Origin of the sequence: Silvimonas sp. (assembly GCF_031291215.1) — a bacterium.
Lineage (GTDB): Bacteria > Pseudomonadota > Gammaproteobacteria > Burkholderiales > Chitinibacteraceae > Silvimonas > Silvimonas soli.
Window position 1 is genome coordinate 1 of the sequence record NZ_JARLJK010000059.1, and the last position, 54,459, is coordinate 54,459.

62 protein-coding genes, 1 tRNA gene and 2 pseudogenes (1 of these 65 only partly in view) are annotated in these 54,459 nt (G+C 56.6%); 43 read left to right on the plus strand and 22 right to left on the minus strand.

All coding sequences use genetic code 11. The features are described 5' to 3' along the window. From tuf to rplQ, 29 genes and pseudogenes are all read left to right on the plus strand, one after another. A pseudogene (gene tuf / locus P4L78_RS04535) lies at window positions 1–211 on the plus strand (elongation factor Tu); the annotation flags it as partial. 9 nt (window positions 212–220) lie between these two features. Beyond that, a complete protein-coding gene (gene rpsJ, locus P4L78_RS04540; protein ID WP_053939980.1) occupies window positions 221–532 on the plus strand; it encodes a 30S ribosomal protein S10 in 312 nt (103 codons plus the stop codon). 222 nt (window positions 533–754) lie between these two features. Then, window positions 755–1,399 carry a 50S ribosomal protein L3 gene (rplC, locus tag P4L78_RS04545; RefSeq protein ID WP_283148202.1) on the plus strand — a complete coding sequence of 215 codons (645 nt, stop codon included), beginning with the start codon at window positions 755–757 and terminating at the stop codon, window positions 1,397–1,399. Further along, window positions 1,399–2,019 carry a 50S ribosomal protein L4 gene (gene rplD, locus P4L78_RS04550; protein ID WP_283148203.1) on the plus strand — a complete coding sequence of 207 codons (621 nt, stop codon included), beginning with the start codon at window positions 1,399–1,401 and terminating at the stop codon, window positions 2,017–2,019. Before rplC ends, rplD begins: the two co-directional genes overlap by 1 nt. Further along, window positions 2,016–2,321, plus strand: coding sequence for a 50S ribosomal protein L23 (gene rplW / locus P4L78_RS04555; protein ID WP_283148204.1), 306 nt, complete (start codon window positions 2,016–2,018; stop codon window positions 2,319–2,321). The genes rplD and rplW overlap by 4 nt, the downstream gene beginning before the upstream one ends. Window positions 2,322–2,334: 13 nt before the next feature. Next, window positions 2,335–3,168 (plus strand): 50S ribosomal protein L2, encoded by an 834-nt coding sequence (gene rplB, locus P4L78_RS04560; RefSeq protein ID WP_283148205.1) that lies wholly within the window; start codon window positions 2,335–2,337, stop codon window positions 3,166–3,168. Window positions 3,169–3,174: 6 nt separating this feature from the next. Then, window positions 3,175–3,450 carry a 30S ribosomal protein S19 gene (rpsS, locus tag P4L78_RS04565; protein ID WP_084088501.1) on the plus strand — a complete coding sequence of 92 codons (276 nt, stop codon included), beginning with the start codon at window positions 3,175–3,177 and terminating at the stop codon, window positions 3,448–3,450. Window positions 3,451–3,459: 9 nt separating this feature from the next. Then, window positions 3,460–3,789 carry a 50S ribosomal protein L22 gene (rplV, locus tag P4L78_RS04570; protein ID WP_283148206.1) on the plus strand — a complete coding sequence of 110 codons (330 nt, stop codon included), beginning with the start codon at window positions 3,460–3,462 and terminating at the stop codon, window positions 3,787–3,789. Window positions 3,790–3,798: 9 nt separating this feature from the next. Then, complete coding sequence (gene rpsC, locus P4L78_RS04575) at window positions 3,799–4,503, plus strand: 30S ribosomal protein S3 (protein ID WP_283148207.1); 705 nt, start codon at window positions 3,799–3,801, stop codon at window positions 4,501–4,503. Beyond that, window positions 4,487–4,903, plus strand: a complete 417-nt coding sequence (gene rplP, locus P4L78_RS04580) for a 50S ribosomal protein L16 (protein WP_184100438.1) — start codon at window positions 4,487–4,489, stop codon at window positions 4,901–4,903. Before rpsC ends, rplP begins: the two co-directional genes overlap by 17 nt. After that, on the plus strand, window positions 4,903–5,091 hold the full coding sequence (gene rpmC / locus P4L78_RS04585) for a 50S ribosomal protein L29 (RefSeq protein ID WP_283151449.1): 189 nt from the start codon (window positions 4,903–4,905) through the stop codon (window positions 5,089–5,091). Before rplP ends, rpmC begins: the two co-directional genes overlap by 1 nt. A gap of 1 nt (window position 5,092) precedes the next feature. Beyond that, the gene (gene rpsQ, locus P4L78_RS04590; RefSeq protein WP_283148208.1) at window positions 5,093–5,356 is read left to right on the plus strand and encodes a 30S ribosomal protein S17; all 264 of its coding nucleotides are present in this window, start codon (window positions 5,093–5,095) and stop codon (window positions 5,354–5,356) included. 236 nt (window positions 5,357–5,592) lie between these two features. After that, window positions 5,593–5,961 (plus strand): 50S ribosomal protein L14, encoded by a 369-nt coding sequence (gene rplN / locus P4L78_RS04595; RefSeq protein ID WP_283148209.1) that lies wholly within the window; start codon window positions 5,593–5,595, stop codon window positions 5,959–5,961. Window positions 5,962–5,972: 11 nt separating this feature from the next. Beyond that, window positions 5,973–6,293 (plus strand): 50S ribosomal protein L24, encoded by a 321-nt coding sequence (gene rplX, locus P4L78_RS04600; protein WP_283148210.1) that lies wholly within the window; start codon window positions 5,973–5,975, stop codon window positions 6,291–6,293. Window positions 6,294–6,304: 11 nt separating this feature from the next. Further along, window positions 6,305–6,844 carry a 50S ribosomal protein L5 gene (gene rplE / locus P4L78_RS04605; protein WP_283148211.1) on the plus strand — a complete coding sequence of 180 codons (540 nt, stop codon included), beginning with the start codon at window positions 6,305–6,307 and terminating at the stop codon, window positions 6,842–6,844. Between the two features lie 10 nt (window positions 6,845–6,854). Then, window positions 6,855–7,160: a 30S ribosomal protein S14 gene (gene rpsN, locus P4L78_RS04610; protein ID WP_283148212.1), complete on the plus strand. Its 306-nt coding sequence runs from the start codon at window positions 6,855–6,857 to the stop codon at window positions 7,158–7,160. A gap of 19 nt (window positions 7,161–7,179) precedes the next feature. Continuing rightward, complete coding sequence (gene rpsH / locus P4L78_RS04615) at window positions 7,180–7,572, plus strand: 30S ribosomal protein S8 (RefSeq protein ID WP_283148213.1); 393 nt, start codon at window positions 7,180–7,182, stop codon at window positions 7,570–7,572. 12 nt (window positions 7,573–7,584) lie between these two features. Beyond that, window positions 7,585–8,118, plus strand: coding sequence for a 50S ribosomal protein L6 (gene rplF, locus P4L78_RS04620; RefSeq protein WP_283148214.1), 534 nt, complete (start codon window positions 7,585–7,587; stop codon window positions 8,116–8,118). Between the two features lie 13 nt (window positions 8,119–8,131). Next, on the plus strand, window positions 8,132–8,485 hold the full coding sequence (gene rplR / locus P4L78_RS04625; RefSeq protein ID WP_283148215.1) for a 50S ribosomal protein L18: 354 nt from the start codon (window positions 8,132–8,134) through the stop codon (window positions 8,483–8,485). 19 nt (window positions 8,486–8,504) lie between these two features. Beyond that, window positions 8,505–9,020, plus strand: a complete 516-nt coding sequence (rpsE, locus tag P4L78_RS04630; protein ID WP_283148216.1) for a 30S ribosomal protein S5 — start codon at window positions 8,505–8,507, stop codon at window positions 9,018–9,020. Continuing rightward, on the plus strand, window positions 9,017–9,202 hold the full coding sequence (gene rpmD / locus P4L78_RS04635) for a 50S ribosomal protein L30 (protein ID WP_283148217.1): 186 nt from the start codon (window positions 9,017–9,019) through the stop codon (window positions 9,200–9,202). The genes rpsE and rpmD overlap by 4 nt, the downstream gene beginning before the upstream one ends. After that, on the plus strand, window positions 9,203–9,637 hold the full coding sequence (gene rplO, locus P4L78_RS04640; protein ID WP_283148218.1) for a 50S ribosomal protein L15: 435 nt from the start codon (window positions 9,203–9,205) through the stop codon (window positions 9,635–9,637). Between the two features lie 18 nt (window positions 9,638–9,655). Further along, window positions 9,656–10,966, plus strand: coding sequence for a preprotein translocase subunit SecY (gene secY / locus P4L78_RS04645; RefSeq protein WP_283148219.1), 1,311 nt, complete (start codon window positions 9,656–9,658; stop codon window positions 10,964–10,966). A 270-nt stretch (window positions 10,967–11,236) separates the two neighbouring features. Further along, entirely contained in the window at window positions 11,237–11,350 is a 114-nt protein-coding gene (gene rpmJ / locus P4L78_RS04650; RefSeq protein ID WP_018748524.1) for a 50S ribosomal protein L36, read from the plus strand. Between the two features lie 58 nt (window positions 11,351–11,408). After that, the gene (rpsM, locus tag P4L78_RS04655) at window positions 11,409–11,771 is read left to right on the plus strand and encodes a 30S ribosomal protein S13 (protein WP_283148220.1); all 363 of its coding nucleotides are present in this window, start codon (window positions 11,409–11,411) and stop codon (window positions 11,769–11,771) included. Window positions 11,772–11,800: 29 nt separating this feature from the next. Further along, window positions 11,801–12,193, plus strand: a complete 393-nt coding sequence (gene rpsK, locus P4L78_RS04660) for a 30S ribosomal protein S11 (RefSeq protein WP_053939957.1) — start codon at window positions 11,801–11,803, stop codon at window positions 12,191–12,193. A 14-nt stretch (window positions 12,194–12,207) separates the two neighbouring features. Beyond that, on the plus strand, window positions 12,208–12,828 hold the full coding sequence (gene rpsD, locus P4L78_RS04665; RefSeq protein WP_283148221.1) for a 30S ribosomal protein S4: 621 nt from the start codon (window positions 12,208–12,210) through the stop codon (window positions 12,826–12,828). 36 nt (window positions 12,829–12,864) lie between these two features. Further along, complete coding sequence (locus tag P4L78_RS04670) at window positions 12,865–13,848, plus strand: DNA-directed RNA polymerase subunit alpha (protein ID WP_283148222.1); 984 nt, start codon at window positions 12,865–12,867, stop codon at window positions 13,846–13,848. Window positions 13,849–13,873: 25 nt separating this feature from the next. Beyond that, window positions 13,874–14,263 carry a 50S ribosomal protein L17 gene (rplQ, locus tag P4L78_RS04675; RefSeq protein ID WP_283148223.1) on the plus strand — a complete coding sequence of 130 codons (390 nt, stop codon included), beginning with the start codon at window positions 13,874–13,876 and terminating at the stop codon, window positions 14,261–14,263. A 337-nt stretch (window positions 14,264–14,600) separates the two neighbouring features. Here rplQ and P4L78_RS04680 read toward each other — a convergent pair. After that, window positions 14,601–14,676 (minus strand) — tRNA-Asn (locus P4L78_RS04680). 95 nt (window positions 14,677–14,771) lie between these two features. Between P4L78_RS04680 and P4L78_RS04685 the strand changes: the two genes are divergently transcribed. The 4 genes from P4L78_RS04685 to P4L78_RS04700 all read left to right on the plus strand — a co-directional run bounded on the left by P4L78_RS04685 (window position 14,772) and on the right by P4L78_RS04700 (window position 19,046). Further along, window positions 14,772–16,055, plus strand: coding sequence for a hypothetical protein (locus tag P4L78_RS04685; protein ID WP_309327101.1), 1,284 nt, complete (start codon window positions 14,772–14,774; stop codon window positions 16,053–16,055). 81 nt (window positions 16,056–16,136) lie between these two features. Continuing rightward, window positions 16,137–17,150: a folate-binding protein gene (locus P4L78_RS04690; protein ID WP_309327102.1), complete on the plus strand. Its 1,014-nt coding sequence runs from the start codon at window positions 16,137–16,139 to the stop codon at window positions 17,148–17,150. 99 nt (window positions 17,151–17,249) lie between these two features. Then, window positions 17,250–18,032 carry an enoyl-ACP reductase FabI gene (fabI, locus tag P4L78_RS04695; protein WP_283148226.1) on the plus strand — a complete coding sequence of 261 codons (783 nt, stop codon included), beginning with the start codon at window positions 17,250–17,252 and terminating at the stop codon, window positions 18,030–18,032. Between the two features lie 213 nt (window positions 18,033–18,245). Beyond that, the gene (locus P4L78_RS04700; RefSeq protein WP_309327103.1) at window positions 18,246–19,046 is read left to right on the plus strand and encodes a class II glutamine amidotransferase; all 801 of its coding nucleotides are present in this window, start codon (window positions 18,246–18,248) and stop codon (window positions 19,044–19,046) included. An 83-nt stretch (window positions 19,047–19,129) separates the two neighbouring features. On the opposite strand, the gene prmB is transcribed toward P4L78_RS04700, so the two are convergent. After that, window positions 19,130–20,038 carry a 50S ribosomal protein L3 N(5)-glutamine methyltransferase gene (prmB, locus tag P4L78_RS04705; protein WP_283148228.1) on the minus strand — a complete coding sequence of 303 codons (909 nt, stop codon included), beginning with the start codon at window positions 20,036–20,038 and terminating at the stop codon, window positions 19,130–19,132. 153 nt (window positions 20,039–20,191) lie between these two features. Here prmB and P4L78_RS04710 point away from each other — a divergent pair, with 153 nt between their 5' ends. Next, complete coding sequence (locus tag P4L78_RS04710) at window positions 20,192–20,974, plus strand: alpha/beta fold hydrolase (RefSeq protein WP_309327104.1); 783 nt, start codon at window positions 20,192–20,194, stop codon at window positions 20,972–20,974. Window positions 20,975–21,029: 55 nt separating this feature from the next. On the opposite strand, the gene P4L78_RS04715 is transcribed toward P4L78_RS04710, so the two are convergent. The 4 genes from P4L78_RS04715 to P4L78_RS04730 form a co-directional block, all read right to left on the minus strand. Further along, window positions 21,030–21,767, minus strand: coding sequence for a proteasome-type protease (locus P4L78_RS04715; RefSeq protein WP_283148230.1), 738 nt, complete (start codon window positions 21,765–21,767; stop codon window positions 21,030–21,032). 130 nt (window positions 21,768–21,897) lie between these two features. Continuing rightward, window positions 21,898–22,698, minus strand: coding sequence for a transglutaminase family protein (locus P4L78_RS04720; protein WP_283148231.1), 801 nt, complete (start codon window positions 22,696–22,698; stop codon window positions 21,898–21,900). Window positions 22,699–22,709: 11 nt separating this feature from the next. Further along, window positions 22,710–23,639 (minus strand): alpha-E domain-containing protein, encoded by a 930-nt coding sequence (locus tag P4L78_RS04725; RefSeq protein ID WP_283148232.1) that lies wholly within the window; start codon window positions 23,637–23,639, stop codon window positions 22,710–22,712. A gap of 30 nt (window positions 23,640–23,669) precedes the next feature. Then, on the minus strand, window positions 23,670–25,097 hold the full coding sequence (locus P4L78_RS04730; RefSeq protein ID WP_283148233.1) for a circularly permuted type 2 ATP-grasp protein: 1,428 nt from the start codon (window positions 25,095–25,097) through the stop codon (window positions 23,670–23,672). Window positions 25,098–25,511: 414 nt separating this feature from the next. On the opposite strand from P4L78_RS04730, the gene P4L78_RS04735 reads away from it, so the two are divergent. Then, window positions 25,512–26,759: a 6-phosphofructokinase gene (locus P4L78_RS04735; RefSeq protein ID WP_309327105.1), complete on the plus strand. Its 1,248-nt coding sequence runs from the start codon at window positions 25,512–25,514 to the stop codon at window positions 26,757–26,759. 261 nt (window positions 26,760–27,020) lie between these two features. Here the strand turns inward: P4L78_RS04735 and miaA are convergent, their stop codons facing one another. The 3 genes and pseudogenes from miaA to mutL form a co-directional block, all read right to left on the minus strand. Beyond that, window positions 27,021–27,980, minus strand: coding sequence for a tRNA (adenosine(37)-N6)-dimethylallyltransferase MiaA (gene miaA, locus P4L78_RS04740; protein ID WP_309327106.1), 960 nt, complete (start codon window positions 27,978–27,980; stop codon window positions 27,021–27,023). Between the two features lie 372 nt (window positions 27,981–28,352). Beyond that, window positions 28,353–28,682, minus strand: a pseudogene (locus tag P4L78_RS22865) (endonuclease domain-containing protein); the annotation flags it as partial. 3 nt (window positions 28,683–28,685) lie between these two features. Continuing rightward, complete coding sequence (gene mutL / locus P4L78_RS04745) at window positions 28,686–30,581, minus strand: DNA mismatch repair endonuclease MutL (RefSeq protein WP_309327107.1); 1,896 nt, start codon at window positions 30,579–30,581, stop codon at window positions 28,686–28,688. 197 nt (window positions 30,582–30,778) lie between these two features. Here mutL and P4L78_RS04750 point away from each other — a divergent pair, with 197 nt between their 5' ends. Next, window positions 30,779–32,053 carry an aminotransferase class I/II-fold pyridoxal phosphate-dependent enzyme gene (locus tag P4L78_RS04750; protein WP_309327108.1) on the plus strand — a complete coding sequence of 425 codons (1,275 nt, stop codon included), beginning with the start codon at window positions 30,779–30,781 and terminating at the stop codon, window positions 32,051–32,053. A gap of 126 nt (window positions 32,054–32,179) precedes the next feature. Here the strand turns inward: P4L78_RS04750 and P4L78_RS04755 are convergent, their stop codons facing one another. Next, complete coding sequence (locus P4L78_RS04755; protein ID WP_283148238.1) at window positions 32,180–33,964, minus strand: GGDEF domain-containing protein; 1,785 nt, start codon at window positions 33,962–33,964, stop codon at window positions 32,180–32,182. A gap of 240 nt (window positions 33,965–34,204) precedes the next feature. Between P4L78_RS04755 and P4L78_RS04760 the strand changes: the two genes are divergently transcribed. Together P4L78_RS04760 and P4L78_RS04765 are read left to right on the plus strand one after the other, a co-directional pair. After that, window positions 34,205–34,696, plus strand: a complete 492-nt coding sequence (locus P4L78_RS04760) for a MarR family winged helix-turn-helix transcriptional regulator (protein ID WP_283148239.1) — start codon at window positions 34,205–34,207, stop codon at window positions 34,694–34,696. Then, window positions 34,693–36,231 (plus strand): MFS transporter, encoded by a 1,539-nt coding sequence (locus P4L78_RS04765; RefSeq protein WP_309327109.1) that lies wholly within the window; start codon window positions 34,693–34,695, stop codon window positions 36,229–36,231. The genes P4L78_RS04760 and P4L78_RS04765 overlap by 4 nt, the downstream gene beginning before the upstream one ends. 672 nt (window positions 36,232–36,903) lie before the next feature. Here the strand turns inward: P4L78_RS04765 and P4L78_RS04770 are convergent. The 7 genes from P4L78_RS04770 to P4L78_RS04800 all read right to left on the minus strand — a co-directional run bounded on the left by P4L78_RS04770 (window position 36,904) and on the right by P4L78_RS04800 (window position 44,233). Beyond that, window positions 36,904–37,554 (minus strand): LysE family translocator, encoded by a 651-nt coding sequence (locus P4L78_RS04770; protein WP_309327110.1) that lies wholly within the window; start codon window positions 37,552–37,554, stop codon window positions 36,904–36,906. An 86-nt stretch (window positions 37,555–37,640) separates the two neighbouring features. Further along, window positions 37,641–38,171: an alpha/beta hydrolase gene (locus tag P4L78_RS04775; RefSeq protein WP_309327111.1), complete on the minus strand. Its 531-nt coding sequence runs from the start codon at window positions 38,169–38,171 to the stop codon at window positions 37,641–37,643. An 88-nt stretch (window positions 38,172–38,259) separates the two neighbouring features. Beyond that, window positions 38,260–39,858, minus strand: a complete 1,599-nt coding sequence (locus P4L78_RS04780; protein WP_309327112.1) for an NAD+ synthase — start codon at window positions 39,856–39,858, stop codon at window positions 38,260–38,262. Between the two features lie 77 nt (window positions 39,859–39,935). After that, window positions 39,936–40,928 carry a hypothetical protein gene (locus P4L78_RS04785; RefSeq protein WP_309327113.1) on the minus strand — a complete coding sequence of 331 codons (993 nt, stop codon included), beginning with the start codon at window positions 40,926–40,928 and terminating at the stop codon, window positions 39,936–39,938. A 30-nt stretch (window positions 40,929–40,958) separates the two neighbouring features. Then, window positions 40,959–41,528: a LemA family protein gene (locus P4L78_RS04790; RefSeq protein ID WP_309327114.1), complete on the minus strand. Its 570-nt coding sequence runs from the start codon at window positions 41,526–41,528 to the stop codon at window positions 40,959–40,961. A 193-nt stretch (window positions 41,529–41,721) separates the two neighbouring features. After that, window positions 41,722–42,783, minus strand: coding sequence for a histidinol-phosphate transaminase (gene hisC / locus P4L78_RS04795; protein WP_309327115.1), 1,062 nt, complete (start codon window positions 42,781–42,783; stop codon window positions 41,722–41,724). A 250-nt stretch (window positions 42,784–43,033) separates the two neighbouring features. Further along, window positions 43,034–44,233: a hypothetical protein gene (locus tag P4L78_RS04800; protein ID WP_309327116.1), complete on the minus strand. Its 1,200-nt coding sequence runs from the start codon at window positions 44,231–44,233 to the stop codon at window positions 43,034–43,036. 342 nt (window positions 44,234–44,575) lie between these two features. Between P4L78_RS04800 and dusB the strand changes: the two genes are divergently transcribed. From dusB to purD, 5 genes are all read left to right on the plus strand, one after another. Continuing rightward, entirely contained in the window at window positions 44,576–45,613 is a 1,038-nt protein-coding gene (gene dusB / locus P4L78_RS04805) for a tRNA dihydrouridine synthase DusB (protein WP_283148248.1), read from the plus strand. 143 nt (window positions 45,614–45,756) lie between these two features. Further along, the gene (fis, locus tag P4L78_RS04810; protein WP_283148249.1) at window positions 45,757–46,020 is read left to right on the plus strand and encodes a DNA-binding transcriptional regulator Fis; all 264 of its coding nucleotides are present in this window, start codon (window positions 45,757–45,759) and stop codon (window positions 46,018–46,020) included. An 81-nt stretch (window positions 46,021–46,101) separates the two neighbouring features. After that, window positions 46,102–47,664 (plus strand): bifunctional phosphoribosylaminoimidazolecarboxamide formyltransferase/IMP cyclohydrolase, encoded by a 1,563-nt coding sequence (gene purH / locus P4L78_RS04815; RefSeq protein ID WP_283148250.1) that lies wholly within the window; start codon window positions 46,102–46,104, stop codon window positions 47,662–47,664. Between the two features lie 295 nt (window positions 47,665–47,959). After that, a complete protein-coding gene (locus tag P4L78_RS04820; protein ID WP_283148251.1) occupies window positions 47,960–48,448 on the plus strand; it encodes a phospholipid:lipid A palmitoyltransferase in 489 nt (162 codons plus the stop codon). Window positions 48,449–48,462: 14 nt separating this feature from the next. Continuing rightward, window positions 48,463–49,737 carry a phosphoribosylamine--glycine ligase gene (purD, locus tag P4L78_RS04825; protein ID WP_309327117.1) on the plus strand — a complete coding sequence of 425 codons (1,275 nt, stop codon included), beginning with the start codon at window positions 48,463–48,465 and terminating at the stop codon, window positions 49,735–49,737. A gap of 230 nt (window positions 49,738–49,967) precedes the next feature. On the opposite strand, the gene hemF is transcribed toward purD, so the two are convergent. From hemF to prfA, 5 genes are all read right to left on the minus strand, one after another. After that, on the minus strand, window positions 49,968–50,891 hold the full coding sequence (gene hemF / locus P4L78_RS04830; protein ID WP_405051496.1) for an oxygen-dependent coproporphyrinogen oxidase: 924 nt from the start codon (window positions 50,889–50,891) through the stop codon (window positions 49,968–49,970). Between the two features lie 138 nt (window positions 50,892–51,029). Then, complete coding sequence (panD, locus tag P4L78_RS04835; protein WP_309327119.1) at window positions 51,030–51,410, minus strand: aspartate 1-decarboxylase; 381 nt, start codon at window positions 51,408–51,410, stop codon at window positions 51,030–51,032. 88 nt (window positions 51,411–51,498) lie between these two features. Further along, entirely contained in the window at window positions 51,499–52,050 is a 552-nt protein-coding gene (locus P4L78_RS04840; protein ID WP_283148255.1) for a hypothetical protein, read from the minus strand. 19 nt (window positions 52,051–52,069) lie between these two features. Further along, complete coding sequence (locus P4L78_RS04845) at window positions 52,070–53,929, minus strand: RNB domain-containing ribonuclease (protein WP_309327120.1); 1,860 nt, start codon at window positions 53,927–53,929, stop codon at window positions 52,070–52,072. A gap of 157 nt (window positions 53,930–54,086) precedes the next feature. Beyond that, window positions 54,087–54,459, minus strand: partial view of a peptide chain release factor 1 gene (gene prfA, locus P4L78_RS04850; protein ID WP_283148257.1) — the end only. It continues 704 nt past the right edge of the window; the window shows 373 of its 1,077 coding nt (coding positions 705–1,077); its start codon lies beyond the right edge, outside the window; it ends in the stop codon at window positions 54,087–54,089.

The following is a 54,459-nucleotide window of genomic DNA, read 5'->3' on the forward strand; positions in this document are numbered from 1 at the left end:
CAACTACCGTCCGCAGTTCTACTTCCGTACTACCGACGTGACTGGCGCGATCAGCCTGCCGGAAGGTACTGAAATGGTGATGCCAGGTGACAACGTGACCATCACTGTTGCCCTGATTGCACCGATCGCTATGGAACAAGGTCTGCGCTTCGCGATCCGCGAAGGTGGCCGTACCGTTGGCGCCGGTGTGGTTGCCAAGGTTCTGGAATAAGGCACTGACATGCAAAACCAAAAAATTCGTATCCGCCTGAAAGCATTCGACTACGCCCTGATCGACCGTTCCGCGCAGGAAATCGTTGATACAGCCAAGCGTACCGGTGCTGTTGTGAAGGGTCCGGTTCCGTTGCCGACGAAAATCGAACGTTTCGACGTTCTGCGTTCGCCGCACGTGAACAAGACTTCGCGCGACCAGTTCGAAATCCGTACTCATCTGCGCCTGATGGATATTGTCGATCCTACCGACAAGACTGTTGACGCACTGATGAAACTGGATCTTCCAGCTGGTGTGGACGTCGAGATCAAGCTGCAATAATGCGGCGCGGGCAGGGCGGAATAACCGCTTTGCCCGCAGCAGGGTCTCACGACCAAATAGAATGAGAGCATGGATTTTGGTTTGAGCGAGCTAAGTGCTTGCAAAGACAGGAAATTTAGTGCTAATATCGCGGGCTTACCGGTTTTTTAACGGTAAGCTCGTTTTTTTTAATTAACGGTTATTTGCCGGTCAATCGAAATCGGCCCTGAAAAGGAAATAACTATGAGCTTAGGTCTCGTCGGACGTAAAGTCGGCATGACCCGTGTCTTTGCTGAGGATGGCGCGTCCATTCCAGTAACGGTGCTGGACATGACTGCTAATCGCGTCACGCAAGTCAAGTCGCCGGAAACTGATGGCTATGCAGCCGTTCAGGTTACTTTCGGTGCAAAGAAGGCCAATCGTGTGAACAAGGCGGAAGCCGGTCACTTTGCCAAAGCAGGCGTTGAAGCTGGTCTGGATCTCGTTGAGTTCCGTGTGCCAGTTGAAAAACTGTCTGATCTGAAGGCGGGTGATGCGCTGTCCGTTGAACTGTTCACTGTTGGTCAATTGGTAGATGTCTCCGGTACTAGCCAGGGTAAGGGCTTCTCCGGTGTTATCAAGCGCCACAACTTCAGTTCCAATCGTGCTACTCACGGTAACTCGCGCTCGCACAATACGCCGGGTTCCATTGGTATGGCGCAAGATCCGGGTCGTGTTTTCCCGGGTAAGCGCATGGCTGGTCAGCTTGGTAACGTCAAGCGTACCGTGCAAAACCTGGAAGTCGTCCGTATCGACGTTGAGCGTCAATTGCTGTTGGTTCGCGGCGCAGTGCCGGGCTCCAAGGGTAATGACGTTGTCGTTCGCCCGAGTGTGAAGGCAGGTGCGTAATGGAACTTAAAGTCATTAATGCAAGTGGCGAGGCGCAAGCTGCCGTCGCCGGCTCTGATGCCCTGTTTGCGCGTGAATTCAACGAAGCGCTGGTTCACCAGGTTGTGACCGCTTACTTCGCGAACGCTCGCAGCGGTAATCGTGCACAGAAAGACCGTGAACAGGTCAATCACTCCACCAAGAAGCCATTCAAGCAAAAGGGCACCGGTCGTGCTCGCGCTGGTATGACTTCCTCGCCTCTGTGGCGTGGTGGTGGTCGTATTTTCCCGAATAGCCCGGACGAAAATTTCAGCCACAAAGTTAACCGCAAGATGTACCGCGCCGGTATCGCGACCATTCTGTCGCAACTGGTTCGTGAAGATCGTCTGGTTATCGTTGACGACATCAAGCTGGACGCACCGAAGACCAAGTCTTTCGTGCAAAAGCTGGAGTCGCTGAAGCTGGAATCCGCGCTGATCATCACGAAGGAACTGGACGAAAACCTGTACCTCGCTTCCCGCAATCTGGCCAATGTGCTGGTGCTGGAGCCGTCGCAGGCCGATCCGGTCAGCCTCGTGCGTTTCAAGAAGGTTGTGCTGACCCGCGATGCGCTGGCTGCCTTCGAGGAGATGTTCGCATGACGCAATTTACTGAAAACCGTCTGCTGCAGGTTCTGCGCGCTCCGGTCGTCTCTGAAAAGTCGACCATGATCGCTGACAAGAATGAGCAGATCGTGTTCCGCGTGTCGGTTGACGCGACCAAGGCTGAGATCAAGGCTGCAGTTGAACTGCTGTTCAAGGTCAAAGTTGAGGCTGTGCAAGTTCTGAACGTGCATGGCAAGGTCAAGCGTCATGGTCGTTTCACTGGTCGTCGTGCCAGCTGGAAGAAGGCTTATATCAGCCTTGCTGCCGGCCAGGAAATCGACCTTGCGGCTGCGCAATAAGGGAGACTGAAAAATGGCATTGGTAAAAGTAAAACCGACGTCTGCCGGTCGCCGCGCAGTAGTGAAGGTTGTTAATCCCGACCTGCACAAAGGTGCGCCATACGCGCCCCTGCTCGAGCCGCAATCCAAGACCGCCGGTCGTAACAACCGTGGTGTTATCACAACCCGTCATAAGGGTGGTGGTCACAAGCAACACTATCGGATCATCGACTTCAAGCGTAACAAGGACGGTATCGTCGCCAAGGTTGAACGCCTTGAATACGATCCGAACCGTACCGCCAATATCGCGCTGCTGTGCTACGCCGATGGCGAACGTCGCTACATCATCGCGCCTAAGGGCGTGAAAGCTGGTGCGACTGTCGTTTCCGGTGCAGATGCTCCGATCAAGGCTGGTAACGCGCTGCCGATCCGCAATATTCCGGTGGGTTCCACCATCCATTGCGTTGAACTGCAGCCTGGTAAGGGTGCTCAGCTGGCTCGTTCGGCTGGTGTTAGTGTTCAATTGCTGGCTCGCGAAGGTGCTTACGCTCAATTGCGTTTGCGCTCTGGCGAAATCCGCAAGGTACACATCGACTGCCGCGCCACCCTGGGTGAAGTTGGTAACGAAGAGCATAGCCTGCGTTCTTACGGTAAAGCTGGTGCCAAACGCTGGTTGGGTATTCGCCCGACCGTTCGTGGTACTGCAATGAACCCGATCGATCACCCACACGGTGGTGGTGAGGGTCGTACTGGTGAAGGTCGTGTGCCGGTTAGCCCATGGGGCCAGCCGACCAAGGGCTACCGTACCCGTAACAACAAACGTACCGATGGCATGCGCGTTCGTCGCCGTCCTGCGAATAAGAGGTAATTGAACATGGCACGTTCTATCAAGAAGGGCCCGTTCGTTGACCTGCACCTGATCAAGAAGATCGAGGCTGCGCGTGGTTCGAACGACAAGCGCCCAATCAAGACCTGGTCGCGTCGTTCTACCGTTCTGCCAGACTTCGTCGGTCTGACGATCGCTGTGCATAACGGCAAGCAACACGTGCCGGTATATGTGAACGAAAACATGGTTGGCCACAAGTTGGGCGAGTTCGCACTCACCCGTACTTTCAAAGGCCATGCCGCCGACAAGAAAGCCAAGCGCTAAGGTGATGACATGCAAGTATCCGCTGTACTGAGCAGTGCTCGCCTCTCCGCCCAAAAGGCACGCCTTGTTGCTGATCTCGTTCGTGGCAAGCCGGTTGAGCAAGCACTTAATATCCTGGCCTTTAGCCCTAAAAAGGGCGCAGTGCTGATCAAGAAAGTACTGGAATCCGCTATCGCCAACGCCGAGCACAATGAAGGCGCCGATATCGATTCACTCAAGGTCGCCACCATTTATGTGGATAAGGGTCCATCCCTCAAGCGTTTTTCCGCTCGTGCCAAAGGCCGCGGCAATCGCATTGAGAAGCAAACCTGCCACATCACGCTGACTGTTGGCGACTAAGGAGCGATTATGGGTCAGAAAATTCATCCGACGGGTTTCCGTCTGGCTGTAACAAAAAACTGGGCTTCGCGCTGGTACGCAAACAGCAAAAACTTCAGCAAGATGCTGACGGAAGATGTTGAAGTCCGCGCATTCCTGAAGAAGAAGCTGGCAAATGCTTCGGTTAGCCGCGTGGTTATCGAGCGTCCGGCCAAGAATGCCAAGATCACTATCCACACTGCACGTCCGGGTGTTGTGATCGGCAAGAAGGGCGAAGACATCGAAGTCCTGAAGGGTCAGCTGCAAGGCATCCTGAAGGTGCCGGTCCATGTGAACATCGAAGAAGTTCGCAAGCCGGAAATCGACGCGCAAATCATCGCTGACAGCATCGCTTCGCAACTTGAAAAGCGTGTGATGTTCCGTCGTGCCATGAAGCGTGCGATGCAGAATGCCATGCGTCTGGGTGCCCAAGGCATCAAGATCATGTCGTCCGGTCGTCTGAATGGTATCGAAATTGCGCGTACCGAATGGTATCGCGAAGGCCGCGTGCCTTTGCATACCCTGCGTGCCGACATTGACTACGCGACTTCGGAAGCGCAGACCACTTACGGCATCATCGGTATCAAAGTTTGGGTCTACAAAGGCGAAGTGAAGCCAGGCGAAAAGGCTGCACAAGAACCGGTAGAAACACGCAAGCGTGAACGTAAGGGGCCTCGCAATGCTGCAGCCAACTAGACTTAAATACCGTAAGGTTCAAAAGGGCCGTAACACTGGTATCGCTACTCGCGGTAACAGTGTTGCGTTCGGCACCTTCGGCCTGAAGGCAATGGGTCGTGGCCGTCTGACCGCGCGTCAGATCGAGTCTGCCCGTCGTGCTATTACCCGTTACATCAAGCGTGGCGGTCGTGTGTGGATCCGTGTGTTCCCGGACAAACCAATCTCGACCAAGCCTGCCGAAGTGCGGATGGGTAACGGTAAGGGTAGCCCGGAATACTGGGTTGCTGAAATTCAACCAGGCAAAGTGCTCTACGAACTGGATGGTGTGGCAGAAGAAATCGCTCGCGAAGCCTTCCGTCTGGCCTCGGCCAAGCTGCCGTTCGCAGTGTCCTTCGTCTCTCGTCAAGTGGGGCAATGATGAAAGCTGCTGAACTTCGTCAAAAATCCGAAGGCGAGCTGAAGAGCGAACTGACTGCGTTGCTGAAAGCGCAGTTCAGTCTGCGTATGCAGCACGCCACCGGCCAGCTGGCAAAAAACACCGAAATCAACCGGGTGCGCAAGGATATTGCGCGCGTTCGTACCATCCTGGCGCAAAAGGCGGCTTAATATGTCTGAAGCTAAACTGAAGCGTACGCTGACTGGCCGTGTAGTCAGCGACAAGATGGACAAGACCGTGACCGTGCTGGTTGAGCATCTGGTGAAACACCCGCTCTATGGCAAGGTTGTGCGTCGGTCCAAGAAATACCACGCGCATGACGAAACCAATCAGTACCACGAAGGCGATCTGGTCACTATCGTTGAGGGCCGTCCCCTCTCGAAGACCAAGGCTTGGGTGGTGACTGAGGTTCTCGAAAAAGCACGTATCGTCTAATGCATGGGGTTCTGGCTTCGCCAGAACTCTAATTTGCATCAGATGGTTGCACGGGCATTGTACTTCGCGTACAATGCCCGTTTTCTCATGTTGTAATGGGTTTGGTGTTTCACCTGATTCGTTGCATCGTTTTCCCCTTACGGGGTCCAAAACTGGCCGCGATTTGCTCGGCTTCGGTCGAGCGCAGTGCTTCGACTTGTCGAGGTTTCGCGGGTTAAGTTGGAGGTTTTTTTCCAATGATTCAAATGCAATCCATGCTGGAGGTTGCAGACAACACTGGTGCGCGCTCGGTTATGTGCATCAAGGTGTTGGGCGGCTCCAAGCGTCGTTACGCGTCTGTTGGCGATATCATCAAGGTCACCATCAAAGATGCGGCCCCGCGTGGTCGTGTCAAGAAGGGTGATGTGTACAACGCCGTGGTAGTTCGTACTGCCAAGGGTGTTCGTCGCGCTGATGGTTCCCTCATCAAGTTTGATGGCAATGCTGCTGTCCTTTTGAACGGCAAGCTTGAGCCGATCGGTACCCGCATCTTCGGGCCAGTTACGCGTGAATTGCGTACTGAGCGCTTCATGAAGATCGTGTCGCTCGCGCCCGAAGTGCTGTAAGGAGAAGCCGCATGAACAAGATTCGCAAGGGTGACGAAGTCATCGTCATCACAGGTAAAGACAAGGGCAAGCGCGGTACCGTGCTGCGCGTGATTCCGGACGAAGATCGTGTTGTCGTTGAAGGCGTGAACGTGGTGAAAAAACACCAAAAGCCTAATCCGATGCGTGGTCAGCAGGGCGGGATTGTCGAAAAGACCATGTCGATTCACGTTTCCAACATCGCTATTTTCAATGCGACGACCGGTAAGGCTGATCGCGTTGGCTTCAAGGCACTCGAAGACGGCAAGAAAGTCCGCTTCTTCAAGTCCAATGGCGAAGTTGTTGGCGCTTAAGGAGAGACACAATGGTCCGTCTGCAAGAGTTTTATAAAGAAACAGTTGTGCCGCAACTGGTAGAACAGTTCGGTTACAAGTCGGTCATGGAAGTGCCGCGCATCGAAAAAATCACCGTGAACATGGGTGTGGGTGAAGCGGTTGCTGACAAGAAAGTGATGGAACACGCCGTAGGCGACATGCAAGCGATCACCGGCCAAAAAGCCGTTGTGACCAAAGCAAAGAAATCCATCGCTGGCTTCAAGATCCGTGACGGCTATCCGGTCGGCTGCAAGGTAACCCTGCGCCGCGAACGTATGTACGAATTCCTGGATCGTCTGGTGTCGGTTGCGCTTCCGCGTGTACGTGACTTCCGTGGCGTGAATGGCAAGTCCTTTGATGGCCGTGGTAACTACAACATGGGCGTTAAAGAACAGATCATTTTCCCGGAAATCGAGTACGACAAGATCGACGCGTTGCGTGGTATGAACATTACCATCACGACAACCGCGAAGACTGACGATGAAGCGCGCGCGCTGCTGGCCGCCTTCAAGTTCCCGTTCAAGAATTGAGGCGAACAACATGGCAAAACTCTCATTGATTAATCGTGAGGAAAAGCGCCGCGCTACCGTCGAGAAGTTCGCAGCCAAGCGTGCTCAGCTGCTGTCGATCATCAACGACCAAAACGCGACCGAAGAAGACCGCTTTGCAGCGCGTCTGAAGTTCCAGCAACTGCCCCGCAACGCCAGCCCTGCTCGCGTTCGCAATCGTTGCTCCTTGACCGGTCGTCCGCGCGGTACTTTCCGCAAGTTCGGTCTGGCTCGTAACAAACTGCGTGAATTGGCCATGAAGGGTGAAATCCCCGGCATGACCAAGGCAAGCTGGTAATCGGGACAGGAGAAGAAATATGGCAATGCATGATCCTATCGCCGATATGCTGACCCGCATCCGTAACGCTCAGCGTGCGGCCAAGGTTTCGGTAACAATGCCGTCTTCCAAGTTGAAGGCTGCAATCGCTCAAGTGCTGAAAGACGAAGGCTATGTCGAGTCTTTCGCAGTTGCTGGCGATATCAAGCGTGAACTGACTATCGAACTCAAGTACTACGCCGGTCGTCCGGTTATCGAGCGCATCGAACGCGTCTCGAAGCCAGGCCTGCGTGTGTACAAGGGCTCGGATAACATTCCGCAAGTAATGAATGGTCTTGGCGTGGCGATTGTTTCCACGTCCAAGGGTGTGATGACCGATCGCAAAGCGCGTGCCAACGGTGTTGGTGGCGAGCTTCTGTGCTTCGTTGCTTAATGAGGTGATGCAATGTCTCGTGTAGCAAAAAATCCGGTCGCTATCCCGTCGGGCGTTGAAGTCAAACTCAGTGCCTCCGAGATCGTGGTCAAGGGTCCGAATGGTTCCCTGGTTCAGGCTTTGACTGGCGACGTCAGTGTAAAGATTGAAGACAATGCAGTCGTGTTTGCCGCGCAAGGCGATGGCAAGAATGCACGTGCAATGTCCGGTACCGTCCGTGCACTGGTGAACAACATGGTGACCGGCGTTTCCAAGGGTTTCGAGCGCAAGCTGAACCTGGTGGGCGTTGGTTATCGTGCTCAGGCTCAAGGCGATTTGCTGAACCTGACTCTGGGTTTCTCTCACCCTGTCGCGCACAAGATGCCGGCTGGTGTGAAGGTGGAAACCCCGACTCAGACCGAAATCGTCCTCAAGGGCGCCGACAAGCAAGTTCTTGGTCAGGTTGCTGCTGAAATCCGCGCTTACCGCGCTCCGGAACCCTATAAGGGCAAGGGCGTGCGTTACTCGGATGAAGTGGTAACGCTTAAAGAAACCAAGAAGAAGTAATCGAGGCTGAATCATGGACAAGAAAGAAACTCGAGTTCGCCGCGCACGTAAAACCCGTGCAAAGATTGCGGAGCTCAAGGTCGTGCGCCTGTCGGTGCATCGCACCAATAGCCACATTTACGCCCAGATCATTGATGAAACGGGCAGCAAAGTGCTTGTTTCTGCGTCTTCTTTGGAAAAAGATGCGCGCGGTGAAATCAAGAACGGCGCCAGCGTTGACGCTGCCGTCGCGATTGGCAAGCGTATTGCAGAAAAGGCCAAGGCTGTCGGTATCCTTAACGTGGCATTTGACCGTTCCGGTTTCAAATACCACGGCCGCGTGAAAGCGCTGGCGGATGCGGCACGCGAAGGCGGTCTGGTCTTCTAATTGAGTTTGGAGTTATCAAATGGCTAGAAACGAATCAGAAGATCGCTCGGACGGCCTTCGTGAAAAGATGGTTGCGGTTAATCGCGTAACCAAGGTCGTGAAGGGTGGTCGTATTCTGGGTTTCGCAGCGCTGACAGTAGTCGGTGATGGCGATGGTGGCGTCGGCATGGGCAAGGGTAAGTCCAAAGAAGTGCCGGTCGCTGTACAAAAGGGTCTGGACGAAGCACGTCGCAAGATGTTCAAGGCGCCGCTGAAGAACGGTACCGTACCGCATGCCGTAATCGGCAAGCACGGTGCAACTACCGTCTTCATGCAACCAGCTCGTGAAGGTACCGGCATTATCGCTGGTGGCCCAATGCGCGCTGTGTTCGAAGTAATGGGCGTTCACAACATTACTGCCAAGTGTCATGGTTCCACGAATCCGTACAACCTGGTTCGCGCAACGCTGGACGGTTTGTCCAAGCTGCACACCGCTTCGGATATCGCTGCCAAGCGCGGCCTGTCCGTAGAAGAAATTCTTGGGGTGGCGGAATGACTGACGGCAAGAAAGTAAAAGTAACGCTGGTCAAGAGCTTGATCGGTCGCCTGGAAAGCCACAAGGCATGCGCCCGTGGTCTGGGTCTGCGCAAGCTCAACAGCAGCTCCGAAGTGATTGATACGCCGGAAAATCGCGGCATGATCAACAAGATCAGCTATCTGCTGAAAGTGGAGGGTTAAATGGAACTGAATAACCTGAAACCCGCAGCTGGCGCGAAACACGCCAAGCGTCGCGTTGGTCGCGGTATTGGCTCCGGTCTGGGTAAAACTGCTGGTCGCGGTCACAAGGGTCAAAAGTCCCGAGCTGGCGGCTTCCACAAGGTGGGTTTTGAAGGCGGTCAAATGCCTTTGCAACGTCGCCTGCCCAAGCGTGGCTTCGTATCGTTGTCCCGCGGTCGCACTGGCGAAGTAAACCTGTCCGCGCTGCAAGCGCTGCCGGTTGCTGAAGTCGATCTGTTGGTTCTCAAGCAAGCTGGTCTGGTTTCTCAGCTTTGCCTGGGTGCCAAGGTCGTGCTGTCGGGCAAGATCGAAAAAGCAGTGACGCTGAAAGGTATCGCTGCAACCAAGGGTGCCCGTGCTGCGATTGAAGCAGCTGGTGGCAGCATCGCTGAGTAATTGCTGAGAGGCTAAAACGTGGCGAATCCCGCTCTGGCTGGTTCTGCAAACAAGTTTGCAGATCTGAAGAAACGGATCTGGTTCATGTTGGGCGCGTTGATTGTGTACCGTATTGGTGCGCATATTCCCGTCCCAGGGATCAATCCGGTCGAGCTGGCTCGGTTGTTCGAGTCCTCGCAAACGGGCCTGTTGAACATGTTTAACATGTTCTCGGGTGGCGCTTTGTCGCGCTTCACCGTGTTTGCCATCGGGATCATGCCTTACATTTCCGCGTCCATCATTTTGCAGTTGGCCGCGGAAGTGTTGCCCCAGTTGAAGCAGCTGAAGAAAGAAGGTGAGGCAGGTCGTCGCAAGATTACGCAGTACACGCGTTATGCGACGGTTCTGCTGGCTACCTTCCAAAGCTTCGGTATTGCTTCTTTGCTGTTGAAGCAACCGAATCTGGTTGTTCTGCCTTATGTGCAATTTGTGCCGTTGACCATCATTACGCTGGTGACCGGTACGATGTTCCTCATGTGGCTGGGCGAGCAGATTACGGAGCGGGGTATAGGCAACGGTATTTCGATTTTGATCTGTGCGGGTATTGCTTCTGGCGTGCCAGCGGCGATCGGCAAGACGCTGACCTTGGCTAACCAGGGTTCGTTGCCGATTTTCCTGGTGCTCGGTTTGTTTGTTGGTGTTGTGTTGTTGACGGCAGCAGTGGTTTTTGTAGAACGCGGGCAACGTAAAGTGCCGGTGAACTACGCCAAGCGCCAAGTCGGCAACCGCATCATGCAAGCGCAAAGCACGCATTTGCCGCTCAAGATCAATATGGCTGGCGTCATCCCGCCGATTTTTGCTTCGTCGATCATTCTGTTTCCAGCCACTGTATTGTCGTGGAGTGGTAACAGTGACCGGTTCTCGTGGCTCAAATCGATTGGTGACATGCTCCATCCGGGGCAACCGCTGTATGTGATTCTGTATGCTGCAGCTATCATTTTCTTCTGCTACTTCTACACGGCGCTGGTTTTCAATCCAAAGGAAACTGCGGATAACCTGAAGAAGAGTGGGGCGATGATTCCGGGCTACCGTCCGGGTGAGCATACCGCGCGGTACATCGAAAAACTGATTTTGAAATTGACGTTGATTGGTGCGCTTTACATCACCGTGATCTGTCTGATTCCGGAGTTCCTGATTCTGAAGTGGAACGTACCGTTCTACTTTGGTGGTACTTCGCTGCTGATTCTGGTTGTGGTGACAATGGATTTCATGGCTCAAATGCAGTCCTACGTCATGTCGCATCAATATGAAAGCTTGCTCAAGAAGGCTAACTTCAAGGGCGGCGCGTAACTGAAGACCGGGATCGGGGTGGTGTGAATAGCATCATCCCGGCCTTGGACGAGATGCCAGACACGACCGCTTGCCGGTTTTGAAAAGCAAACTCGAAAAGGACATGCAGGGTTGGATTGATGTCCTTGGTGTCGGTTGGCTGTATTTACGGTCGGTTTTTCACCAAAAGGGCAGAACAGTAGCTATAATGCCGTTCGCTTTGATTAAGGCCTGCATCGTATTCCGGATCAAACAAGGTCCGGAATTTCATTTTGAAGAAAAGGACAGACCATGAGAGTTCAAGCATCGGTCAAGAAAATTTGCCGCAATTGCAAAATCATCCGTCGCAACCGTGTTGTGCGCGTGATTTGCACCGACCCGCGGCATAAGCAACGCCAAGGCTGATTGAGGCAATCGGCTTTTCGCGTTATAATCGAAAACTTTTTAACCTGGGGTAAGAAGTATGGCCCGTATTGCTGGGGTTAACGTACCCAATCATCAGCATACTGTGATCGGCCTTCAAGCTATCTACGGCATCGGCCGCACCCGCGCATACTTGTTGTGCACGGCCGCCGCGATCGAGCCGACGAAGAAGGTCAAGGATCTCAGCGATGCTGAACTTGATAAACTGCGCGACGAAGTTGGTAAGTACACCGTCGAAGGCGATTTGCGCCGTGAAGTAACGATGAGCATCAAGCGTCTTATGGACCTTGGTTGCTATCGTGGTTTCCGTCACCGCAAAGGTCTGCCGACTCGTGGCCAACGCACGCGTACTAATGCTCGTACTCGCAAGGGTCCGCGCAAAGCTATTGCCGGTAAGAAATAAGGCAGGCTTGGTAACTAAAGGATTTTGTAATGGCTAAAGCAAACACAGTGCGTGTACGGAAGAAAGTCAAAAAGAGCGTGTCTGAAGGCATTGCGCATGTACATGCGTCCTTCAATAACACGATCGTGACCATCACTGATCGCCAAGGGAATGCTCTGTCCTGGGCTACCTCGGGCGGTGCTGGTTTCAAGGGCTCTCGGAAAAGTACACCCTTTGCGGCACAGGTTGCTGCGGAGCACGCTGGTAAAGTTGCCCAGGAATATGGTGTAAAGAACCTTGAAGTTCGTATCAAGGGTCCGGGTCCGGGTCGTGAGTCCGCTGTTCGCGCGCTTAACGCTCTCGGTTTCAAGATAACCAGCATCTCGGATGTGACTCCAGTGCCGCACAACGGCTGCCGTCCACCCAAGAAGCGTCGTATCTAATCCCGGAGTAAGTCATGGCTCGTTATATTGGACCCAAGTGCAAACTTGCACGCCGTGAAGGTACGGATCTTTTCCTGAAGAGCGCTCGCCGCTCTCTCGACAGCAAGTGCAAGCTGGAACAAGCCCCAGGCCAGCACGGCGCTAAGACACCTCGTCTGTCGGACTACGGTGTTCACCTGCGTGAAAAGCAAAAGATCCGTCGTATCTACGGCGTTCTGGAACGTCAGTTCCGTCGTTATTTTGAACAAGCCAGCCGTCGCAAGGGCTCGACAGGTGAAAACCTGCTGCAGATCCTTGAAACGCGTCTGGACAACGTGGTTTACCGCATGGGTTATGCCTCGACTCGTGCAGAAGCCCGTCAGTTGGTTTCCCACAAGGCGATTGTGGTAAACGGTGGCGTAGTCAATATCCCGTCTTACCAGGTGAAAGCCGGCGACGCTGTTAGCGTTCGCGAAAAAGCCAAGAAGCAAGCGCGTGTGCAAGAAGCACTGTCGCTGGCCGAAGGCATCGGTTTCCCGGGTTGGGTGCAGGTTGACTCGAAGAAGATGGAAGGTGTCTTCAAGAGTGCACCGGAGCGTTCCGATCTGTCCAGCGATCTTAACGAATCGTTGGTCGTGGAATTCTACTCCAAGTGATAACCAGCACCGGAAAAGGCTAAGGGATACTGATATATGCAAAACCTCGCTAATGAGTTGCTCAAGCCGCGCATCATCGACGTGCAGGCCCAATCCAGCGCGCAAGCGCGCGTGGTCATGGAGCCGTTCGAGCGCGGTTATGGCCATACGCTCGGTAACGCCCTGCGCCGCATCCTGCTGTCTTCGATGCCGGGTTACGCCCCGACCGAAGTCAAGATCGAAGGTGTCGTTCACGAATACTCCGCGCTCGATGGCGTGCAGGAAGACGTGGTCGACATCCTTCTTAATCTGAAGGGCGTGGTGTTGAAGCTGCACGGTCGTGAGGCCGTGACGCTGACGCTGTCCAAAGACGGCGAAGGTCTGGTTACTGCTGCCGATATCCAGGTGCCGCATGACGTGGAAGTGGTTAATCCCGGTCACGTGATTGCGCATCTCTCGGCTGGTGGCAAGCTGAACATGGAAATCAAGGTTGAAAAGGGTCGTGGCTATCAGCCGGCTCCAGCTCGTCTGGGTCGCGATGATAACCGTACTATCGGCACTATCCAGCTTGATGCCTCGTTCAGTCCGATTCGTCGGGTGAGTTACGCGGTCGAGAGCGCTCGTGTAGAGCAGCGTACCGACCTTGATCGTCTGATTCTCGATATCGAGACCAATGGCGTGTTGACGCCAGAAGATGCTGTCCGCCAAGCGGCGCGTATTCTGGTTGACCAGTTGTCCGTATTTGCGGATCTGGAAGGCACTCCGGTTGAAGAAGAGAAGCCAGCGGCACCGCAGATCGATCCGATCCTGCTGCGCCCTGTGGATGATCTGGAACTCACCGTGCGTTCGGCTAACTGCCTGAAGGCTGAGAATATTTATTACATCGGGGACCTGATCCAGCGCACTGAGACAGAATTGTTGAAGGCGCCGAATCTTGGTCGCAAGTCCTTGAATGAAATCAAGGAAGTGCTGGCGTCCAAGGGCTTGAGCCTGGGCATGCGCCTCGAAAACTGGCCGCCAGTTGGCTTGGAAAAGCCCTGAGCGGTCAACGGAAAGGAATTGACAAATGCGTCACCGTCTTGCCAATCGCAAATTGAATCGTACGTCCAGCCACCGTCAGGCGCTTCTGCGTAACCTGGCGAATGCGCTGCTGCGTCACGAAGTTATCAAGACCACCCTGCCTAAGGCTAAAGAGCTGCGCCGCGTTGCGGAACCGCTGATTACCTTGGGTAAGGCTCCGAGCCTGGCTAATCGCCGTCTGGCTTTCAACCGTACTCGCGACCGCGATATCGTTGTTAAGCTGTTCGACGTGCTGGGCCCACGCTATTCCGCCCGCAACGGCGGTTACCTGCGTATTCTGAAGTGCGGTTTCCGTCTGGGCGACAACGCTCCGATGGCACTGGTTGAGCTGGTGGATCGTCCGGAAGATGCGGAAGTGGTTGAAGCTGGCGAGTAATACTGTTACTTCGCTATGAAAAAGGCTGGCATTCGTGCCAGCCTTTTCTTTTGCCTGTCGTTTGCGTGTGATTGCGCCCGCAATGGTGGTGGCCCTTGGGTTTGCTGCGTTTGCGATGAGGTAGGGTGCCAGTTGGCGGGGCGCTCGGGCCGCCTGGCCTTGCCGGCTCTGTAATGATCTATCGTGAGCGGGGCCGCTGAGGTATGCTGCGCGCATTCACTGGAACTGGCAGCAAGGAAAAGGAAGGATGTACGAAATAACAGGCTGTAGCGATATGGATTTTGCATCCATAACGAAAAACGCCATGACTCTTTGCAAAGTCATGGCGTTCGATTCTTGGCTCCTCGACCTGGGCTCGAACCAGGGACACACGGATTAACAGTCCGTTGCTCTACCAACTGAGCTATCGAGGAATCGGTGAGGTGCGTATATTAGTATCTGGACTTTAGGCTGTCAACAGCTATATGAATAAAAATGTGAGGAACGCATGCATAAAATAAGAATATTATTGATTTCATTGGTTATTTTTATTGGGGTGGTCGCCGCTTTGCCTGTTCTGGTGCCCCTGAATCTATTTCTTTCCGACACCGCATTGAAGCTGCAACAGGTTCTGCATGGTCCGGTGCAGCTGCGATTGCTGCGATTTGAGTACTCACCACGGCCCGCACTGGTATTGCAGGATGTCACGCTAGAGGGCGATCCCAATGTCGGGCATATCGAATTTGTCCGGATTCCGCTTTCCTTTTACAACCTGACGCATTGGGGAAGTGCCTTGCGGGAAGTAACCGTTGAGGGCGCCAAGTTTAGCCCGGCGTTTGCGACCCAGTTGCCGCAACGGCTGCGTCCTCGTAGCGGCGACAAGCCGATGCACATCGACGATCTACAGCTCAAGCGCTCCAGTATCGTGCTGGATGCCAGCGAACTCGGTCCGGTGGATGGCGTGCTGCGTTTTGATAGCGGCGGCAACCTGGCTGGCTTGACCGTGGCGGATGCAGGCGGGCAGGCCACCCTGGAAATTCAGCCGCAAGGGCAGAAAGACTTTGCTGCGACCTTTGTCGCCAGCCACTGGACCGTGCCGATGGGCTATCCGGTGCAGTTTGACGGGCTGCAATTGAAAGGCTTGATCAGCGATACCGGTATTCAGGTCAGCGAGATTCGCGGGGAGCTGTATAGCGGGGTGGTGACCGGTACTGCCCAGATTGATTGGGTAGGGGGCTGGAAGCTCGCAGGATCCCTGCACGGCAGCAGTCTGCAGGCAGAGCCCCTGTCCATCGTCTTCAGTCCAGTGACGCACGTTGCAGGGCGACTGGAGGGGGACGTGACATTTGGCTACCAGGCGGATAGCTGGACCCATTTGTTCGACAAGCCTGAGGTCACCGCAGATTTGCACCTGCGAGACGGCTATCTGCATAACTTTGATCTGGTTGCGCCGCTCAAGTCCAGCGCGCCGGTGGTCTATGCTCGCGGTGGCCGCACTGCTTTTGACAATCTCACTGCCAAAGTCGCGGTTCATCCAGCACAAGTCGATATCACCGATGTCAAACTCGATAGCGGCAAGTTCTCGGCAACCGGTCAGCTGCACGTGCTTCAGGGTGGTAAGTTGCAGGGTGAAGCAGCTTCACGCCTGGCCAGTGGCGGCATTTTGGCCAGCAGTGTGATCCGCGTCGGTGGTAACCTGGATGCACCGGTATTCAGTTCCGCTGGTGCCCATCGTCCAGGACGTGAGGATCCGCTGGAGTCGGCAGCACAGGTCCAGCAAAGCGACCAGAAGGCCGCCTCAGCGGCCCAATAAGCCAAGATGCGGGTGCGCGGATTGTTTTTCGTCGGCGCGCCCCCATCTGCAGCTTCTGGATGACACACGAGAATCAAGAACATGAGCTGGATTGATACCCTGCCGCATGCCACGGTCGCAGATGGCATTGTTCAATACTTTGCACCCGTTGCCGATGAGCTTGCCGCTCTGGAACAGGATGGCGTGGTTTCGCCGTTGACGCAGTTTGGTCTGATCCGGTTTCGCGGCGAAGAAACTGCGACGTTTCTGCAAGGGCAGCTTTCCAGCGATATCCGTCAGCTTGACACCGGCGTGGCACAGTACTCCAGCTACTCCACGCCCAAGGGCCGCATGTTGGCCAGCTTTCTGATTTACAAGCTGGACGACGACTACTTGCTGCAGTTGCCGGTAGAGTTGCAGGCCAGCATTCAGAAGCGGCTGTCCATGTACGTGATGCGCAGTAAAACCAAGGCCGATGATGCGACGCTAGATGTCGCCTTGATCGGTGTGGCGGGCCCGAAGGCGGCGACGCTGGTGCAGGCGGTAACCGGCGCGTTGCCGGTTGGCGACTTCTCCGTGCAAAACTGGGAGGGCGGGGCAACCGTAGCGTTGTCGGGTGGACGTTACCAGGTCGTCGTGCCGGCGGATCAGGCCGCGCAGATTCGGCAGCAATTCTTGCAAGCGGGTGCCAAGCCGGTAGGTGAGCCCGTGTGGCGTCTGACCGAGGTTCGCTCGGGTACGCCATGGGTTACCGCCGCAACGCAGGAAGAATTTGTCGCGCAAATGGCCAATATGGAATTGATTGGCGCGGTGAGCTTCAGCAAAGGTTGTTACCCTGGCCAGGAAATTGTGGCGCGTACCCAGTATCTGGGGAAACTCAAACGCCGCATGTATCGGGTTCGGGTAGACGGCGCGGCGCAGGCAGGGCAGGACGTGTTCAGCCCGGAGATGAATGGTCAGGCATCAGGCAAAGTGATCCTGGCAGCGCCAGCGGCGCAAGGCGCGTCCGAAGCCTTGGTGGTAGTGCAGATGAGCTCGCTGGAACACGGTTTGCACCTGGGTGATTTGAACGGCCCCGCTGTGGAAGTGCTGGATTTACCCTACGTTGTGGCCTGATTGCCACCGCTTGACCAGTTGTCATGGCGATCTGGAAAGCACCTGATGGGCAGTTTCCTCTATAATCGCGCGACTGAATGAAAAGACAAGGGTAGATGAATGGGCTTTCTGGCCGGCAAAAAAATTCTGATCAGCGGGCTGCTGTCTGATCGTTCGATTGCTTATGGCATCGCGCAGGCGGCGAAGCGTGAAGGTGCGGAACTGGCGTTCACTTACGTCAGCGAAGATCTGAAACAACGCGTGGTTGGCCTGGCTGCTGACTTTGGTACTGATCTCGTTCTGCCCTGTGATGTGGCGAGCGACGAGCAGATTGAAGCGCTGTTTGTTGAATTGGGCAAACACTGGGACAAGCTTGATGGCTTGGTGCATTCGATTGGTTTTGCCCCGCGCGAAGCGCTCAAAGGCAATTACCTGGATGCGGTGACTCGCGAGAACTTCAGAATCGCGCACGACATCAGTTCGTACAGCTTTGCCGCAATGGCCAAAGCGGCCCGTCCGCTGTTGTCTGACAACGCCGCGTTGATCACCTTGAGCTACCTCGGTGCCGAGCGTGCCATCCCCAATTACAACGTAATGGGTTTGGCCAAAGCCTCGCTGGAAGCCAATGTGCGTTATCTGGCAGCAGCATTGGGTGAGCGTGGTATCCGTGTAAACGGGATCTCCGCAGGTCCGATCAAGACCTTGGCAGCTTCTGGTATCAAAGACTTTGGCACGCTGCTCAAGCGCGCTGCTGATGCCACACCGCTCAAGCGCAACGTTACGCCGCTGGAAGTCGGCAACGTGGCGGCATTCCTGCTGTCTGATCTGTCGTCCGGTGTGACTGGCGAGATTACCTACGTGGATGCAGGCTTCAGCATTGGGGCAGGCGCACTGGGCGAATAATTCGCACAGTTCGCAGTCCCAGAAAAGCCCGGCTTTCAACCGGGCTTTTTTCATTTGTATCGCAGCGAGGGGCAAAAACCTGGCCCACATTAACCACGGCATATAGTGATTATGTTCGGGCCAATTACATTCCGACACCGTTAAGGGTTCCCCTGTGCCCTTACCGAACGCATAATGGAACCTTGAGTATTCGTTGTTCAGAGAAGTGATGCCATGTGCCAGTTACTGGGCATGAACTGCAATGTGCCGACCGATATCGTTTTTTCCTTCGAAGGCTTTCGCCAGCGCGGGGGTCTGACGGACCATCATTCTGATGGTTGGGGGATCGCGTTTTTCGAAGACGACGGTTGCCGGATGTTTCTGGATCACCAACCGTCCGCACTTTCGCCGCTGGCGGAACTGGTGCACCGTTATCCAATCAAGAGCACCAACGTCGTTGCGCACATCCGCAAAGCCACGCAGGGTGTGGTGTCGCTGGCGAACACCCATCCGTTCAAGCGAGAGCTGTGGGGGCGTTACTGGCTGTTTGCCCACAATGGCAACCTGGCCGACCTGCCACCGCTGGGGAGTTCACGTTTCCGGCCTGTGGGCACCACGGACAGCGAATATGCGTTCTGCTGGATCATGAACGAGTTGGCGCTGCGCTTTGTCGACAAACCGGCGTTGCCCGACTTGCATGAGGCGCTGGCCGGATTGGCGGATCGACTGGCAAGCCACGGTACGTTTAATTTCTTGCTGTCGGATGGCACGGCGTTGTTTGCCCGTTGCGCAACCGACCTTCACTACATCGCACGGCGCGCGCCGTTTGCCATGGCTCATCTTGCCGATACCGATGTCTCTGTGGATTTCGCTCGTTATACCGCACCGGAAGACTTGGTGACGGTAGTGGCGACCCAGCCGCTGACCGATAATGAGAACTGGATTCGCATGGAAAAAGACCAGTTGTTGATGTTTATCGATGGACAGCCGCATGCGCTGCAGGGCGAGCCAAAGTCGGAGACAGTGGAGTTTTAACAGCTGCTGGTGAAGGGATATGCCAACAAAAAAGCGACTGATAGACAGTCGCTTTTTTGTTTCAGGAAGTTTCGTCGCCGGAATCAGAGTCCTGCTTCAACCAGCATTTCCTTGGTCAACAAGAACACAAATCCGTCGCCACTGCTGGTTTCCATCCATACAAACGGCAGGTTCGGATAAGCCGCTTCCAGCACCTCGCGGTTATGGCCGATCTCGACAACCAGCACGCCCAGATCATTGAGGAAGGTGGTGGCCGAGCCAATGATGCGGCGGGTGATATCCAGACCGTCCTCGCCGCTGCCCAGCGCCATTTGCGGCTCGTGCCGGTATTCGTCAGGCAGCTCATCCATGGACGGCGCATCCACATATGGCGGGTTGGAGACGATCAGATCATAAGTTTCGCCTTCCACCTCCGCGAACAGATCCGAATCGATCAGGTGAATGCGCTCGCCCATGTTGTAATCGACCACATTCAGTTCGGCGACATCCAGCGCATCGGCTGACAAGTCGATGGCGTCGACTTCGGCATCGGGGAAAGCATCGGCCAGCAAGATCGCCAGGCAGCCCGAACCGGTACACAAATCGAGCGCGCGGTGGACCAGTTCCGGGTGTTCAATCCACGGCTCCAGCGCTTCATCACGCAGCAATTCGGCAATGAACGAGCGCGGCACAATTACGCGTTCATCCACATAGAACTTGTATTCGCCCAGGTACGCTTCTTTGGTCAGATAAGCTGCTGGCACGTGTTCTTCCGCGCGACGGCGGATGACGTCCACGACTTTGTCCAGTTCTTGCGGCAACAACTTTGCGTCCAGGAACGGTTCCAGCCGGTCAACCGGCAAACCGAGCGATGCCAGAATCAGCCAGGCCGCTTCGTCGTAGGCATTATCAGTGCCATGACCATAAAACAGGTTGGCATCTTTGAAGCGGGACACCGCAAAACGCAGGCAGTCGCGCACGGTAGAAAACTGGGAGCGGGCGAGATCGTACATGGGAGAACCTTGGGCACAGAATTCCTCTAGTGTAGCAGGCCCGTCAAGCCCGGCGATTGCACAACCATGGCAAACCCGAAATAGCAGGCGATGGGTTATGTTGAGTCTGAGCCAGACAGGCTATCGGTCAGGCACTTCAGCGGAGTGAACAGAGTGGCAGAAATCAGTCTGACGGTGGATTACCAAGGTATCAAACTCGCAGGATCAGGTCATTTGCCGGAAACCACACCTGCACGTGACGCAGTGTTATTGCTGCATGGTTTTACCGGGTCACGGATCGAATTTGCCTATTTGTTTGTAGATATCGCCCGGCGCCTGGCTGCACGCGGGATCACGGTGTTCCGGTTCGACTTTGCCGGTTGCGGTGAGAGTGAAGGGCGGTTTGTTGATTTGTCGATTGCAGACCAAGCCAGTCAGACTGGCGTGTTGCTGGATGAACTGGCGGCGCGGTATCCGGGTCTGCGCTGGCACGTGGTTGGCTATAGCATGGGCGCTCTGGCCGCGGCGGCTACGGGTGTGAATCGTCCGGATTTGGCCAGCGTAATCCTCGTGGCACCGGCAGGTAATCTGGACGAGATCGTTAGTCGTAGCCTTGAGCAGGGCACTGCGCTGGCTAACGGGAACATTGATTTTATTGGGCTTGAGCTCAACCCGCAGTTGCAAGTTGAAGCCAGCGCCTTTGATCTGGACGCGTATATGGAACTGGTGGAAGCACCCACGCTGATATTGCATGGCGGACGGGATGTGGTGGTGCCCGCAGCCATTGGGGAGCGTGCGGCGGCATTGGCGCAGCGAGGGACGTTTATTGCACTGGCCGAGGCGGATCACGGGTTCTGGCTGGGTGCGCATCGGCAGCAGCTGGCGGAGCTTGTTGGGGAGTGGGTCGAGTGCGGCGGTCGTTTATCCGATGCAGCAGTATTTGCAGGCCGGGAATGACGAATCAAGGGTTGCACTGGAATCAGGCGTACTTACAATCCGCATCCCGCGCCCCTCACAACTGATCAAACCAGTCCGCTTCCGGGATTTGCCCGAATACTTTACGCAAACCGGTACTCCACGCTTTGCGGGTGCGGTTGAACCAGGCGTTGTTTTCTTCCACGCGATAGGGGCGGACTTTACTGAAGGTGTTGTTGCGGTAACGCAGTACGTCGATAGGCAGACCAACGGACAGATTGCTGCGGATGGTCGAGTCAAACGAGATCAGCATGCATTTGAGCGCGTGCTCCAGCGTGGTATCAAACTGGATAACGCGGTCCAGAATCGGCTTGCCGTATTTGGATTCGCCAATCTGGAAGTACGGCGTGTCTTCTGAGGCCTCGATGAAATTGGCTTGCGGGTAAACGTTGAACAGTCGCGGTGCTTCGCCGCGAATCTGCCCGCCGACAATGAATGAGCCGCCAAAATCCACGCCTTGGGTCATGACGCCTTCATGGCTGTCGCGGGCGACGACTTCGCGCAGGGTTTCGCCGACCAGCAAGGCGGCGTCATACATCGACGGCACATTCAGCAGGTTGTGCAACTCTTGCTGCGTGCGCGCCTGCAGCAGGCTCACCACGCTTTGCGTGGTAGCCAGATTGCCCGCAGTCAGGATCACGATCAAACGCTCACCTGGCACTTCAAAGATGTGCATTTTGCGAAAGGTGGCAATGTGATCCACCCCGGCATTGGTGCGAGAGTCAGAGGCGAAGATCAGCCCGTCTTTCAGGCGCATGGCGACGCAGTAAGTCATGTGCCAACTCGTAGGTCTGGATGTAATTGTTTATTGTAATGCCGGAGCGGGGCATTTTTGCGCCCAGCCAGCGTGACGCAGGCGGCCATGTTGCGCCTGGGTCACGCCGTGCTGCGAAACTGGCCGCCCGTTATTGCTGCTCATGCGCTGTAGAACGGCGTACCCGCGCGCGGCTGACCATGGTTTCCATGCCGCCACCCCGGCGCAATCCGCGCACCGGGCAGGCGTCCAGGTAATCCAGCCCGATCGCCAGGCGCACGTAACGCTCGTCCGGCTTGCAGGCATTGCTCACGTCAAACCCGTACCAGAGTTCATCGCACAAAGCTTCGACCCAGGCATGACTGGCCACGTGATGATCATTCTCGGTGTAGAGATAGCCGCTCACATAACGGGCCGGAATGCCCAGATAACGACAAATGGCGATGAACACGTGGGCATGATCCTGGCAGACGCCCAAGCCTTGGGCGAAAGCCTGCTGCGCCGAAGTGCCCGCATCGGTTTGCCCTGGCGTGTAGGGCATGTGATCAAGCAGATCGGCCATCAAGTCCATCAGACCCTGGCGGCCGTGTTTTTCAATCAACCGCCGGTATTTCTCGGCAAAATTCTTGATGGTGTCATCCGCCGTAGTCAGCGCGGTTTGCTGGCGAAATACCAGCGGCGGCACGGTGTCACGAGCCGGTGCGCTATTGCGGGTCTCCACCACGCCTTGCGCCACGATGCGGATTTCGCTGACCGGTTGGTCCAGCGTCAGTACGTGTTGCTCGTTGCCAAAGGCGTCCACGGCCAGATCGGTGGGGCCGGGGATATCCAGGTGCCAGTACAAGGTGTTCTGACTGGCGTCCCGACGCGGCGTCAAACGGAGCAATTGCACGCTGTGTTTGAGCGGCACGTCGTAGCAGTAAACGGTTTCGTGATGAATTTCGAGGTGCATGCCGGTTCCGTTCAGGCGACGCGCAAATAGGCTTCGTCGATGGTGTTGCCCAGCGCGTTGATTTCCGCCAGACATTGGCTCAGATAATCGTGCAATCCGTGCTCGAGAATTTCGTCGACCTGTGTAAAACGCAGATCATTCAGCAACAAGTGAGCCTCGCGCTGGGCCAGTCGGCCATTGTCTCCTTCGATTTGCGACAGAATCTTGCAGATGGCATCCACGCACGCGCAGAGCGAGCGTGGCAGCCGTGGTGACAGCACCAGCAGTTCGGTAACCGAGCGCATTTGCACGCCTTCGCGGTACATCTCCACATAGGCTTCATACGCCGACAGCGCGCGCAGAAGTGAACTCCAGGCGTAGTAATCCTGAGCGTTTTCCTCGGCGCCTTCAGCGATCAGGCTGGCTTTTACGTCGAGCAACCGCGCGGTGTTGTCGGCGCGTTCAATGAAGGTGCCAAGACGGATAAAGCTATAGGCATCGCCGCGCAAAATGGTGCCGTAGGCAATGCCGCGAAACACGTGCGAACGGGCCTTCACCCAGTCAAAAAAGTCACCGACATTGGCGATGCCGTTGGCCTCAAACTCTTTGACCTCCAGCCAGGTGGCGTTGATGTTCTCCCACATTTCCACGGTGATCTTGCCGCGCACGGCGTGGGCGTTTTCCCGGGCGTGGCGAATGCAGCTCAAGATGCTGGCGGGGTTTTCCCGATCCAGCGCCATAAACTGCAGCAAGGCTTCGGCGGTGAGTTTTGGGTAACGCGCGGAGAAGCGATCCAGTTGTTCAGTAATCACCAGCGGCGCACGCATTTCGGCCCGCGCGCCTTGCGATTGCGGCAGCAAAGACAAGCTGAAGCTCACATCCAGCAGCCGCGCCAGGTTCTCGGCCCGTTCCAGATAACGGGACATCCAGTACAGATGATCAGCAGTGCGGCTTAACATCATGGTCGGGTTTTCCTTGTTTTCATCAGGCGCTCAGGCCTCCAGAATCCAGGCATCTTTAGTGCCGCCGCCTTGCGACGAATTCACCACCAGCGAGCCCTTTTGCAGCGCAACTCGCGCCAGGCCACCCGGCACAATGCGCACGGTATTGCCAGACAACACAAACGGACGCAGATCGATATGACGCGGCGCGATGCCTTCTTCGACAAAGGTAGGGCAGGTGGAGAGCGACAACGTGGGTTGGGCGATGTAATTGGCCGGGTTGGCCTTGAGCAAGCCACGGAAGTGTTCGATCTCCGCTTTAGTCGCCTTGGGGCCAATCAACATGCCGTAACCACCCGCACCATGAACCTCTTTGACTACCAGTTCTTCCAGGTTGGTCAGCACGTGGCTCAGCTCTGAAGGATTGCGGCACTGCCAGGTAGGTACGTTCAGCAGCAGCGGTTCTTCATCCAGATAGAACCGAATCATGTCCGGCACGTACGGATAGATCGATTTGTCATCCGCCACGCCGGTACCGATGGCGTTGGACAACACCACATTGCCGGCCCGATAAGCCGCGATCAGTCCCGGTACGCCAAGGCTTGAATCGGCGCGGAACACCAGTGGGTCGAGGAATACATCGTCCAGTCGGCGGTAGATCACATCCACCTGTTTGGGACCGGCGGTGGTGCGCATATACACATGCAGGTCTTTCACAAACAGATCGCGTCCTTCGACCAGTTCTACGCCCATTTGCTGCGCGAGGAAGGCATGTTCGAAATACGCGCTGTTGTAGTGGCCCGGAGTCATCACTACCACGGTCGGGTTATCTACCAGGCAAGACTGACGCAGCGTGGATAACAACAACGACGGGTAATGCTCGACCGGCGCGATGGCGTGTTTCTCGAATAACTCCGGGAACAGCCGCATCATCATCTTGCGGTTTTCCAGCATGTACGACACGCCAGACGGCACGCGCAAGTTGTCTTCCAGCACGTAATACTGGCCATCGCCATGGCGGATCACGTCGATCCCGGCGATATGCGCGTACAAGTTGTGCGGCAAATCCAGCCCGCACATCGCCGCCTGATACTGGCTGTTCACCAGCACTTGTTCGGCGGGGACTTTGCCCGCTTTGAGAATGTGCTGACTGTGATAGATATCGTGCAAAAAGGCATTCAGCGCGGCGGCGCGCTGCTTCAGGCCTGCCTCCAGGTGAGTCCATTCGTGGGCGGGAATGATGCGGGGAATGGTATCGAACGGAATCAGCCGCTCATTGCCGCTTTCATCGCCGTGGACCGAAAAAGTGATCCCCACGCGATGAAACAGCAGTTCGGCTTCTTTGCGGCGCTGGGCCAGGGTGGCGGGAGTCTGGACGTTTAACCAGTCAAAAAATGCGTTGTAGTGGGGCCGGATCGAGCGATCACGATCCAGCATCTCGTCATAACCGGTTTCGGCTGGCAAATCGATCTGGTGCATGGCGCGCACTTCCCTGGTGGGTATTGCAACCGACACGATGCGCGGCAACCGGGCCGCGCCTGGTTCAGGATAGGTCTATCTGTAGCTTATCTCCTGCAATCCCTGTGCCAGCTTGAAATGGCTTATTTACTGGGGTTTGCTTATAGCTTGGGTGTGTTTGTGCACCACATTGGGGCTGTCGTTCCAGGCCCGCACTGCTATGGGCGAGGCCACGCAATCTGGACGCGCTTATGTACGTTGCCTGTTCAATAGTAGGTCAGGCCCGGCACTCGTTCCGGAAAACAGCTGTATCAGGGTTGTCCCTTGTGGCGGAAAGTCCCGATGCTTTTGATGGTGCATCGCGCAAGAATGAGTCCGGATAAACCTGATCATCTGATCCTTTGGCAAACCGGAGGATCGCAAAGGAGACTCGTTGTGCCAAGGAATGCGTTATATGCCCAGTCGGGTGGCGTAACCCCAGTGATCAATGCCTCGGCCTGGGGCGTGATTTCAGCCGCCCGCCGACACCCCGCACAAATCGGCACCATCTACGTGGCCAAAGACGGCATTCTGGGCGCGTTGACCGAGTCGCTGACCGACATCCGCGAGATTGCCGAATCCCAACTGGCTGCCTTGCGCCACACCCCGGGCGGCGCCTTTGGTTCTTGTCGCCACAAGCTCAAACACGGCAGTGAACTCAAGCGTCTGTTCGAGTTGTTTGCGGCTTATGACATTGGCTACTTCTTCTACAACGGCGGTGGCGATTCGGCCGATACCTGCTTGAAAGTAGCCGAATACGCGCAGTATCAAGGCATTGATCTGACCGCAATTCATGTCCCCAAGACCATCGATAACGACCTGCCGCACACTGACACGTCTCCCGGTTTTGGCTCGGTAGCCAAATACATCGCCACCACCACGCGCGAATGCGGGCTGGATCTGGCCTCGATGTCTTCTTCATCCACCAAGGTGTTTATCCTGGAAGTGATGGGGCGGCACACTGGCTGGCTGGCAGCGGCATCAGGCCTGGCTAGTCGTACTCCGGCTGAACCGCCACATCTGATCTTGCTGCCAGAGGTCCCTTTCGATCCTTCCCGGTTTTTGCGTGCCGTGCGCGATACCGTGCAGCAGCATGGCTATTGCGTAGTGGTCGCCGCCGAAGGTATTCGCGATACGGGTGGTACTCGTCTGGCAGAGACTGGTAATGCCGACGCCTTTGGTCATGCGCAACTGGGTGGCGTGGCGCCGATGCTGGCCAATCTGGTCAAGGCAGAACTGGGGCACAAATGCCACTGGGCCGTGGCCGATTACATGCAACGCGCTGCCCGCCATCTGGCTTCTGCCAACGATCTGGAGCAAGCCATTGCCGTCGGTGAGGCCGCGGTTGATTTTGCCATTGCCGGCCAGCGCAGCGTCATGCCTGCCATCGTGCGTGAGGCCGATCAGCCTTATCGCTGGCACATTGAAGCGGTCTCGCTCAAAGAAGTCGCCAACAAAGAAAAGGCCATGCCAGAAAGCTATCTGCGCGACGACGGCATGCATTTGTCGGTGATGGGCAAAGCGTACTTTGCGCCGCTGATTCTGGGTGAAACACCGCCACCGTTTGACCACGGCTTGCCGGATTATCCGGTTTGGCATTTCCCGCTGGTGGAACGCAAATTGCCGCCTTATGAGGTGCTGTGAGGCTGCTCAGCTAGAGCCTGTAGCCCGGATAAAGGCCGATTCTCGACATAAACGTTAGCGGGAATCCGGGATTTGCAGTGCGTTAACATCCCGTCGCATTGGCATTTCCCGACTCCAAATCCCGGATTCCCACCCTGCGGGCTCCATCCGGGCTACCAGGCTAATTCCACTCCGTAACTGGATTCCCGCCTGCGCGGAAAGACGAAATGCTTTTATCAAGCTGCGAGGACGGTGGATTGCCTTCTGTCCCGCCGCCGCGAATCAGGCGCCGTGTGACGTATCCAGAAACGCCTGCACCCGCTGCAACACCCGCTCTGGCAGGTTGCTCTCCAGACAGTCCAGGCTCTCGACATCATCCATCCCGCGTAGCCAGGTAAGCTGGCGCTTGGCCAATTGCCGGGTTGCGGCCAGGCCTTTGTCGCGCAGGCCTTGCATGTCGATCTGGCCATCCAGATATTCCCACGCCTGGCGATAACCCACGCAGCGCATGGATGGCAAATCCAGCGAAAGTTGATAGCGACGGCGCAGGCTTTCCACTTCATCCAGCAAACCGCCCGCCAGCATGGCATCAAAGCGCAAGGCAATGCGGGCGTGCAAAGCGGCGCGGTCAGATGGCAACAGGGCCAATTTCAGCAAGCGATAGGGCAACGCATCTTGCGCAGGTTCGGCCAGCAGTTCTGACATCGGTTTGCCTGCCAGCGTGCAGATTTCCAGTGCACGTTCGACGCGCTGCGAATCACCCGGTTCCAGCCGCGCGGCGGTGGCTGGGTCCAACACTGCCAGTTTGGCATGCATGGCGGGCCAGCCGATCAGCGCGGCTTCGGCATGCAGTTGTTCGCGCAGTGCAGGGTCGGCCTGCGGTAGATCGTGAATGCCATGCTGCAGCGTGTTGAAGTACAACATGGTGCCGCCGACCAGCACCGGCAGCTTGCCGCGGGCGATGATGTCATCCATCAATTTGCGGGCATCGTCACGAAACTGCGCGGTGGAATAAGCCTCTTCGGGCGAAATGATGTCGATCAGATGATGCGGCGCGCGGGCCAGCTCGGCGGCCGTTGGCTTGGCCGTGCCGATATCCATATCCTTGAAGACCAGGGCGGAATCAACCGAGATCAATTCAACGGGCAAACCAGATTCAAGTAGATGGATCGCACTGGCGGTTTTGCCGCTGGCGGTGGGGCCCATCAGGAACAGGGCGGGGGGTAAGGTTGTTAGCGGCATGGGGTGGCGGGCGAATGTTTTGATACTTTGTGAGGTTGTCGGTGGTATGCCAAGGTCGGTGGCGGCAATCTCCCCCTGCCCCTCTTTGGGAAAGAGGGGAGTTGTTGCAGTGGTTTGCTGGCGAGTTTGGCTTAGGCGAGCAGTGGCCACCATTGAATGGGCCGATGTATTTTGGTTAAGTAACTCTGAGCCAGCCCCAGCCCCAGCCCCAGCCCCAGACCCAGAACCAGAGTCAGCACCAGAACCAGAGTCAGCCTCCACAAAGGATTTTTCTCCCCTCTTTTTCAAAGAGGGGTTGGGGGAGATTGACCCGCGATGCTTCAAACCCTCACTCCCCTGAAACAAAGTAACCCGACTTTGAACTGTGGACCAGATCGCCTCCACCACCGCATTGGTTTCAAGCAGCACCTGCCGATCATCAAATCGCAATATTTCCAGCCCTCGAGCACGCATGAAAGCATCCCGGCGGGCATCGTACTCTAACCCTTGTGGGGTAAAGTGCTGCGCACCATCGACCTCGACAACCAATTGAGCTGCATGGCAGTAGAAGTCTGCAAAATAGTGCCCGAGCGGTTTCTGTCGATTAAACCGTACGCCTAATTGATCACCATTGAGTCTGAGCCACAATTTCTGCTCCGCGTCGGTAGCCATGATGCGCAACGATTGCGCTCTGCGGCGCCGCTCGATGGGGGATGCATTCATGCCTTACTGGCCCCGCATGAACAGCTTGTCCAGATCATTCATGCTCAGGCGGAACCAGGTGGGGCGGCCATGATTGCATTGACCAGAGCGCTCGGTGGCTTCCATCTCACGCAGCAAGGCATTCATCTCGGGGATGGTCAGGCTGCGGTTGGCGCGCACCGAGCCATGGCAAGCCATGGTGGACAGCAGTTCGTTGCGGCGGCCGGTCAGCATCTGGCTGGCGCCGACTTCGCGGATGTCCTTGATGACCGAGCGCGCCAGTTCTACGGCATCCGCGTCTTTCAGCAACATGGGAATGCCGCGAATGGCGATCTGCGTCGGCGATTGCACGGAGAGATCAAACCCCAATTGCGCCAGTGCTTCGCGGTTGTCTTCGACGGTGGCGACCTCAAAGCGGTCTGCGCTGAACAAATGGGGGATGAGCATCGGCTGGCTGGGCATGTTGTCCAGATCCAGCGCGTTCTTGAGTTTTTCATACACCACGCGTTCGTGCGCCGCGTGCATGTCGACCACAATCAAACCTTCCGCCGCCTGCGTCAGGATATACACCCCATGCAATTGCGCCATGGCAAAGCCCAGCGGCGGGATACCGTCTTCATCGGTCGCGGGCATAAAGGCGCGAGTGCCAACGGGTAATGGGCGTGGATTGCCGCCAGATAAAACGGTGGCGCCAAATTCGGCGGGAGCATAACTCGGGGTGACGGCAGCCTGGCCTGGCTCACGCTTCAGGTCGCTGAACATGCGGTCGTACATTGCCAGCGGCTCTTGCACCACCGGGATCGCCATATGTTGCTGGCGCCACGGTTGTTGCTGATAGCCGGAGGTTTGCGGCGTGCCAGCAGCATAAGTCGGGGCGGCGGGCGCGATGATTTCGCCGGTTTCCGGATCAACGCCTGCCGGCACCTGGCCCGCTTTGGTGCTTGCCAGTGCCTTGGTCAGGCTGCGCAACATAAAGCCGTAAATGGCCTGCGATTCGCGAAAGCGCACTTCAATTTTGGTCGGGTGCACGTTCACATCCACGCCTTCCGGGTCCAGCTCCAGGAACAGGCAATACGCCGCGTGACGATCATGATGCAGCACGTCGCGATAGGCCTCACGCAGCGCGTGGGCAATGACTTTGTCGCGCACAAAACGGCCATTCACAAAGAAGTATTGTGCGTCGCGGCTGGATTTGGATAGCGTCGGGCTGCCTGCTAAACCCCACAAACGCAGCGGCCCCGCCGATTCTTCCACCTGCACGGCGGTCTGCGCGAATTCATCGCCCAGCAAGGCAGCACAGCGTTTGATCACATCGCCGCGCATCACGCGCAAATTGGCGCGGCCGTTATGCACCAGCGTAAATTGCTTGTCCGGGTTGGCCAGCGCCAGGCGCTTGACCATGTCCTCGCAATGCGCGAACTCGGTGCCGTCGGACTTCAGAAATTTGCGGCGAGCAGGCGTCTGGTAATACAGATCGTGCACTTCAATGGTAGTGCCCACTGCCAGCGCCGCTGGTTCCGCTTCGTGCAAACGGCCGTGATCGGATTCAATCCGCCAGGCATGCGCTGCGCCATTAAAGCGGCTGGTGAGCGTGAGTCGGGAAACGGACGCAATCGAAGCCAGACCTTCACCACGAAAGCCGAGCGTGGCGACTTTTTGCAGGTCATCAAAATCGCGAATCTTGCTGGTGGCGTGACGATGCAACGCCAGCGCCAGGTCTTCGTGTTCGATGCCAATGCCGTCATCAATCACTTTGATCAGTTTGGTGCCACCGGCAACCAGTTCCACGCCTACGTTGTCGGCACCTGCATCCAGACTGTTTTCCAGCAATTCCTTGAGCGCAGAGGCCGGGCGCTCGACTACTTCGCCAGCGGCGATCTGGTTGACCAGTTGGTCGGACAAAAGCTGGATGCGAGACATGGCGTGAGGCACAGGCGGGGTAAAGCGGCATTATACCAGCGGGCCGCCATCACCCGGTTTTGTCGCGGCCATTCTGATATTTAAATATTGTTATATCTAAATCAATTTTAAGTATTGGATGGAATATTGCGGCGAGCGAAAGGACAGGGCATGCTGCGCAGTACCCGATCCCGGCGTACTGACAAGGACATGCAGCGATGAAGTTCGATACCCAAGCCATCCACGCCGGTTTCGACGGCGACCCAACCACCCGCGCCGTGGCGGTGCCGATCTACCAGACCACCAGCTATTCGTTTGACGACACCCAGCATGGCGCCGATCTGTTCGACCTGAAAGTAGCGGGCAATATCTACACCCGCATCATGAACCCGACAACCGACGTGCTGGAAAAACGCATTGCGGCGCTGGAAGGCGGCGTGGGCTCGCTGGCGCTGGCTTCTGGCGCAGCGGCCATTACCTATTCGATCCTGACCATCGCCGAAGCGGGCGACAACATTATCGCCACTGGCACGCTCTACGGCGGCACCTACAACCTGTTTGCTCACACGCTGCCGCAGTACGGGATTGAAGTGCGCTTTGTCGATGCCAAAGACCCGCAATCTGCCGCGCAATATATCGACGCCAAAACCAAAGCGGTATTTGTTGAATCTATCGGTAATCCACTCGGCAACGTGGTGGACTTTGCTGCTTTCGCCAAAGTGGCGCATGAAGGTGGCGTGCCCCTGATTGTCGATAACACCGTCCCCACACCTTATATCACCCGCCCGTTTGAACACGGTGCCGATATCGTGGTGCACTCGTTGACCAAATACATCGGCGGCCACGGCACCAGCATTGGCGGCATCATCGTGGATTCCGGCAAGTTTCCGTGGGCCGAACACAAAGCCCGGTTCCGTCGTCTGAACGAGCCAGAAGTGAGTTATCACGGAGTGGTCTACACCGAGGCGCTGGGCCCGGCGGCCTATATTGGCCGCGCGCGCACTGTGCCGTTGCGCAATATGGGCGCGGCGATCTCGCCGTTTAACTCGTTCCTGATTCTGCAAGGGCTAGAAACGCTGGGTTTGCGTATCGAACGCCACACCGAAAACGCACTCAAGGTGGCGCAATTTTTGAAACAGCAGCGTGCGGTGGAGTGGGTGAATTACGCCGGTTTGCCGGATCACCCGTCGCATGAACTGGTACAGAAATATTTTGGTGGCAAAGCATCAGGGCTGCTGACGTTTGGCCTGAAAGGCGGGCGCGAAGCCGGGGCTAAATTCCAGGATGCGTTGCAGTTGTTTACTCGGCTGGTGAACATTGGCGACGCCAAGAGTCTGGCGTGCCATCCGGCCAGCACCACGCATCGGCAGTTGTCGCCGGAAGAACTCAAGAAAGCCGGGGTAACAGAAGATACGGTGCGCTTGTCGATCGGCATTGAGCATATCGACGACATTCTGGCGGATCTGACGCAGGCATTGGCTGCGGCGACTTGATGCCAATTTGAGAGAAAGAGCAGGGTGAATTTAGCGTGGCTAATTCACCCTGCATGGCGCACCGCAGCGCTGCGATCCCGGATTCCCGCTGGCGCTTCATCCGGGCTACATGTTTGCCTGGCTGGTTCACGCGGCAATAGGCGTTGGTAGCGGCTCTGGCGGTTTGCGACCACGGTCGATATACAAGGTCGAACCTGGCGTTTGTTTTGCCATGCTTTTCGCATGGGTGGCCGCAGCCGCCACCTGGTGGTGGCTTTCAAACTGGCTCGGCTCTACTTCAACCACACCTACCGATAGTGTCACCAGCGGATGGCGTTGAGGCAGACCGCGCCGGTCCGGGGCTTCGTAGTCACCGTCTTCCAGATGCGACGACCAGAAAAATTCCGGCACACGCAGCGAGAACTCTTCGAGTAGTCCTTCACAACGTTCATGCCAGTCGGCCGAGCGAAAGATCACCACAAAATCATCGCCGCCGATGTGACCGACGAAATCCACTTGTGAATCTGCGGCGCGCACCAGCAGTTCGCTGGTCAGCCGAATCATGTCGTCGCCCCGCACATAGCCATAAACATCGTTGTACGGCTTGAAGTAATCCAGATCAAAGTACGCCATGGTGAACGGGCGGCCCTCATCCAGCAGGGTTTCCAGCTTTTCCTGAATCGGCACATTGCCGGGCAGCAAGGTCAGCGGATTGGCGTAGCGTGCGGCGCGCACTTGCAGTTCAGTGATGGCTCGCATCAGATCATGACCGGTGCCCATGCCCAGGTAATGGCCATGCTGGGTGATGATAAAACCATCAGCCAGATAGCGGCGTTCGGCGGTGGTCACCAGTTGCGACAGTTCTTGCAGGCTCATCGATTGTTCGACAATGAGGGGCGCGCGGTCCATCAGATTGCTGCAAGGCCGCCCGCCATGCAGTTCATGCGAGAACGGGCGAGAGAAAAACTCGGTAACTTCATGACGCTTCAACAGTCCGAGCGGGCGCTGGTTTTCCACCACCGGCAGGGCGTGCAACTGTGGTGACTGGCTAAAGCGTTGAAACACCGATTCGCAGCTTTCTGAGGGCGGCACGGTTTCCACCGAAACCAGCAAGCCGCCCGCATTGCGATGCCCGTGGCCTGGCAGGGCCGGGGTTGGTGTTTCAGAGAGGTCCAGCGCGATATGGCGTGGCGGATGCGGCAGTGGCTTGCCGATGTGATAACCCTGGGCAAAAGCAATGCCGATGCGCTGGATCACCTGCAGTTCTTGCGGGGTTTCAATCCCCTCGGCGACCACGCGGGTGCCAATGTTCAGGGCGATATGCTGGATCGAGCGCACAAACTGGCGCTTTTGCGCGTCGGCCGCCAGACCTTGCACAAAGTATTTGTCGATCTTGACGAAGTCCGGCTTGAGTTCCGACCACAAGCGCAACGATGAAAACCCTTCGCCCAAGTCATCCAGCGCGATGCGAAAACCCATTTCGCGGTAATGCAACAGCGCTTCTTTAAGTAGTTCGTAGTCGTGTGTCGGCTGGGTTTCGGTCAGCTCAATGACCACGCGCTGGGGCGCCATACCGGCTTCACGCAGAATCTCCAGCGTGGCGCCAGGGTGAAAGTCCGGGTGCGAAAGACACGCCGGGCTGACATTCAGAAACAGGCGGCCAGGCAGGTTTTGCGCCACAAAGGCTTCAATGATGGCGCGGCGGCAGGCGAAATCGAGCGATGGCAGCAGGCCAACCTGTTCGGCACTGCGAAACAGGTTGATGGGCGAATGCAGAAAACTGGTAGACGGCCCGCGGATCAGCCCTTCGTAGCCAAAGGCTTCGCCGTCGTGCAGCGACGCAATCGGCTGGAACAGAGCGGAAAGGCGCTTTTCCTGGATGATTTCTTCAAGATCGCGCCGCAGGTTGTCCAGGTTCAAGGGGTGCGACATGGTAGCTACTCGGGTATTCATGCCCGGTAGGCTGCCACAGCCCGATTACGGCGCCATGACAGTAGTAAGGTTAGGTCGGGCGGGTGAGTGCCACGTCACGGCATGACACTTTAGCAACACCTCATCAGAACATTACATGCTGTTTTAGTGACTTCACTAAACTTGAACTTTACAAGCATTGTTGCACATATTACATATGGTAAATATTACATTAGAAATTAAAGTAAGGGGGAGAATGAAATGAGTTACCAGGCACGCATTACCCGCTTCTGCCAAGTATTTGAAGCCGCGCCACAAAAGGAAATCCTGTTGTCTCGCACCTTGTTCCGGGCCGCAGCATTGCTGGAACAACGTATCAACGAAGCCCTCGTCCCGTGCAATATGAGCATGCCCCAATATCTGGCCATGGCCATGCTATTGGTTGATGAAGGCAATCAACCAACCAACCCGTCGGAAGTGAGTAAATTGCTCGATATGACTCGCACCCAGGTTACGCGGCTGATGGATAGCCTGGAAACCGAGGGCTGGGTTACCCGCACGCTGGATAAAGAAGATCGCCGCCGCATGATGCTCACGCTGACGGACGAAGGCAAAGCCAAACTGAAAATGGCGGCGCCCGTGGTGCATGCGGTTTATCAGCGCGCCTGGTCAGTATTTGACGATGCCGGGCAGGATCACGTTGCTAACGAACTGGCTCACTTGTATGAGGGATTGGAGAAAGAAGTCGCGTGAAACGTCTTGCCGCGTACTGCGCGCCCAATGACAAACGCTGGGTCATGGCGTTACTTGGGTTAACTACCGCAGTCGAGTTTTTTGAAAACAGTCTGTTTGTTTTTTCCAGCAGTCATATCCAGGGCGGGATAGACGCGAGCCCGCAAGAGTTTGTGCTGGCAGTGGCCGCTTATGCCTGCGCCAGCATGCTTGTGATCATGAAACAAGCATGGCTGGCGCATCAGTTGGGGTATCGCAATTTTCTGGGCGGGGCGCTGGCATTGTTTGCGCTGGGGGCGTTGCTCAGCGGACTCAGCCATACCCCGGATCAATTGATCCTCTGCCGCGCTATTCAAGGGCTGGGCGGCGGCGCGCTTTTTACCAGTAGCCGCATCCTGATCAATTTGATGTTTGCGCCAAAAGAGCGTGCCAAGGCGGTGCGCTATTTCATGATTGCCATCTTCTCGGTGTCGGCGCTGGCGCCGGCGTTGGCGGGGATGTGGATCGAGAACTACAGCTGGCGCTGGGTCTTCTGGAGCGTAGTTCCGCTGGCCAGCCTGGCCTCGATTGGTTGCTGGCTGTGGCTGCCGGTGGTGGTGCCCAAGCAGCAGCATGGCGGCGAGTTCACTCCGTTGCCATTGGTGATGTTCGGAGTGGGAGTCATCTGCCTGCAACTGGCTTTGTCCGAAGCCCGCTTCGACTTCTTCGGGCATCCGCTGCATCTGGTGGTTACTACGCTGGTGGGACTAGGTTTGCTGGGCTGGTTTTTCTGGCACCAGTATCGCCATCCTTCGCCGGTGTTTGTGCTGCGCGGCCTGAACAACCAGGTGTATCTGACCGGCCTTGGCTTGTATTTTCTGCATTACTTTCTGGCCAACTTCAGCAATTACCTGTTCCCCATTTACGCCGAACGCGCCCAAGGCGTACCGCTGGAAACCACCGGCTGGCTCAATACCTTTTCTTCGACCATCAGCTTTGTGGTGATCCTGGGATATTTGCGCTGGTCCGCCAAACTCAAACAGAAAAAACCGCTGATGCTGACCGGGGTGATTGCGCTGGCGCTGTGCTGCGCGTGCTTCTCGTTTATGCCACCTGGTATGCCGCTATCGGCGTTCTTCTTGCCCTTGGTGGCCAAGGGCATGTTTGGCGTATTGCTGGTGATCCCAGTGGCCGGGCTGACTTTCCGCGAATTGAAGGCCGAACAATTTGCCCACGGTTATCGCAACAAGAATCTGCTGCGGCAATGGGCTGGTTCACTGGCGCAGGCCGTTGCGGCCATCATGATGCAAAACCGCCAGGCAGCGCTGCATGACTACTACTCTGGCTTTGCCAACAGTTTTAATCCCGCATTCAACGAGATGATGGCGTCCTTGCAGGGCGTTTTTGTTCGCCAGGGCATGTCACCCGAAAGCGCCAACCTGGCTGCATTGGCGCAGATTGCGGGGGTGGTTGATCGGCAGGTTTTGTTGCTGGCGTGTAATGATCTTTACCGGGTGCTGGCAGCGCTGGCTGTGGTGGCTGCGATGGTGATTGTGGCGCAGCGGAAGTTGCAGTGATGAGGGTGGGGCGGAGTGGGTTGGTATTCCGCCATTGCTAGCGTTGTGATTGTAGGGCGGATGCAACCCGCCTTTGGTGCGTTGGTTTTGAAAGTTTGTTTGGTTAGGGCCTTCGGCACGGGTTTTTAAGGGCGGTTGATACCCCGGGGGTGCCCGGGAGCACGTTACTTTCTTTTGGGTCGCCAAAAGAAAGTAACCAAAGAAAAGGCGACCCGGGACGCGAGCGTCCGACGGGGCCCAAGGTCAAAAACCGCAACGAATCGTCTGTCTACCAAGTTGGTCTGCGCGCATCTTGCGTTCCCTCGGTCGGCCGGGACCTAAGGTCTCCGGCTCTCGGTCGGCGTGGTTTGTAGTGGAGGTTTGCCGATGGTGGCAGCAAAGCAAATACCCCATTGGATACCACTTACGTCGTGATTCCCGCGAAGGCGGGAATCCAGTTGGGTCGCCGAGGCTGCCATGGCGAACGTTGCTGCTGGATCCCCGCATTCGCGGGGATGACGGAGAAATAGCCAGTAGCCCGGATGAAGGCCGATTCTCGGCATAAACGTTAGCGGGAATCCGGGGGGCAATGTGTCAACAAGCCAATGGTATTTGCGTTTAGCTGCCTCTTCCCGGATTGCTGCCCGAATCCGGGCTACGTCTTTCACCGGAGGCTGTCGCAACCTCTTCAGCTCATCGTTGCTGCGCCAAAGCCAGCTTCACCCCCAGATAAACAAATAACCCGCCAATGGTGCGATTCATCCACGTTGCAAAGCCGCCCGCACGGCGCAAACGCTTGGCAGCGCGTGTCGCGGTGAGGGCCAGGAAGTGGCACCACAACATGCCGTTAAAATTGAATATCAACCCCAGCACGATAAACGCGAGTGGTTTATTCGGTGCATCGGGCGAGATGAATTGCGGCACAAAGGCCAGAAAGAACAGCGCCACTTTGGGGTTGAGTATGTTAGTCCAGAAGCCTTGCCGAAAGATGGTCCACAGCGGTGCGGCGGGAATAGGCGGGATCACATGTGTGGCATCCCCATTCGTTTGCGCCTTGCGACGGCTGCGCAGCATGCCAATGCCCACATACAGCAAGTACGCCGCGCCGATCAATTTAACGATGGTGAATGCTGCGGCCGAGGTCGCCAGAATGGCCGACAAGCCAAATGCTGCAGCCAGGATATGCACCATGGTGCCAGCGCCGATACCCAAAGCTGCGGCTGATCCGGCGCGAAAGCCTTGCGTGGCGCTGCGGGTGGCAATGTAGAGGGAGTCAGGGCCGGGGGTGATATTGAGTAACAGGCCGGAGATCACAAACAGGGTAAGGCTGTGGATGCCGAACATGGGTTTCTTTCCTGCGAAAGAGACAGGAGTATATCAGCGCCGTTGCGTTTGTCATCTCCGGCAGGCACAGCCAGTGCCCTGGCGAATCAGTCGGTCAGATGCTTCAACAAGGCCAGACCCTGCGCCCATTCACCCAAACCGCTGTTGCCGTTGATATGGCCGTATGCGCCAATCTCCACCAGATCGCTGCCCCAGTTGCTGGAAAATTGGCGGGCGCGTTCAATGGTGACGTATTCGTCGTTACTACTGGCGACCACGATTGAGGGGAAGGGGAGTTTCGCGGTGCTCATCGGCTGAAAACCGGTGGGTTCAACCGGATAGCTCGCAGCTTCAGTATCGCTGGGCGCAACCAGTAACGCCCCTTTGACCGGGCGCTGATGTTGTTCAGCCCATTTGCCGATCAGCGTGCACGCGGCGCTGTGCCCAACCAGGACCGGTGGCTCGGCGCACGCAGCAATAGCCTGGTCCAGATTGGCAATCCAGTCTGCGCATTCGGGCGCTTCCCATTCACTTTGTTGTACTCGCTTGAAATTGGGAAAGCGGTTCTCCCACAGCGTTTGCCAGTGTTGCGGGCCAGAGTTGGAAATGCCAGGCAGGATCAGAACTGGTGTGGTCATAACAGGCTCTAGTGCTCAAAGGGATGAATGGAATTGGGGTGCCAAAAAGAAGGGGCCGAAATATCGTCCCCTCTTTGCTGGTGTGCGGTTACAGCGTAAAGCGATGCGTGATCGGCATGCGCCAGTCTTTGCCGAAGGCGCGATTTGTCACACGTGGACCAACCGGTGCCTGGCGGCGTTTGTATTCGTTGATTTTCAACAGATGTACCACGCGTTCGACATCGGCCGTGGCATAGCCGCGCGCCACGATATCGGCTTTGCTCAGATTTTCTTCGACATACATTTGCAGAATGGCATCGAGCACTTCATACGGCGGCAGGCTGTCTTCGTCTTTCTGGTCCGGGCGCAGCTCGGCTGAAGGCGGGCGCGTGATGATGCGTTCCGGGATGACCTCACTCACCGTATTGCGCCATGTGGCCAAGCGATAAACCAGCGTTTTGGCCACGTCTTTCAGTACCGCAAAGCCACCCGCCATATCGCCGTACAAGGTGGCATAACCGGTGGTCATCTCGGATTTATTGCCCGTGGTGAGCACCAGCTTGCCGCCCTTGTTCGACAGCGCCATCAGCAAAGTGCCACGAATCCGGCTTTGCAGGTTTTCTTCGGTGGTGTCTTCTTTCAGGCCGGTAAATTCGTCAGCCAACCCAGCCATAAATGCTTCGTACATCGGCCAGATTTCAATCTCGGAATACTTGCAGCCCAGACGCTGGATCATTTCGCGCGAGTCATTTACGGAGATATCGGCGGTGTAGCGCGACGGCATCATTACCGCGTGGACTTTATCCGCGCCGAGCGCGTCACAAGCAATCGCCAGCACCACGGCGGAGTCGATCCCGCCCGACAAACCCAGCAAAATGCCAGGGAAGCGATTCTTGCCAATATAGTCCCGCACGCCGGTGACCAATGCCTGCCAGACGCTGGCCTCGACACTCAGTTCTGTCGTGATGCTGGCCGGTTGCAGATCGCCATTTTTGAATTCGACGACTTGCAGGGCTGATTCAAACGGTGGCAGTTGGGCCACCAGCTTGCCTTCACGATTCAGCGCGAACGAATGGCCATCAAACACCAGTTCATCCTGGCCGCCGACCAGATTCACGTAAACCACCGGCATGCCGGTTTCTTCCACACGCTGGGCTAGTACTTCGTGGCGAGTGGCTTGCTTGTTCAGGTGAAATGGCGATGCATTGAGCACCAGCAACAGGTCGGCGCCTTCTTCACGGGCGGCGCTGGCCGGGTCGATATCCCACACGTCTTCGCAAATGGCCACGCCAACGTTGACGCCATTTTGCTCGAACACCAAAGCTTGTGCGCCGGGCGTGAAGTAGCGAACTTCGTCGAACACTTCATCGTTGGGCAGCAGCATCTTTTCGTAGCGGCCCAGCAAATGGCCGTCGCGGATGACGGTGGCGCAGTTAAAGCGCTCATCGCCGCTGGCGAAAGGGTGGCCGATGACCAGCGTGATGCCATCGACTTCATCAATCAAGCGGCCAATGGCTTTGCGGCATTCCGCCAGAAACGCTGGGCGCAACAACAAGTCTTCTGGTGGATAACCGGTAAGCGCGAGTTCTGGCGTGAGCAGAATATCCGCGCCTTGTTTACGCGCTTCAGTCGCAGCGGCGAGGATCAGATCGAGATTGCCAGCCAGATCGCCGACGACGGAATTGATTTGGGCAAGAGCGATGCGCATGCGATGGGATCGTTAGCGGGTGGGGATAAAGCGCGATTGTACGCGTGTGTGGCTATGTGGCGAAGGGCCCGGCCCGCTCAGGGGGTATCGTCATCTGGCGCCGGGGCGTAAATGGTAGTCGCGCCTGCCTGGAAGACACTGGGGATCAAGTGCGGATGCCGCGGCAGGTAGAGCATGAAATGCAGCCCCAGCACGACCAGCGCCAGATGCACCCACGACCAGATCCGGTGTCGCCGCGCACCGGTGGCGGGGTCTTCGGTGGCAACCAGAAACGGGCGGCCGTCCTGGCAGGCGCGCATCACATTGGTGGGCGTGGTGTTTTGCAGTTCGGCAATTTCCTGGCTGACTTCTGCTTCGGCTGCACTACGCGCCTTATCCCACTCTTGCGGGTCGATCTGGCCATTGCGATCAGTATCAAACCGGCGCAGCAGATCGTGTTGATCACGTTTCCAGTCGGCCAGTTTGAGCGATACCGCCAACCGGAAGTCCGCTGGCTGGTCGCGTACCGAGACAAACTCGCCCAAGGCATATATGGCGTCGCCGGCACGGATAGTCCACGCGGTATAGCGCTGCTTGCCATCGTGGGTCACGGTTTTTTCGGTAGTGATTTCTGCCGCATCCGGATCAATCAGGCAGCGGCCACTGCCGTCGCTGATCAGAAAGCCGTGATCGCTTTCCAGCGTCTGCTGGTGCACGTAACTGTCACGGTTATTGGCGCCGCTTTGCAGTTCAGCGATGTCAACGCGATACCACACGCACTGCATGCCGGTGCCTGGGCAAATCAGTGAACCGTCGTCCAGCGCCTGCGCGTGCCCGGCGATTTCCACATAACCCTGAGGCGCAGAGGCGATGCGCGCTACCGGCGTGTCGGACAGCAAGCGATAACGGCGGCGATGATGCACCCACGCAATCAGCGATGAGACGGCGATCAAGCCCAGGGCCAGCGTAAAATTGCGGGGTTTATGGGTGAGGAAAGCCACCCACAGCGCCATCAGTTCGATCGCCAGCAAGCCTGCGCCAAAACTCAAACGGCGCAGGTTGGGCAGTTGCAGATTGAACAAATCAATCATGAGAGAACAACTTGTGAGTAGAGCGGGCGATCAGCGCTGAAACAGCGCGCCAACCGAGACATCCTGCTTTTCGTGGGAATCAAATTCCAGCAATTGGGCTGGCTGAAAGTGGAACGCATTGGCGACGATGACATCAGGGAATTGTTCAATGCGCACGTTATTGATGTTGACCGAGTCGTTGTAATACTCGCGCCGGTCAGCAATATCGTTTTCAAGTTGGGTAATACGCCCGGCCAGATTCTGGAATTGCATATTGGCGCGCAATTCCGGATATGCCTCAACGGTGGCGTACAAAGAACCAAGACCGGTGCGCAATTGTTGCTCGGCTACGCCCAGCGCGGGGATATCGTGTTTCTCACGGGCTTGCGCTACACCGTTGCGCGCCAGCATGATTTTTTCCAGCGTTTCGCTTTCAAATTGCATGTAGTGCTTGCAGGTTTCCACCAGCTTGGGCAGTTCGTCATGCCGTTGCTTCAATAGGACGTCGATGTTGGACCAGGCCCGGCTAATGTTGTGTTTGAGTGCGACGAGGTTGTTGTAAAGCATCACAAAGTACACCAGTACAACTGCGATCAGTGCGAAGAAGATAATGAGCGGCATTCGGGTTTTTCCGTATGATCGTTTTTTGCGAACCTTAGCCTTCGCCGCCGGATGCCGCAAGCGCGGCGCTTGGGGTGTCGCCAAATTGGAACTAGGCTTGAAACGGAACGCGCAAACGTGCCATGCGGCGCATTAAAAAAAACCGATCCCGCTGTAAGTCGGGATCGGTTTTGGCGTAATTTGCAAAGCTGGTTTATTGGGCGATGATCTGCTGCAAGGCGTCTACCAGCGCTTCGCATTCGGCATCGGTACCAATGCTGATCCGCAAATACTGGTTAATCCGCTCTTGCTTGAAGTGACGCACCAGAATTGCCTTGGCCCGCAGGTTGGCGGCCAGCGTCGCGGCATCGTGTTGCGGATGCCGGGCAAAGATGAAATTGGCGGCGGAGGGCAATACGTCAAAGCCCAAGAGCTTCAATCCGGCGACCAGCTTTTCCCGCGTATCAATCACGCCCTGACAAGTGCGGCGGAAGTAGCTCTCGTCCTCAATTGCCGCAACCGAACCGGCAATCGCCAGTCGGTCCAGCGGATAGCTGTTAAAGCTGTTCTTGACCCGGTCCAGCGCCTCGATCAGCTCTGGATGACCCACCGCAAAACCCACGCGCAGCCCAGCCAGCGAGCGCGACTTGGACAAGGTGTGAATCACCAGCAAGTTTGGATAGCGCTTGATCAGCGGGATCACCGTTTCGCCACCGAAGTCCACATAGGCTTCATCCACCACCACCACGACATCTGGATGCGCCTGCAACAGCAATTCGATTTCGGCGGTGCTCAACAAAATGCCGGTGGGCGCATTGGGATTGGCAATGATGATTGCACCGCATTCCTGGTCGTAATCGGCCAGGCGAATGCGCATGTTTTCATCCAGCGGCACGACGCGGTGCTTCACGCCATACAGGCTGCAATAGGTCGGATAAAACGAATAGGTGATATCCGCGAACAGCAGTGGTTTCTCATGATTGAGCAGTGCCATGAACACATGAGCCAGCACCTCGTCCGAGCCATTGCCGACGAACACCTCATTGGCCGCAATGCCGTGATACGCCGCAATGGTCTGCTTGAGGCGATCAGCATTCGGGTCCGGATACAGGCGCAACGTATCGGCGGTTTCAGCCTTGATGGCCTCCAGCACACGGGGCGACGGTCCGAACGGGTTTTCGTTGGTGTTGAGCTTGATCAGGTTAGTGATCTTGGGTTGCTCACCCGGTACATACGGGGTGAGCGTTTGGACGATGGGACTCCAGAAGCGGCTCATGGTGTGTCAACAAGGGGGAGGTTGTTTGAGGGGTAATCGTATCATGAGGAGGTGGTTTTTTTGGTGCGAGGGGATTCCTGGATACGCGGGCAACCAGCATGGTTAAGCGGACTAAACAGAAAAACTGTACTTAATTAGCGCCTTTGGCACGGATGTGAAAGGCGTTTGATACCCGGGGGGGGGCCGGGGTATCAAACGCTTTTAAACCCCGTGCCGAAGGCACTCAAGCTTTTACAGGCCACAGCCACACTCACTTCCGCGCCTTCAAAACCCCGCGCAACCCAGCCAACGCACCACCTCGCAACATCCCGTAATTATAGAAACCAACATGCTCAATCCCTTGCCCACGCAAGCCGTCCAGTGCAGCCCCGGTTTGGGCACCATCGCCCAGATCTGGAACCCCTGGCCGCAGAATGCCGCGTACGCGGCTGGCGTCACCCACGCGGCGCACGGTGTCGACGGCGTCGGCAACAACGCGACCAGCATCAGGCTCGTAGAACGGTACTTCGATACCATCGGCGGCAAAGGCCAGTGCTTTCAGGTCGCTGCCTTCCAGCCAGGTTTGCGCGGTGGGGCGTTGCACGGTGGGGATGATGTATAGCGCCACTTCTGCGGGGATTTCGCTGCGGATGCGGGCGACCAGTTGTGTCACGTAGTTCTGGCGCATGCGAATAAACGCCGCCAGTTCCTGGTCTTCCAGCAAATCGGCGGTGAGCCACGCGCTGGCTTGATCTGCGGCCGCGTCGGCGGGGCCGGCGAGGTAACCATCTACCCGTGTGCGAATACGGCTGGCCAGTCCGGCGGCATCAATGCCTTGCTGGCGCGCATTGCTCTGGCAGGCATCGCAAAAACACAGGCCGAGCATGGTATCCAGCCACAGATTGCTGCGAACCTGTGCAAATTCGTGATGGTAGCCGTGGGCGAAGGGCGTCCAGCCTGGCGACTCCAGCGTCAAACTTTGCCATGGCAGCGTGCGAGCCAGGTCGTTGCTCAGGTCGACGGCGTAATCAGCCAGCGCCGGTTGCATCGGGCAGGGCGCGTACACATAGCCATCGCCCCACGCGTTTTTTACCGTCAACTCCGGGTGAGCTTCACCCAGGCGGGTGTTGTGGAACAGCACAGTCCACGCCGACAAAGGTAAACGGCCATCGCTGGCCAGGTCATAGGCCACCTGGCGCATGGCGGCGCTGGAGTGCGGCTTGGGCTGGATCGCCCGGTAGCGGCTGGGCTGCGGGTTGAAGTAAATAGTGCCGTCTTCCGGGAAATACACCTTGCCCGGCCCGCTAACACGTGGGCGCAGGAATTTGCCGGCGTGATAACTGGCCGCCAGACTCAGGCCATCTACGCCCAGATCGAGAATTTCATCCACAGTGCTGCGGGTGTCGCGTCCGGCCAGGTCCCAGGCGTAGGCGTACAGAGAGTGGCGGGCGGCAGGGCGGCGTTGGCTCATGGCAGGTTGTACTCAATTCGGTAGGTGGACGGGCATGACTTGATTGCACGTGAGTCATGTTTTGTGGCGATTTTGAACCGCAATTTCGGCCGTTGCGTAAATAAACGTTACAAATGATTTTATGCGAGGCGTAAGGCAGGGCTGTGAGCTGCTGGCTGGCGCACGAAAAGTGTTTCCTGCCAAACGGTTGAGACATCCTGGTAGAGGGGGTCTGGGCAGACTGCATTCAGGCTGGATATATGCCGTATATGCGACTGTACTGCTATGCCGTTGACGCACTTTCGGTTGCCCAAAATTTAAGCAGGCGGTAGAATTCCGGCCTTTTCTGCGACCGCGGTTCCTATGCAGATCGGCCCTTTTTCCTTACAAAACAATCTGTTCGTTGCGCCCATGGCGGGGGTGACGGATCGGCCATTTCGCCAGTTATGTCGCCATTTCGGGGCCGGTTATGCCGTGTCCGAGATGATTACGGCCAATAACGCGCTGTGGAGTAACGAAAAAACCCGCCGCCGGATGGATCATGCGGGCGAACCTGGTCCTATTGCCGTGCAGATTGCAGGTTCTGATCCGGCCATGATGGCGCAGGCGGCCAAATTAAACGTAGAACTGGGCGCGCAGATTATCGATATCAACATGGGCTGCCCGGCCAAGAAGGTATGCAACAAACTGGCGGGTTCGGCTCTGTTGAAAGACGAAGCGCTGGTGGGCGAGATTCTGGACGCGGTGGTTGCTGCGGTAGATGTGCCGGTGACGCTGAAAACCCGGTTGGGTTTTTGCAACGGTGAAGAGAATGTTTTACGCGTGGCCGAGCGGGCGCAATCGGCTGGTATTGCGGCCTTGGCGTTGCATGGCCGCACGCGGGAAGACATGTACAACGGCGCAGCCCGCTATGAGCTGATCCGTGAAGTGAAGCACATGCTGCGCATACCGGTGATTGCCAATGGCGACATCGATACGCCACAAAAGGCGAAAGCCGTACTTGAGGCCACCGGGGCCGATGCCATCATGATCGGCCGGGCCGCGCAGGGGCGGCCGTGGATGTTCCGCGAAATTGCACATTATCTGGCGACCGGCGACATGTTGCCGCCGCCGCAGGTTGTTGAAATTCGTAGTGTTTTATTACAACACCTTGACGAGCTTTACACGTTTTATGGTGAGTATTCCGGTTGCCGCATTGCCCGCAAGCATATCGCCTGGTATACCAAGGGTTTGCACGACGGCAACGCGTTTCGGCAAGCCATGTACCAACTGGATTCGACCAGCGCACAGCATGCTGCCGTACAGCACTATTTTGATGGTTTGGCTTCACTGGGCGAGCGCCTGATTTATGAGGTGGCCGTATCAGATCAGGATGGCAAGGACGATTTGCAGGCAGCATGAGTCGATAGCAAGGCAAGCAGACAAGGGTGGTCGGCGATAAGGCGCCGACCCAACGCCGCACTATCAAATCGGCAGTCCGCACAAACAACACACAATCAAGCCCCGAGCGACAAGACTTAGGGGTAGTTTCAGGGAAAGCAATAATGAACCAGCCAGCAACTTGCGTAATTACGCAGGATGAAGATCCCATCGCCGAGTCGATCAGGGCCTCGCTTGCACAATATTTTGAGGATCTGGACGGTGAGGCGCCGTGCGCGTTGTACGACATGGTGCTCGCCCGCGTGGAAAAACCCTTGCTGGAGCTGGTGCTGACCCACGTTGCCGGAAACCAGACTCGTGCCGCCGAGGTGCTGGGGATCAATCGCAATACGCTGCGCAAAAAATTACAGACGTACGACATGCTTTAACAGTCGTATCGCTAGTACGGTTCCACTGTGTTTTGTTTTTAGTGATTTACACCCCCTCTTGGGCATCAGGAAAAAACAGCAATGACCACCATCAAGCGCGCGCTGATCAGCGTCTCCGACAAAACCGGTGTTCTGGAATTTGCACAAGCCCTGGCGGGCTTTGGCGTTCAGATCCTTTCTACCGGCGGCACAGCCAAACTGCTGGCAGACAACAATGTGCCAGTGACAGAAGTCGCCGATTACACCGGTTTTCCCGAAATGCTGGATGGTCGCGTCAAGACGCTGCATCCCAAGATTCACGGCGGCATTCTGGGTCGTCGTGATCTGCCCGCTCATGTGGCCAAAATGGCTGAACACGACATCGGCAATATCGATCTGGTGTGCGTGAACCTGTACCCGTTCGAAGCGACCATCGCCCGTCCGGATTGCACCTTTGAAGATGCCATCGAAAACATCGACATCGGTGGTCCGGCCATGGTCCGTTCCGCTGCCAAGAACCACGCACACGTGGCGATTGTGACCGACGCCGAAGATTACGCCCCGCTGGTTGCCGAACTGAAAGCCGGTAACGGTAGCTTGAGCCTGGCCACCCGCATCAATCTGGCCAAGAAAGCGTTCAGCCATACCGCGGCCTACGATGGTGCAATCTCCAATTACCTGACCGCGCTGGCCGCCAATGGCGAAAAGAAAGTGTGGCCAGATCGGCTGAACCTGCAATTCGCCAAAGTGCAAGACATGCGTTACGGCGAGAACCCGCACCAAGCGGCTGCCTTCTACCGCGATCTGGACCCGGCTGCCGGTAGCCTGGCGAGTTATCACCAGTTCCAGGGCAAAGAACTTTCGTACAACAACATTGCGGATTCCGATGCAGCGTGGGAAGCCGTCAAGCAGTTTGAAGAGCCGGCATGTGTCATCGTCAAGCACGCCAACCCGTGCGGCGTGGCAGTTGGCGCAGATACTTTCTCGGCCTATCGCCTGGCTTTTGCCACCGACACGACTTCGGCTTTCGGCGGGATCATCGCCTTCAACCGTGAAGTGGACGGCGACACCGTACAAGCTGTTGCAGCTCAGTTCCTGGAAGTATTGATCGCGCCAGCCTATACCGCTGAAGCGCTGGCGTTGTTGGCCAAGAAGCCGAATGTGCGTGTTTTGTCGGTGCCAATCGAAAACGGTGCCAACCGATTTGACGTCAAGCGCGTTGGTGGTGGGTTGCTGGTGCAAACACCGGATGTCCATGCCCTGACCCTGGCTGATCTGAAAGTCGTGACCAAAAAGGCTCCGACTGATGCGCAACTGAAAGACATGCTGTTTGCATGGCGTGTTGCCAAGTTTGTGAAATCCAACGCGATTGTGTTCTGCGGCAAGGGCCAGACACTGGGTATTGGCGCAGGTCAGATGAGCCGTGTGGATTCGACCAAAATCGCTGCCATCAAGGCACGCAGCGCCGGTCTGGAACTGCGTGGTTCGGTGGCCGCGTCTGATGCGTTCTTCCCGTTCCGTGATGGCGTTGATGTCATTGCCGAAAACGGCGTGGCCGCGATCATCCAGCCGGGCGGTTCGGTGCGTGACGAAGAAGTCATCGCCGCCGCAGATGAGCATGGCATTGCAATGGTGCTCACCGGCATCCGTCATTTCCGCCATTAATCTGGCGCGTTGTATTGCGCAGTACCTTTGAAAGGTCTGAGCCGACAACCGCCGCAATGCGCGTTGTCCGGCTCAGACAGAGCAGGTGGTCCGCCATGAACTGCGGCTTGCTTGCTCGTGCGGTAATTGTCTGGCCACTTTTTTGGGGTCGTGGCTCGCGGTAGCATCTTTGCCACGGGCTTATGTCGCGCCGCACCATTTAATAACCAACAAACTATTTCTCATGAAAAAAACGCTTGCTGCCTTGACCTTTAGTCTGATCGCGCCTTTTGCGTCAGCCATAGATTGCACTGGAATGGGGAGTTGGTTAAATCAAGCCTGTGCGCACGTTTCCGATGTAGCCCAGAATGGCAAATCGGACATTTATGTTTCGGGTTACACCTGGCATGATCCAAGCAAATACACCGAAGAAAAGCTTAACGCACTGAACCAGTGGGGCTGGGGCGGCGGTTACGGCAAGCACGTGGTGGACGAAAACGGCAACGAAGATCTGGTGCTGGGTATGATCTTCTCGGATTCGCACAAGAACCCGGAACTGATGGTTGGCTACGCCGGCCTGTGGTTTACCGATCCGGTGCTGGGTGGTTTGTCGCTGGGTGGCGGGTATACGGTGGGGCTGACCTCACGCCGCGATATTTTTGGCGGTATCCCGTTCCCGATCGTGCTGCCAGTGGCGGTAATCCGCTATCGCCAGGTATCGGTTATGGGTACGTTTATTCCCAGCATGGGTGGCGTTAACAATGGCAACGTGGCGTTCTTTTTCAGTCGCTACGAATTCGAATAATCGGGAAATACAGAATGAATGTTCTTGTAATTGGCAATGGTGGTCGTGAGCACGCGCTGGCCTGGAAGCTGTCGCAATCGTCGCGCGTGGGCAAGGTTTTTGTCGCACCGGGCAATGCTGGCACTGCGCTGGAACACAACCTGACTAACGTGCCAATCACCGACATTGAGGTGTTGCTGGCCTTTGCCAAGCGCGAGCAAGTGCAACTGACCGTAGTCGGCCCGGAAGCGCCGCTGTCCAAAGGTGTTGTCGATGCCTTTCGCAAAGGCGGCATGAAGATTTTCGGGCCAAGCAAAGCGGCGGCCCAACTGGAAAGCTCCAAGGATTTCGCCAAGGCGTTCATGAAGCGCCACGGCATCCCGACTGCCGAATACGAAACCTTTGCCGATGCCACCAAGGCTCATGCTTATATTGATGCCAAAGGCGCGCCGATCGTGATCAAGGCTGATGGCTTGGCTGCAGGCAAGGGTGTAGTGGTTGCCATGACGCTGGCCGAAGCGCATGAAGCCGTCGACGCCATGTTGTCGGACAACAAGCTGGGTGACGCCGGTGCCCGCGTGGTCATCGAAGAGTTTTTGACTGGCGAAGAAGCCAGTTTCATCGTCATGGTGGATGGCAAGAATGTGCTGGCGCTGGCTTCCAGCCAGGATCACAAACGCCTGAAAGACGGCGACGAAGGCCCCAATACCGGTGGCATGGGCGCATACAGCCCGGCGCCCGTGGTGACACCAGAAATCCATGCCCGCGCCATGCGCGAGGTGATTCTGCCCACCGTGCAAGGTATGGCGCGCGATGGCATTGTCTATACCGGGTTTCTGTATGCCGGTTTGATGATCAGCCCCGATGGCTCCATCAAAACACTGGAATTCAACTGCCGCATGGGCGATCCAGAAACCCAGCCGATCATGCTGCGCTTGAAGAGCGATCTGGTTGATCTGGTCGAGCACGCGGTTGAAGGCACGCTGGACCAAGCCGAGGTGGAATGGGATCGTCGCGTGGCGCTGGGCGTGGTGATGGCCTCGGCCAATTATCCGGATGCCCCGCGCACCGGCGACGTGATCTCTGGCTTGCCAGCTGAAACTGACGATGGCCACGTATTCCACGCCGGCACCACGTTAAACGCCGAAGGCCAGCCAATGACCAGCGGTGGCCGCGTGCTGTGTGTGACCGCGTTTGGTGAGACCTTCAAAGCCGCGCAAAAACGTGCCTATGAATTGCTGTCGGGTATTCAGTTTGATGGTGCGCAGCACCGCACCGATATTGGCTGGCGCGCTATCAGCCGCAAGTAGTCGGGTTTTGATCGGAATTGGCGAGTTTGCGCCACCAATAAAAACAGGCCGTTTAGACGGCCTGTTTTTTTTATGCCACCTCATGCAGATGTATGTAGCCCGGATGAAGCGCAAGGGGGAATCCGGGGGCGATGTTAACCAAACCAGGGCTGGGTGGCTTGTTGAGGCATTGCAACCCCGGATTCCCGCTATGCTCCATCCGGGCTACGGGGTTTGCGTTTGATGCCGGCCTACGCTGCGGTTGGTCCCAACCCCAGCCAATCCCGTGCAGTGAGGAAGTCCGTGTGCAAGCGCGCTTCTGGCGAATCTACCGGCGGTTGCCAGTCATAACGCCATTTCACAATCGGCGGCATCGACATCAAGATTGATTCGGTACGCCCGCCCGACTGCAGGCCAAACAGCGTGCCACGATCCCACACCAGGTTGAACTCGACATAACGGCCGCGGCGGTAGGCTTGCCAGTCGCGTTCCCGTTCGCCGTATTGATACTCGCGGCGGCGTTCCACAATCGGCACGTAAGCCTCAAGGAACGCGTCACCTACCGCGCGGATAAAGGCAAAACCGCCCTCAAAACCCAGTTCGGACAAATCATCAAAGAACAACCCACCAATGCCACGCGGTTCGTTGCGATGTTTGAGGAAGAAATACTTGTCGCACCAGGCTTTGTATTTGGGGTAGTAGTCCGGCCCGAATGGCGCGACGGCGTCATGGCAGGTTTGATGGAAGTGGTGGGCGTCTTCTTCAAAGCCGTAATAGGGCGTCAGATCCATGCCGCCGCCAAACCAGAACACATCTTCCTGGCCCTCGGCGTAGGCCCGGAACAGCCGCACATTCATGTGGACCGTGGGCACATAAGGGTTGCGCGGGTGAATAACCAGCGATACGCCCATGGCTTCCCAGGCGCGACCAACCAGGTCCGGGCGATGCGCGGTGGCGGAGGGCGGCAGTGTCTTGCCCAATACGTGCGAGAAATTGACGCCACCGCGTTCAATCAAACCGCCATCTTCCACCAGCCGTGAAATACCGCCACCGCCTTCTTCGCGATCCCATTGATCATGGCGGAAGGTGTGGCCATCCAGGTTTTCCAGCGTGGCGACAATGTTTTGTTGTAGCGACAAGAGATAGTCGCGAACCTGGCTAGCGGACATGGTCAGTTCCAGAATGTTGAGAGGGGCATATTACGACAAGCCTGATCGGTAATCGACCCAAGCGGTTTGAGGTCAGGCCAAAAGCAAAAGCCCCGCTGCGGGAACGGGGCTTCAGATGATGCTTGAACCAGCGATCAAGGTCGCTCAGTTTTCTTGCGTGGGCGTGCCGTGCTTGATGCTGGCGATCTTGTTCTGCGCATCCACAAACACCAGTGACGGGTTGTGACTGGCCAGTTCGGCTTCGTCATACTGGGCAAAGGTGGCGATGATCAGCAGATCGCCCACTTGCGCCTGGCGAGCCGCAGAACCATTCAGCGAAATGATGCCGGAACCGCGCGCACCCTTGATGGCGTAGGTAGAGAAGCGCGCACCGTTGTTGATGTTCCAGATGGTGACTTCTTCAAACTCGCGCACATTGGCCGCGTCCAGCAAGTCTTCATCGATGGCACACGATCCTTCGTAATGCAGTTCGGAATGCGTGGCGGTAACGCGATGAATCTTGGACTTGAGCATGCTGCGGTACATGAAATAACTCCGACATCACTTGTGAGGCTGCGATTATAAGTCGCAAATATTGCGCTGCGCATTGGCAGTTTCAGACATTTCGGGCGAATCAGCCGCGATACACCAGGCATTCATCCAGCAAAAACTCGCCAGGGCCGGGCCGGGCGTTCAGCGCGATCCGGTCAAATGCCAATTGCCGGCCATCCACCTTCACCCACGCCGGAATCACTTTGCCCTGATAGCTGCCAACGCTTTCATCGGCGCGAATGACTTCGCGCGGTGTCGGTGCTGCCGGAGCCGGGATGGTGTCGGTGGTTTCGGTTTTGGCCTCGTTGGCGCGTGCCTGTTCGGCTTCGCGCTCGCGCGCCTGCACCGGTAAATTGCGCAGGAACCAGCTGAACAGAAATTCCGGCATCACCACACGCGTGACACGTTTGTGATTGTCGATGCGACAAGCAACGCCAAAGGTTTCACCACACTTGGGACATTGTGCCTTGGCGGCGATGGCCAGACTGTCGTCCAGCAAACGCGCCACGCCCATCATGTCTTTGGCATTGAGCATGTGTCCGCAACGCACGCAGGGCTTGGAAAACTGCCGGATCTGCTCGCCATTGGCAAAGCGGATCGGCAGGTAGCGGTTGAGCGGTCTTTTCTGTTGCATGTTGGTTCGGTTCCCGGTCTTACATCGTGGCCAGACGGCAATCCAGATTCAATTCCAGCCAGTCTGTCTTGAGGCGTTGTAGTACGACTGTGGAACCTGCCGGTAATTCCGGCAGACCCGGTACGCGCAGTACCAACGGCATGCCGTCGACGCGAACCAGGTTCTCTTTGATGATGGAACCGGAGAATTCCTTGATGTTTTCCTGCTCCATATAGCGCAGGCACCAGTAACGCTCCATCTTGTCCTGGAAGTCCGCATAGGCCGCATAGGCGGTATCGAACGAACCAATGGCCGCAAACAGCTCGGCATCGTTTTTCTGAAAGCGCGGCTTGGTACCGTTGATCATCGCGATCAGTTGCTGCTGGTTCACAAAGTCCACCGCCCGGCGCAGCGGCGAAGAAGACCATGCGTAATATTCAACACCCAGACCGATATGCGGGCCTGGTTGTGTGGTCATGCGTACACGACCGTTGTTCTGTACCCGATAGATTGCGGCAATCTCGGCTTCTTTCAAATCCTTGCCCCACTGGCTGTTCACCAGGATCATCATCTCGGCCACCAGTTTGTCCATTGGTGAGCCGCGTTTGCGGGGCAGAATGCGCACGCGTTTTTCGCCGTTTTCCAGCGTATCCACGTAGAAGCTGTAATCAATGCGCACCGGCGCATTCGGGTCATCGGCGCGACCACGACGGCCTTCCATTTCACCAGCCAGACGCCACATGAAGGTCAGCTCGGCCTTCCACGGGAAGTCCGGGCCGTCTTGCTTGCCGGCAGTCAATTCATTGAAATGTGCTTCGATCTGATCGTGACGCAGGTTGGCGGCAATCGGCACCAGTTCCACGACAGAGCGGTGCGAAAGAATGTCGAACCCGGGCGAAACTTCCAGATACATCGACACGGCAGGACGAGGGGCGGCACCTTCTTGCAGCGTAAACACTTGCACGGCGGCATCGGGCAGCATGGTGATCTTGTCGCCGGGAAAATACACGGTCGACAGACGATCAAACACTTGCTTGTCCAGTTCGCTGTCTGGCGCAATGCCCAAAACTGGCGCAGCGATGTGGATCCCCACTTGCCAGTTGCCATTGGGCAGCTTGACCAGGCTGAGCGCATCGTCGATTTCAGTGGTGGTGACGTCATCAATCGAGAACGCCTGCACCTTGGCCAGCGGCAGATCGGTCGGCGTCACCACCGGTTCGGTCATCACCGCATCGCGGCCCTTGGGGAAGGTTTCCAGCAGGAAGCCTTGCAGGAAGTAATCCGCCACATCGGGGATAGCGCCGACGTTTTGCAGCAAACGCGTGGTATTGGTGTGCAGCGCATCGGCAGCCTGAGCCAATGCCTTGTATTCGATGGTGTTTTTGTCTGGGCGATGCAGCAGCTTGGGCAGAACCGGCAAAAACGCTTCTGGCAATTTGCCGGCAGCCAGTTCGGCTTGCCAGGCGGCCATTTGCTCGGCTTCGCGCTGCTTGCGTACCAGCCCGGCCAGTGCAGCTTTCAGATTGTCTTCCGGCGCGGCTTTGTAGCGGCCTTTGCCTTTCTTGTAGAAGTACATCGGCGAAGCGGCAATGCGCAGCACCACGGCGATCTGCGCGGCAGCGGAAGGGTTGGCACCGAAGTATTCTGCGGCCAGTTCTTCAAAGCCGAACTCGTGCTCACCGCAGGTTTCCCACAAGAGATCGATATCGATCTCGGTACTCAATTGCTCGGCTTGTACCAGGATTTCATCCAGGCCGGGGCGCTCGAACTTGAGCAGCACATTGCCGCCCTTGACCTTGCTGCGCTTGCCGCGCACGTCTTCTACCATCAGGCTCGCTGGCTGCGATTCCTTGACCGTGGCGACCTTGAAGCCACCGTCTTCTTCATAAAAAACGTGCATGAACTACCCTTCCTGGAAAGCACGCGATTATATACTAAATCGCCATGTTGCCCTGACCGGATTCGTTTTAAAAATCAACGATCAGCAGCGTAAAAAGACTAAACGGCACACCCGCGAGCGCGCCGTTTTTTGTATGAGATGCCGCTCGGCAGCGAGGTTATTCCGCCAGTTGGGCCAGCAGTTCGGCCTGTTGCTCGTTGGACAGCGCCTGGGTCAGTTCTTCAAGATCGCCATCCATGATCGAATCCAGCTTGTACAGCGTGAGATTGATGCGGTGGTCGGTCATGCGCCCCTGCGGGAAGTTATATGTGCGGATGCGCTCGGAGCGATCGCCGCTGCCGACCAGACTTTTACGCGTGGCGGCTTCTTTGGCGTGGCGTTCGCGGTCTTGCGCGTCTTTGATGCGTGCCGCCAGCACGGCCAGCGCACGGGCTTTGTTCTTGTGCTGACTACGGTCGTCCTGGCATTCCACCACAATTCCGGTGGGCAAGTGGGTGACGCGCACGGCCGAGTCGGTTTTGTTGATGTGC

Excerpts from the sequence above, each read along its gene's own strand:
- rpsJ (WP_053939980.1), top strand. The coding sequence starts at position 221 with ATGCAAAACCAAAAAATTCGTATCCGCCTGAAAGCATTCGACTACGCC.
- rplC (WP_283148202.1), top strand. The coding sequence starts at position 755 with ATGAGCTTAGGTCTCGTCGGACGTAAAGTCGGCATGACCCGTGTCTTT.
- rplD (WP_283148203.1), top strand. The coding sequence starts at position 1,399 with ATGGAACTTAAAGTCATTAATGCAAGTGGCGAGGCGCAAGCTGCCGTC.
- rplW (WP_283148204.1), top strand. The coding sequence starts at position 2,016 with ATGACGCAATTTACTGAAAACCGTCTGCTGCAGGTTCTGCGCGCTCCG.
- rplB (WP_283148205.1), top strand. The coding sequence starts at position 2,335 with ATGGCATTGGTAAAAGTAAAACCGACGTCTGCCGGTCGCCGCGCAGTA.
- rpsS (WP_084088501.1), top strand. The coding sequence starts at position 3,175 with ATGGCACGTTCTATCAAGAAGGGCCCGTTCGTTGACCTGCACCTGATC.
- rplV (WP_283148206.1), top strand. The coding sequence starts at position 3,460 with ATGCAAGTATCCGCTGTACTGAGCAGTGCTCGCCTCTCCGCCCAAAAG.
- rpsC (WP_283148207.1), top strand. The coding sequence starts at position 3,799 with ATGGGTCAGAAAATTCATCCGACGGGTTTCCGTCTGGCTGTAACAAAA.
- rplP (WP_184100438.1), top strand. The coding sequence starts at position 4,487 with ATGCTGCAGCCAACTAGACTTAAATACCGTAAGGTTCAAAAGGGCCGT.
- rpmC (WP_283151449.1), top strand. The coding sequence starts at position 4,903 with ATGAAAGCTGCTGAACTTCGTCAAAAATCCGAAGGCGAGCTGAAGAGC.
- rpsQ (WP_283148208.1), top strand. The coding sequence starts at position 5,093 with ATGTCTGAAGCTAAACTGAAGCGTACGCTGACTGGCCGTGTAGTCAGC.
- rplN (WP_283148209.1), top strand. The coding sequence starts at position 5,593 with ATGATTCAAATGCAATCCATGCTGGAGGTTGCAGACAACACTGGTGCG.
- rplX (WP_283148210.1), top strand. The coding sequence starts at position 5,973 with ATGAACAAGATTCGCAAGGGTGACGAAGTCATCGTCATCACAGGTAAA.
- rplE (WP_283148211.1), top strand. The coding sequence starts at position 6,305 with ATGGTCCGTCTGCAAGAGTTTTATAAAGAAACAGTTGTGCCGCAACTG.
- rpsN (WP_283148212.1), top strand. The coding sequence starts at position 6,855 with ATGGCAAAACTCTCATTGATTAATCGTGAGGAAAAGCGCCGCGCTACC.
- rpsH (WP_283148213.1), top strand. The coding sequence starts at position 7,180 with ATGGCAATGCATGATCCTATCGCCGATATGCTGACCCGCATCCGTAAC.
- rplF (WP_283148214.1), top strand. The coding sequence starts at position 7,585 with ATGTCTCGTGTAGCAAAAAATCCGGTCGCTATCCCGTCGGGCGTTGAA.
- rplR (WP_283148215.1), top strand. The coding sequence starts at position 8,132 with ATGGACAAGAAAGAAACTCGAGTTCGCCGCGCACGTAAAACCCGTGCA.
- rpsE (WP_283148216.1), top strand. The coding sequence starts at position 8,505 with ATGGCTAGAAACGAATCAGAAGATCGCTCGGACGGCCTTCGTGAAAAG.
- rpmD (WP_283148217.1), top strand. The coding sequence starts at position 9,017 with ATGACTGACGGCAAGAAAGTAAAAGTAACGCTGGTCAAGAGCTTGATC.
- rplO (WP_283148218.1), top strand. The coding sequence starts at position 9,203 with ATGGAACTGAATAACCTGAAACCCGCAGCTGGCGCGAAACACGCCAAG.
- rpmJ (WP_018748524.1), top strand. The coding sequence starts at position 11,237 with ATGAGAGTTCAAGCATCGGTCAAGAAAATTTGCCGCAATTGCAAAATC.
- rpsM (WP_283148220.1), top strand. The coding sequence starts at position 11,409 with ATGGCCCGTATTGCTGGGGTTAACGTACCCAATCATCAGCATACTGTG.
- rpsK (WP_053939957.1), top strand. The coding sequence starts at position 11,801 with ATGGCTAAAGCAAACACAGTGCGTGTACGGAAGAAAGTCAAAAAGAGC.
- rpsD (WP_283148221.1), top strand. The coding sequence starts at position 12,208 with ATGGCTCGTTATATTGGACCCAAGTGCAAACTTGCACGCCGTGAAGGT.
- P4L78_RS04670 (WP_283148222.1), top strand. The coding sequence starts at position 12,865 with ATGCAAAACCTCGCTAATGAGTTGCTCAAGCCGCGCATCATCGACGTG.
- rplQ (WP_283148223.1), top strand. The coding sequence starts at position 13,874 with ATGCGTCACCGTCTTGCCAATCGCAAATTGAATCGTACGTCCAGCCAC.
- P4L78_RS04690 (WP_309327102.1), top strand. The coding sequence starts at position 16,137 with ATGAGCTGGATTGATACCCTGCCGCATGCCACGGTCGCAGATGGCATT.
- fabI (WP_283148226.1), top strand. The coding sequence starts at position 17,250 with ATGGGCTTTCTGGCCGGCAAAAAAATTCTGATCAGCGGGCTGCTGTCT.
- P4L78_RS04700 (WP_309327103.1), top strand. The coding sequence starts at position 18,246 with ATGTGCCAGTTACTGGGCATGAACTGCAATGTGCCGACCGATATCGTT.
- prmB (WP_283148228.1), bottom strand. The coding sequence starts at position 20,038 with ATGTACGATCTCGCCCGCTCCCAGTTTTCTACCGTGCGCGACTGCCTG.
- P4L78_RS04715 (WP_283148230.1), bottom strand. The coding sequence starts at position 21,767 with ATGACTTACTGCGTCGCCATGCGCCTGAAAGACGGGCTGATCTTCGCC.
- P4L78_RS04720 (WP_283148231.1), bottom strand. The coding sequence starts at position 22,698 with ATGCACCTCGAAATTCATCACGAAACCGTTTACTGCTACGACGTGCCG.
- P4L78_RS04725 (WP_283148232.1), bottom strand. The coding sequence starts at position 23,639 with ATGATGTTAAGCCGCACTGCTGATCATCTGTACTGGATGTCCCGTTAT.
- P4L78_RS04730 (WP_283148233.1), bottom strand. The coding sequence starts at position 25,097 with ATGCACCAGATCGATTTGCCAGCCGAAACCGGTTATGACGAGATGCTG.
- miaA (WP_309327106.1), bottom strand. The coding sequence starts at position 27,980 with ATGCCGCTAACAACCTTACCCCCCGCCCTGTTCCTGATGGGCCCCACC.
- mutL (WP_309327107.1), bottom strand. The coding sequence starts at position 30,581 with ATGTCTCGCATCCAGCTTTTGTCCGACCAACTGGTCAACCAGATCGCC.
- P4L78_RS04750 (WP_309327108.1), top strand. The coding sequence starts at position 30,779 with ATGAAGTTCGATACCCAAGCCATCCACGCCGGTTTCGACGGCGACCCA.
- P4L78_RS04755 (WP_283148238.1), bottom strand. The coding sequence starts at position 33,964 with ATGTCGCACCCCTTGAACCTGGACAACCTGCGGCGCGATCTTGAAGAA.
- P4L78_RS04760 (WP_283148239.1), top strand. The coding sequence starts at position 34,205 with ATGAGTTACCAGGCACGCATTACCCGCTTCTGCCAAGTATTTGAAGCC.
- P4L78_RS04770 (WP_309327110.1), bottom strand. The coding sequence starts at position 37,554 with ATGTTCGGCATCCACAGCCTTACCCTGTTTGTGATCTCCGGCCTGTTA.
- P4L78_RS04775 (WP_309327111.1), bottom strand. The coding sequence starts at position 38,171 with ATGACCACACCAGTTCTGATCCTGCCTGGCATTTCCAACTCTGGCCCG.
- P4L78_RS04780 (WP_309327112.1), bottom strand. The coding sequence starts at position 39,858 with ATGCGCATCGCTCTTGCCCAAATCAATTCCGTCGTCGGCGATCTGGCT.
- P4L78_RS04785 (WP_309327113.1), bottom strand. The coding sequence starts at position 40,928 with ATGATTGATTTGTTCAATCTGCAACTGCCCAACCTGCGCCGTTTGAGT.
- P4L78_RS04790 (WP_309327114.1), bottom strand. The coding sequence starts at position 41,528 with ATGCCGCTCATTATCTTCTTCGCACTGATCGCAGTTGTACTGGTGTAC.
- hisC (WP_309327115.1), bottom strand. The coding sequence starts at position 42,783 with ATGAGCCGCTTCTGGAGTCCCATCGTCCAAACGCTCACCCCGTATGTA.
- P4L78_RS04800 (WP_309327116.1), bottom strand. The coding sequence starts at position 44,233 with ATGAGCCAACGCCGCCCTGCCGCCCGCCACTCTCTGTACGCCTACGCC.
- dusB (WP_283148248.1), top strand. The coding sequence starts at position 44,576 with ATGCAGATCGGCCCTTTTTCCTTACAAAACAATCTGTTCGTTGCGCCC.
- fis (WP_283148249.1), top strand. The coding sequence starts at position 45,757 with ATGAACCAGCCAGCAACTTGCGTAATTACGCAGGATGAAGATCCCATC.
- purH (WP_283148250.1), top strand. The coding sequence starts at position 46,102 with ATGACCACCATCAAGCGCGCGCTGATCAGCGTCTCCGACAAAACCGGT.
- P4L78_RS04820 (WP_283148251.1), top strand. The coding sequence starts at position 47,960 with ATGGGGAGTTGGTTAAATCAAGCCTGTGCGCACGTTTCCGATGTAGCC.
- purD (WP_309327117.1), top strand. The coding sequence starts at position 48,463 with ATGAATGTTCTTGTAATTGGCAATGGTGGTCGTGAGCACGCGCTGGCC.
- panD (WP_309327119.1), bottom strand. The coding sequence starts at position 51,410 with ATGTACCGCAGCATGCTCAAGTCCAAGATTCATCGCGTTACCGCCACG.
- P4L78_RS04840 (WP_283148255.1), bottom strand. The coding sequence starts at position 52,050 with ATGCAACAGAAAAGACCGCTCAACCGCTACCTGCCGATCCGCTTTGCC.
- P4L78_RS04845 (WP_309327120.1), bottom strand. The coding sequence starts at position 53,929 with ATGCACGTTTTTTATGAAGAAGACGGTGGCTTCAAGGTCGCCACGGTC.